At 47.6% G+C, this 56,932-nt stretch carries 65 protein-coding genes, 1 rRNA gene and 1 other annotated feature (1 of these 67 cut by a window edge); of the genes, 63 read left to right on the plus strand and 3 right to left on the minus strand.

What is annotated here, in order from left to right; all coding sequences use genetic code 11:
* Positions 1-86: 86 nt before the first annotated feature.
* Positions 87-203: ribosomal RNA gene (rrf, locus tag ABEQ74_RS26965) — 5S ribosomal RNA — on the plus strand.
* 205 nt (positions 204-408) lie between these two features.
* Here the strand turns inward: rrf and ABEQ74_RS26970 are convergent.
* Entirely contained in the window at positions 409-1,119 is a 711-nt protein-coding gene (locus tag ABEQ74_RS26970; protein ID WP_430125312.1) for an SRPBCC domain-containing protein, read from the minus strand.
* A complete protein-coding gene (locus tag ABEQ74_RS26975) occupies positions 1,120-1,428 on the minus strand; it encodes a metalloregulator ArsR/SmtB family transcription factor (RefSeq protein WP_430125313.1) in 309 nt (102 codons plus the stop codon). It abuts the gene before it with no gap.
* Positions 1,429-1,591: 163 nt separating this feature from the next.
* Here ABEQ74_RS26975 and ABEQ74_RS26980 point away from each other — a divergent pair, with 163 nt between their 5' ends.
* The 17 genes from ABEQ74_RS26980 to pssA all read left to right on the plus strand — a co-directional run bounded on the left by ABEQ74_RS26980 (position 1,592) and on the right by pssA (position 18,988).
* Entirely contained in the window at positions 1,592-2,626 is a 1,035-nt protein-coding gene (locus ABEQ74_RS26980; protein ID WP_430125314.1) for an ABC transporter ATP-binding protein, read from the plus strand.
* Complete coding sequence (locus ABEQ74_RS26985) at positions 2,619-3,377, plus strand: ABC transporter permease (protein ID WP_430125315.1); 759 nt, start codon at positions 2,619-2,621, stop codon at positions 3,375-3,377. The genes ABEQ74_RS26980 and ABEQ74_RS26985 overlap by 8 nt, the downstream gene beginning before the upstream one ends.
* Positions 3,378-3,422: 45 nt before the next feature.
* Positions 3,423-3,788 (plus strand): GntR family transcriptional regulator, encoded by a 366-nt coding sequence (locus tag ABEQ74_RS26990; RefSeq protein WP_054405468.1) that lies wholly within the window; start codon positions 3,423-3,425, stop codon positions 3,786-3,788.
* A 24-nt stretch (positions 3,789-3,812) separates the two neighbouring features.
* A complete protein-coding gene (locus ABEQ74_RS26995) occupies positions 3,813-4,514 on the plus strand; it encodes an ABC transporter ATP-binding protein (RefSeq protein ID WP_430125316.1) in 702 nt (233 codons plus the stop codon).
* On the plus strand, positions 4,511-5,257 hold the full coding sequence (locus ABEQ74_RS27000; RefSeq protein WP_430125317.1) for a hypothetical protein: 747 nt from the start codon (positions 4,511-4,513) through the stop codon (positions 5,255-5,257). The genes ABEQ74_RS26995 and ABEQ74_RS27000 overlap by 4 nt, the downstream gene beginning before the upstream one ends.
* A gap of 350 nt (positions 5,258-5,607) precedes the next feature.
* On the plus strand, positions 5,608-6,711 hold the full coding sequence (locus tag ABEQ74_RS27005; RefSeq protein ID WP_430125364.1) for an amidohydrolase/deacetylase family metallohydrolase: 1,104 nt from the start codon (positions 5,608-5,610) through the stop codon (positions 6,709-6,711).
* On the plus strand, positions 6,689-7,792 hold the full coding sequence (locus tag ABEQ74_RS27010; RefSeq protein ID WP_430125318.1) for a DgaE family pyridoxal phosphate-dependent ammonia lyase: 1,104 nt from the start codon (positions 6,689-6,691) through the stop codon (positions 7,790-7,792). The genes ABEQ74_RS27005 and ABEQ74_RS27010 overlap by 23 nt, the downstream gene beginning before the upstream one ends.
* Position 7,793: 1 nt before the next feature.
* Positions 7,794-8,549: a 2-dehydro-3-deoxy-phosphogluconate aldolase gene (dagF, locus tag ABEQ74_RS27015; protein ID WP_430125319.1), complete on the plus strand. Its 756-nt coding sequence runs from the start codon at positions 7,794-7,796 to the stop codon at positions 8,547-8,549.
* Positions 8,542-9,558: a sugar kinase gene (locus ABEQ74_RS27020; RefSeq protein WP_430125320.1), complete on the plus strand. Its 1,017-nt coding sequence runs from the start codon at positions 8,542-8,544 to the stop codon at positions 9,556-9,558. The genes dagF and ABEQ74_RS27020 overlap by 8 nt, the downstream gene beginning before the upstream one ends.
* Before the next feature lie 7 nt (positions 9,559-9,565).
* Complete coding sequence (locus ABEQ74_RS27025; RefSeq protein WP_430125321.1) at positions 9,566-10,282, plus strand: GntR family transcriptional regulator; 717 nt, start codon at positions 9,566-9,568, stop codon at positions 10,280-10,282.
* 358 nt (positions 10,283-10,640) lie between these two features.
* Positions 10,641-11,102 carry a CtsR family transcriptional regulator gene (locus tag ABEQ74_RS27030; RefSeq protein WP_430125322.1) on the plus strand — a complete coding sequence of 154 codons (462 nt, stop codon included), beginning with the start codon at positions 10,641-10,643 and terminating at the stop codon, positions 11,100-11,102.
* 25 nt (positions 11,103-11,127) lie between these two features.
* Entirely contained in the window at positions 11,128-11,652 is a 525-nt protein-coding gene (locus ABEQ74_RS27035; protein ID WP_430125323.1) for a UvrB/UvrC motif-containing protein, read from the plus strand.
* Positions 11,653-11,689: 37 nt separating this feature from the next.
* Positions 11,690-12,760 (plus strand): protein arginine kinase, encoded by a 1,071-nt coding sequence (locus tag ABEQ74_RS27040; RefSeq protein WP_430125324.1) that lies wholly within the window; start codon positions 11,690-11,692, stop codon positions 12,758-12,760.
* 109 nt (positions 12,761-12,869) lie between these two features.
* Positions 12,870-15,326, plus strand: coding sequence for an ATP-dependent protease ATP-binding subunit ClpC (gene clpC / locus ABEQ74_RS27045; protein WP_430125325.1), 2,457 nt, complete (start codon positions 12,870-12,872; stop codon positions 15,324-15,326).
* Positions 15,327-15,744: 418 nt separating this feature from the next.
* Positions 15,745-17,112 (plus strand): DNA repair protein RadA, encoded by a 1,368-nt coding sequence (gene radA, locus ABEQ74_RS27050; RefSeq protein WP_009594669.1) that lies wholly within the window; start codon positions 15,745-15,747, stop codon positions 17,110-17,112.
* A 13-nt stretch (positions 17,113-17,125) separates the two neighbouring features.
* Positions 17,126-18,202: a DNA integrity scanning diadenylate cyclase DisA gene (gene disA / locus ABEQ74_RS27055; protein WP_430125326.1), complete on the plus strand. Its 1,077-nt coding sequence runs from the start codon at positions 17,126-17,128 to the stop codon at positions 18,200-18,202.
* 48 nt (positions 18,203-18,250) lie between these two features.
* Positions 18,251-18,988 carry a CDP-diacylglycerol--serine O-phosphatidyltransferase gene (gene pssA, locus ABEQ74_RS27060; RefSeq protein WP_430125365.1) on the plus strand — a complete coding sequence of 246 codons (738 nt, stop codon included), beginning with the start codon at positions 18,251-18,253 and terminating at the stop codon, positions 18,986-18,988.
* Between the two features lie 115 nt (positions 18,989-19,103).
* On the opposite strand, the gene ABEQ74_RS27065 is transcribed toward pssA, so the two are convergent.
* On the minus strand, positions 19,104-19,499 hold the full coding sequence (locus ABEQ74_RS27065; RefSeq protein ID WP_430125327.1) for a DUF1573 domain-containing protein: 396 nt from the start codon (positions 19,497-19,499) through the stop codon (positions 19,104-19,106).
* Positions 19,500-19,817: 318 nt separating this feature from the next.
* On the opposite strand from ABEQ74_RS27065, the gene ABEQ74_RS27070 reads away from it, so the two are divergent.
* From ABEQ74_RS27070 to rpsE, 45 genes are all read left to right on the plus strand, one after another.
* A complete protein-coding gene (locus tag ABEQ74_RS27070) occupies positions 19,818-20,906 on the plus strand; it encodes a PIN/TRAM domain-containing protein (RefSeq protein WP_430125328.1) in 1,089 nt (362 codons plus the stop codon).
* Between the two features lie 75 nt (positions 20,907-20,981).
* On the plus strand, positions 20,982-21,680 hold the full coding sequence (ispD, locus tag ABEQ74_RS27075; RefSeq protein ID WP_430125329.1) for a 2-C-methyl-D-erythritol 4-phosphate cytidylyltransferase: 699 nt from the start codon (positions 20,982-20,984) through the stop codon (positions 21,678-21,680).
* Complete coding sequence (gene ispF / locus ABEQ74_RS27080; protein ID WP_054405480.1) at positions 21,677-22,165, plus strand: 2-C-methyl-D-erythritol 2,4-cyclodiphosphate synthase; 489 nt, start codon at positions 21,677-21,679, stop codon at positions 22,163-22,165. Before ispD ends, ispF begins: the two co-directional genes overlap by 4 nt.
* Before the next feature lie 69 nt (positions 22,166-22,234).
* Complete coding sequence (gene gltX / locus ABEQ74_RS27085; RefSeq protein ID WP_430125330.1) at positions 22,235-23,698, plus strand: glutamate--tRNA ligase; 1,464 nt, start codon at positions 22,235-22,237, stop codon at positions 23,696-23,698.
* Positions 23,699-24,362: 664 nt separating this feature from the next.
* On the plus strand, positions 24,363-25,052 hold the full coding sequence (cysE, locus tag ABEQ74_RS27090; protein WP_430125366.1) for a serine O-acetyltransferase: 690 nt from the start codon (positions 24,363-24,365) through the stop codon (positions 25,050-25,052).
* 53 nt (positions 25,053-25,105) lie between these two features.
* Positions 25,106-26,512 (plus strand): cysteine--tRNA ligase, encoded by a 1,407-nt coding sequence (gene cysS / locus ABEQ74_RS27095; RefSeq protein ID WP_430125331.1) that lies wholly within the window; start codon positions 25,106-25,108, stop codon positions 26,510-26,512.
* Positions 26,509-26,955, plus strand: a complete 447-nt coding sequence (locus ABEQ74_RS27100; protein ID WP_430125332.1) for a Mini-ribonuclease 3 — start codon at positions 26,509-26,511, stop codon at positions 26,953-26,955. The genes cysS and ABEQ74_RS27100 overlap by 4 nt, the downstream gene beginning before the upstream one ends.
* A 97-nt stretch (positions 26,956-27,052) precedes the next feature.
* Entirely contained in the window at positions 27,053-27,805 is a 753-nt protein-coding gene (rlmB, locus tag ABEQ74_RS27105) for a 23S rRNA (guanosine(2251)-2'-O)-methyltransferase RlmB (RefSeq protein WP_430125333.1), read from the plus strand.
* Between the two features lie 5 nt (positions 27,806-27,810).
* Positions 27,811-28,329, plus strand: a complete 519-nt coding sequence (locus tag ABEQ74_RS27110; RefSeq protein WP_430125334.1) for an NYN domain-containing protein — start codon at positions 27,811-27,813, stop codon at positions 28,327-28,329.
* Positions 28,330-28,534: 205 nt separating this feature from the next.
* The gene (gene sigH / locus ABEQ74_RS27115; RefSeq protein WP_053491280.1) at positions 28,535-29,179 is read left to right on the plus strand and encodes an RNA polymerase sporulation sigma factor SigH; all 645 of its coding nucleotides are present in this window, start codon (positions 28,535-28,537) and stop codon (positions 29,177-29,179) included.
* Positions 29,180-29,734: 555 nt separating this feature from the next.
* On the plus strand, positions 29,735-29,884 hold the full coding sequence (gene rpmG, locus ABEQ74_RS27120) for a 50S ribosomal protein L33 (protein ID WP_006212941.1): 150 nt from the start codon (positions 29,735-29,737) through the stop codon (positions 29,882-29,884).
* 24 nt (positions 29,885-29,908) lie between these two features.
* The gene (gene secE / locus ABEQ74_RS27125; protein ID WP_430125335.1) at positions 29,909-30,100 is read left to right on the plus strand and encodes a preprotein translocase subunit SecE; all 192 of its coding nucleotides are present in this window, start codon (positions 29,909-29,911) and stop codon (positions 30,098-30,100) included.
* 21 nt (positions 30,101-30,121) lie between these two features.
* Complete coding sequence (nusG, locus tag ABEQ74_RS27130) at positions 30,122-30,655, plus strand: transcription termination/antitermination protein NusG (RefSeq protein WP_006212939.1); 534 nt, start codon at positions 30,122-30,124, stop codon at positions 30,653-30,655.
* Positions 30,656-30,727: 72 nt separating this feature from the next.
* The gene (gene rplK / locus ABEQ74_RS27135; RefSeq protein WP_430125336.1) at positions 30,728-31,153 is read left to right on the plus strand and encodes a 50S ribosomal protein L11; all 426 of its coding nucleotides are present in this window, start codon (positions 30,728-30,730) and stop codon (positions 31,151-31,153) included.
* Between the two features lie 77 nt (positions 31,154-31,230).
* Complete coding sequence (rplA, locus tag ABEQ74_RS27140; protein WP_430125337.1) at positions 31,231-31,923, plus strand: 50S ribosomal protein L1; 693 nt, start codon at positions 31,231-31,233, stop codon at positions 31,921-31,923.
* Positions 31,924-31,992: 69 nt separating this feature from the next.
* Positions 31,993-32,151 (plus strand) — a sequence feature (ribosomal protein L10 leader region).
* A gap of 58 nt (positions 32,152-32,209) precedes the next feature.
* On the plus strand, positions 32,210-32,713 hold the full coding sequence (rplJ, locus tag ABEQ74_RS27145; RefSeq protein ID WP_430125338.1) for a 50S ribosomal protein L10: 504 nt from the start codon (positions 32,210-32,212) through the stop codon (positions 32,711-32,713).
* Positions 32,714-32,780: 67 nt separating this feature from the next.
* A complete protein-coding gene (rplL, locus tag ABEQ74_RS27150) occupies positions 32,781-33,143 on the plus strand; it encodes a 50S ribosomal protein L7/L12 (protein ID WP_430125339.1) in 363 nt (120 codons plus the stop codon).
* Positions 33,144-33,331: 188 nt separating this feature from the next.
* Positions 33,332-33,937: a class I SAM-dependent methyltransferase gene (locus ABEQ74_RS27155; RefSeq protein ID WP_430125340.1), complete on the plus strand. Its 606-nt coding sequence runs from the start codon at positions 33,332-33,334 to the stop codon at positions 33,935-33,937.
* Positions 33,938-34,285: 348 nt separating this feature from the next.
* The gene (rpoB, locus tag ABEQ74_RS27160; protein WP_430125341.1) at positions 34,286-37,831 is read left to right on the plus strand and encodes a DNA-directed RNA polymerase subunit beta; all 3,546 of its coding nucleotides are present in this window, start codon (positions 34,286-34,288) and stop codon (positions 37,829-37,831) included.
* Between the two features lie 91 nt (positions 37,832-37,922).
* Entirely contained in the window at positions 37,923-41,537 is a 3,615-nt protein-coding gene (rpoC, locus tag ABEQ74_RS27165; RefSeq protein ID WP_430125342.1) for a DNA-directed RNA polymerase subunit beta', read from the plus strand.
* A 171-nt stretch (positions 41,538-41,708) separates the two neighbouring features.
* The gene (locus ABEQ74_RS27170) at positions 41,709-41,960 is read left to right on the plus strand and encodes a ribosomal L7Ae/L30e/S12e/Gadd45 family protein (RefSeq protein ID WP_053491290.1); all 252 of its coding nucleotides are present in this window, start codon (positions 41,709-41,711) and stop codon (positions 41,958-41,960) included.
* Positions 41,961-42,099: 139 nt separating this feature from the next.
* Positions 42,100-42,519, plus strand: coding sequence for a 30S ribosomal protein S12 (gene rpsL, locus ABEQ74_RS27175; protein ID WP_053491291.1), 420 nt, complete (start codon positions 42,100-42,102; stop codon positions 42,517-42,519).
* A gap of 53 nt (positions 42,520-42,572) precedes the next feature.
* Positions 42,573-43,043: a 30S ribosomal protein S7 gene (rpsG, locus tag ABEQ74_RS27180; RefSeq protein ID WP_006212929.1), complete on the plus strand. Its 471-nt coding sequence runs from the start codon at positions 42,573-42,575 to the stop codon at positions 43,041-43,043.
* A gap of 48 nt (positions 43,044-43,091) precedes the next feature.
* Positions 43,092-45,173 (plus strand): elongation factor G, encoded by a 2,082-nt coding sequence (gene fusA, locus ABEQ74_RS27185; protein WP_430125343.1) that lies wholly within the window; start codon positions 43,092-43,094, stop codon positions 45,171-45,173.
* A gap of 98 nt (positions 45,174-45,271) precedes the next feature.
* The gene (gene tuf, locus ABEQ74_RS27190) at positions 45,272-46,462 is read left to right on the plus strand and encodes an elongation factor Tu (protein ID WP_430125344.1); all 1,191 of its coding nucleotides are present in this window, start codon (positions 45,272-45,274) and stop codon (positions 46,460-46,462) included.
* Positions 46,463-46,780: 318 nt separating this feature from the next.
* Entirely contained in the window at positions 46,781-48,100 is a 1,320-nt protein-coding gene (locus ABEQ74_RS27195) for a protoglobin domain-containing protein (RefSeq protein ID WP_430125345.1), read from the plus strand.
* A 192-nt stretch (positions 48,101-48,292) separates the two neighbouring features.
* On the plus strand, positions 48,293-48,601 hold the full coding sequence (gene rpsJ / locus ABEQ74_RS27200; protein WP_053491295.1) for a 30S ribosomal protein S10: 309 nt from the start codon (positions 48,293-48,295) through the stop codon (positions 48,599-48,601).
* Between the two features lie 38 nt (positions 48,602-48,639).
* Positions 48,640-49,263, plus strand: coding sequence for a 50S ribosomal protein L3 (gene rplC / locus ABEQ74_RS27205; RefSeq protein ID WP_053491296.1), 624 nt, complete (start codon positions 48,640-48,642; stop codon positions 49,261-49,263).
* A gap of 26 nt (positions 49,264-49,289) precedes the next feature.
* Positions 49,290-49,913 (plus strand): 50S ribosomal protein L4, encoded by a 624-nt coding sequence (rplD, locus tag ABEQ74_RS27210; RefSeq protein ID WP_054405490.1) that lies wholly within the window; start codon positions 49,290-49,292, stop codon positions 49,911-49,913.
* Positions 49,913-50,206: a 50S ribosomal protein L23 gene (gene rplW / locus ABEQ74_RS27215; RefSeq protein WP_053491298.1), complete on the plus strand. Its 294-nt coding sequence runs from the start codon at positions 49,913-49,915 to the stop codon at positions 50,204-50,206. The genes rplD and rplW overlap by 1 nt, the downstream gene beginning before the upstream one ends.
* Before the next feature lie 29 nt (positions 50,207-50,235).
* On the plus strand, positions 50,236-51,066 hold the full coding sequence (gene rplB / locus ABEQ74_RS27220) for a 50S ribosomal protein L2 (protein ID WP_054405491.1): 831 nt from the start codon (positions 50,236-50,238) through the stop codon (positions 51,064-51,066).
* Between the two features lie 70 nt (positions 51,067-51,136).
* Positions 51,137-51,412 (plus strand): 30S ribosomal protein S19, encoded by a 276-nt coding sequence (gene rpsS, locus ABEQ74_RS27225; RefSeq protein WP_006212917.1) that lies wholly within the window; start codon positions 51,137-51,139, stop codon positions 51,410-51,412.
* A gap of 36 nt (positions 51,413-51,448) precedes the next feature.
* Positions 51,449-51,781 carry a 50S ribosomal protein L22 gene (gene rplV / locus ABEQ74_RS27230; protein ID WP_430125346.1) on the plus strand — a complete coding sequence of 111 codons (333 nt, stop codon included), beginning with the start codon at positions 51,449-51,451 and terminating at the stop codon, positions 51,779-51,781.
* A 13-nt stretch (positions 51,782-51,794) separates the two neighbouring features.
* A complete protein-coding gene (rpsC, locus tag ABEQ74_RS27235) occupies positions 51,795-52,460 on the plus strand; it encodes a 30S ribosomal protein S3 (protein ID WP_006212915.1) in 666 nt (221 codons plus the stop codon).
* A gap of 2 nt (positions 52,461-52,462) precedes the next feature.
* Positions 52,463-52,897 carry a 50S ribosomal protein L16 gene (gene rplP / locus ABEQ74_RS27240; RefSeq protein ID WP_009589221.1) on the plus strand — a complete coding sequence of 145 codons (435 nt, stop codon included), beginning with the start codon at positions 52,463-52,465 and terminating at the stop codon, positions 52,895-52,897.
* A complete protein-coding gene (rpmC, locus tag ABEQ74_RS27245) occupies positions 52,887-53,084 on the plus strand; it encodes a 50S ribosomal protein L29 (protein ID WP_053491300.1) in 198 nt (65 codons plus the stop codon). Before rplP ends, rpmC begins: the two co-directional genes overlap by 11 nt.
* A gap of 44 nt (positions 53,085-53,128) precedes the next feature.
* Positions 53,129-53,395, plus strand: a complete 267-nt coding sequence (gene rpsQ / locus ABEQ74_RS27250; RefSeq protein WP_053491301.1) for a 30S ribosomal protein S17 — start codon at positions 53,129-53,131, stop codon at positions 53,393-53,395.
* A gap of 36 nt (positions 53,396-53,431) precedes the next feature.
* A complete protein-coding gene (rplN, locus tag ABEQ74_RS27255; protein ID WP_015737623.1) occupies positions 53,432-53,800 on the plus strand; it encodes a 50S ribosomal protein L14 in 369 nt (122 codons plus the stop codon).
* A gap of 77 nt (positions 53,801-53,877) precedes the next feature.
* A complete protein-coding gene (rplX, locus tag ABEQ74_RS27260) occupies positions 53,878-54,234 on the plus strand; it encodes a 50S ribosomal protein L24 (RefSeq protein WP_006212910.1) in 357 nt (118 codons plus the stop codon).
* Between the two features lie 28 nt (positions 54,235-54,262).
* A complete protein-coding gene (gene rplE, locus ABEQ74_RS27265) occupies positions 54,263-54,805 on the plus strand; it encodes a 50S ribosomal protein L5 (protein ID WP_430125347.1) in 543 nt (180 codons plus the stop codon).
* A gap of 47 nt (positions 54,806-54,852) precedes the next feature.
* Positions 54,853-55,038, plus strand: a complete 186-nt coding sequence (locus ABEQ74_RS27270) for a type Z 30S ribosomal protein S14 (RefSeq protein ID WP_013312154.1) — start codon at positions 54,853-54,855, stop codon at positions 55,036-55,038.
* Between the two features lie 33 nt (positions 55,039-55,071).
* The gene (rpsH, locus tag ABEQ74_RS27275; RefSeq protein ID WP_053491303.1) at positions 55,072-55,470 is read left to right on the plus strand and encodes a 30S ribosomal protein S8; all 399 of its coding nucleotides are present in this window, start codon (positions 55,072-55,074) and stop codon (positions 55,468-55,470) included.
* Between the two features lie 29 nt (positions 55,471-55,499).
* Positions 55,500-56,042 (plus strand): 50S ribosomal protein L6, encoded by a 543-nt coding sequence (gene rplF / locus ABEQ74_RS27280; protein WP_053491304.1) that lies wholly within the window; start codon positions 55,500-55,502, stop codon positions 56,040-56,042.
* Positions 56,043-56,154: 112 nt separating this feature from the next.
* Entirely contained in the window at positions 56,155-56,523 is a 369-nt protein-coding gene (rplR, locus tag ABEQ74_RS27285) for a 50S ribosomal protein L18 (RefSeq protein WP_053491305.1), read from the plus strand.
* Positions 56,524-56,549: 26 nt separating this feature from the next.
* On the plus strand, positions 56,550-56,932 hold the 5' portion of the coding sequence (gene rpsE, locus ABEQ74_RS27290; protein ID WP_053491306.1) for a 30S ribosomal protein S5. Its footprint extends 115 nt past the window's final position; the window shows 383 of its 498 coding nt (coding positions 1-383); the start codon lies at positions 56,550-56,552; the stop codon falls past the right edge of the window.

The following is a 56,932-nucleotide window of genomic DNA, read 5'->3' on the forward strand; positions in this document are numbered from 1 at the left end:
TCGGTCGAGGGCTTATCCTAATTATTTCAAAGTGCTGCAAATTTTGTTTCGTATCTAGTTTTCAGGTGATCAAGCATCTGAAGCCGTTTGGTGGCGATGGCGGAAGGGTTCCACGCGTACCCATCCCGAACACGACCGTTAAGCCTTCCAGCGCCGATGGTACTTGGACCGCAGGGTCCCGGGAGAGTAGGACGTCGCCAAGCGAACAACCATAAAGACCTTTATCGAGTCATCGATAACGGTCTTTTCCTATTCTTAGCCCTCATATCATCTAAAGTGATTCTTGGAGCATTTCATAAAGAAGACGACCCGACAGGATCGTCTATAGAATTCTAGGCTAATGATAATAAGCACTTCATCAGTAGTCCATGCATTATTAGCAATGTGCCTGATATATACTACTCTTCGCTAAGCTTCAATTTCTTTCTTCAGTCCATAAGGGAGTGCGAGAAGCACAGCACGGTGTAGGGTCCCGTGTCGAACGAATTCGATCGCAATCTCCTCGCCGGGTGTCATAGAAGTGACTTTATCTTCAAACTCATCATACTCGTGAATGACCTCACTATCCGCACGGATGATAATGTCACCTATTTCGATGACACCGTCAGCAGTTGTATTAGGAAACACTTCTAAGACTTTAACGCCCTCTATGCCGTTATCACGGTATGTATAATGATTTACGCCGATCCAGCTGGACCAGAAAGTGGGGCGGAGATCAGATTGTCCTTCCAGTACGCTTTTCATATTGCGCATAAATCGGTATGTACCAAAAGCCATATTATCCATCATCATGTATTCTCGTTCATTAGACCATAAACCAGTGTATTCAATGCTGACTAGGCTTCCCTCCGCATGCGGTGTAATTGTCCAAATTGTCAGTTCCTCATCCTCTCCCTTGAGGGTAAGTTTGTGAGGAGGGACAAGTTCCACGATGGTACCTTTATAGGATACGCCCCAGCCATAATCCAGAGTTATTTGGCCTCCGATCTCTAAGTCGATTTCACAATGCCGGGTTTCCCAACGATTGCGTTCTTGCGGATCGGTTAACGCCGACCATACTCTCTCCGGTGTAGTGCGAATAATGATGTCTCGTTTTACATGCTTGAAAATAGATGTCATTTAGGCATCCCCCTCTAAATATTGTTTGAGTCTGCTCAATTTGTTCTCCAGAATCGAACCCAATTCTTCTTGAAGCTCCTCATATCCGCGCTGAAAAGTCGGCGTATTCAACCGGTAATAACGGTATTTCCCTTCCTTACGAACAAGCAATAACTCCTCATCCATCAAAATCGTAAGATGTTTTTTAATGGCTGGCTGCGAGATATGGAAAGCTTTCACGATCTCAAGCTGGGCCAGCTCCTGATGAGCAACCATATTCAATATCTTCCTACGGATGGGATCTGATATTGCACGGTATAAATCACTCAATTCGATTCCCCCATCTCTATTATACATAACCATTTGGTTATGTAATCAGTATATTTCCCCAACCCTTGGATGTCAATGTATAGAATTTAATAAATTAGGCTTTACAGAACCAAAACACTAGTGTACTATTTAACTATAACACTGGTACTAAGGAGTGGAATACATGAGCGGAAACGATTCAAACGAAGTAACAACGAATATTGAGAATACCTCAGGCGAATTGGTTGATGGAATAAGCGGGTCGGCCTCCACCAATAGGAAAGATGCCAAGAAAGGGCCAGTCGTTCTTAGCGTGGAGCAGGTCACCAAAACAATTGGCAAGAAAAATATTGTAGACAGCCTAACCTTCGACATTCATCGCGGTGAAATTGTAGGCTTGCTTGGACCAAACGGTGCAGGCAAAACGACAACCATTCGGATGATTGTAGGATTGATCGAGATGTCCCATGGTGATGTGCGGGTGAAGGGACACAGCATCAAGTCCGATTTTGTTCAAGCGATCCGCCATATTGGCGGCATTATCGAGAATCCTGAATTTTATCCTTATATGAGCGGGTATGACAACCTGAGACAGTACCAGCGAATGACCGATGGAGTAACCATAACCAGAATTATGGAGGTGGTGAAGCTTGTCGGGCTGCAAGATGCCATTCACAAGAAGGTTCGTGCTTATTCTCTGGGAATGCGTCAACGGCTAGGAATAGCACAGGCATTGCTGCATAATCCATCGATTCTTATTCTTGACGAGCCGACGAATGGACTTGATCCAGCCGGCATCCGCGAGATGCGAGATTACTTGAAACAGATTGCTATAAATGAGGGAATTGCCATTCTCGTATCCAGTCACTTGCTATCGGAGATGGAACTTATGTGCAGTCGTGTGGTTGTCATTCAAGAAGGTAAGCTGGTCACCGAACGTTCTATCGGGGCGAAAACCGTTAATGAAGAGCTTTCCACGGTAAGCATTCGCGTGAATGATGTGGCAATGGCTGAACAAACCATTAGACATCTGCAGAAAATCACCATGCAAAGCAAAGCGGAGGAGGGGACGATTACCCTTCAACTTCGTGAAGAGGATATACCTACACTGATCCAATCTCTATGCGACGCCAGGGTACGGATTTACCGTGTGGAAGAGATGAAGTCATCACTCGAAGAAGAATTCTTGAAATGGACAGGAGGCAACCGCATTGCGTAGCTTTGGAAATCTCGTCTGGAACGAGTGGCTCAAAATGTTTAAGAAACGCAGCTTTTTTCTGCCATATGCACTTCTAGCGGGAATGGTGATCTTTACAGCGTTCATGCTCTACAAGTTTGCCGGCGGAGGGAATACCGGCTATGAGTTTGCCCACATGGCTGTCTCCACCAAGGGAATGGGACAAATGCTCACCCTGCTTGCTATTGTCGTGACAGCAGGAACCGTGGCCAAGGAGCACAGCATGGGAACGATTAAACTGCTGCTTATACGAGCGCAGAGCCGCTCCACCATTTTGGCATCAAAATATGTGGCCGTGTTGTTGTACTTGATAACGCTTGTGGCTTTCATGTTTGCAGTAGCTGTGCTGACCGGTCAAATTACGTTCGGCATGGATGGCGGCACCGTTACTCTTGGCGATGTGCTCAGTGCTGCAGTGAACAACCTGGTGTATACCATCGTATATGTAACGTTAACCTTTATGGTAGGCATTCTCACGAGATCAACAGGTCCTGCCATCGGCATTGGGATGTTTATAGTGATTATGGAGAGCATGGTGGTTCAGCTGCTTGCACGCTACTCCTGGTCCAAATACCTGCTTTTCCTGAACGTGGATCTATCCATATATAGCGGGGGCTCGAGTTCTCCGGTTCCCGGCATGAGCTTGACCTTCTCAATGATTGTGCTCGCTGTATACCTTCTCTTGTTTCTGCTGACAGGCTTTGTTACGTTTAAAAAAAGGGATGTCGCATAAGAAACCAGAGTACGAGGTAGAGCGGCGGAAAGGAGCAACCCGACAGTGAGTATAGAATTTGATAATAATCTGCCAATCTATTTACAGATCATGACGTATCTAAAAAAAGAAATCATTATCGGCAATCTTAAGCCAGGAGATAAAATACCGTCCGTTCGGGAATTAGCAAGTGAGCTACAAATAAATCCAAATACGGTGCAGCGTACTTTTCAAGAATTGGAGCGTGAGGGTATCGTGGAAACGCGGCGGGGATTGGGCCGATATGTAACAGGTGAGGAGTCTACAATAATGGCGATTAAAAAAGAAATGGCCGGCGATCTGCTGGAACGATTCATTCGCGGCATGCAGGAGCTTGGCTTTACGGAGCAAGATATCATAACGGTCGTGGAAGATGCTGTGAAGCAGCCATAAATCTAGAGCAGAGGTGATACCATGATGGAGAACCTGTTACAAGTACGGAACGTGAGCAAGACTTATGCAGGGGGACGAAGAGCATTACATGATGTGAATTTAGAGATAAGCGGTGGAAAAATTATTGGCCTGCTAGGCACCAACGGCAGCGGAAAGAGTACCCTTATGAAGATGGCGGCTGGGCTGATCCATCCTACAGCAGGCAGTGTGGAGGTGTGCGGCAAACCGGTCGGTCTGGAGACCAAGGGCTTGTTATCCTTTATGCCGGACCGTCCCGTGACCGAATCATGGATGAAGGTATCGGATGCCTTGGCATACTTTAAGGATTTTTATGAGGATTTTAATGTAGAGAAAGCTCGCAAAATGCTGGAATTCATGAACTTAAAAACCAATGATCGCATCAGTTCCTTGTCCAAGGGCATGAATGAACGTTTGCAGTTAACACTGGCTTTGTCCCGTGAAGCCCAGCTGTATATGCTGGATGAACCCATCGGCGGGGTAGATCCCATAGCTCGCGGAAAAATATTGGATGCCATCGTGGAATTCTACGACGAGGACAGCAGCATTATCATTTCAACCCATCTTGTCCGGGATATTGAACGGATATTTGATGAAGTCATATTTATTCGCGATGGTGAGGTTGTCATGTATGACGAAGTGGAGAACATCCGCTTAAAACACGGAAAAAGCGTGGATGAGATGTTTAAAGAGGTGTATGCGGAATGATGAGAGTGTTGAAATACGACTGGAAAAGAAACTCTACGATGCTGCTTGGCGCCTTCGCCATCCTCCTGATGGTACAGATAGGAATCACGGTGTTAGGCACTGTGAGGAACTGGGACCTGGCAGTCATGATTGTCTTAAGTATGTTGGCTTACACTTCGATGAGCGTTCTGCTTCTTGTGGTGACTGGCAAGACCTTCGGCTACAATATTAAAGCATATCATCGGCGTCTGATCCCCGTACGCTCCGTGTGGACTGTGGCTTCCTCACTAACACTCGCATGTGCAAACCTGCTGGTCCTGGGCGTAATGATGGCTCTGCATATTTGGTACTATGGGAGCGCTGCAGGCTTTCCGTGGGAGGTCATCCATTTTTCCGATTCGTCATTGATTAATTATGTCAGTCTCTTGGTGTTCATAGTATGGAAATTCATCTACGTGATGATAACGTTGTTTTTTTCCATCGCTGTGGCCAGCAGCTTAACAAGGAAGGGTGGCGTCTGGATTGGTATTCTGATTTTCTTCCTATTGCAAAATGTTCTGGGCTGGCTTAGTGAATTTCTCTTCGGAGATGATACAGCATTCAGCGGACCGGTAGCTTCCTTTTCAGTTATCGATTACACGGGCTTTACTTTCTCCCAAGGGCATCATGCCTGGGTATGGGGCGCATTTGCTTTTGAAGTAGTAGCAGCGGTCTTAATCTTGTATGCTACTGTCTATTTGATTGATCGGAAAGTGGAAGTTTAATCTTAGGGACTTGCGCATGTGTCCGGTAAATATGAATAAGATGAATAATATCATAGAATGAGAACAAATGAGACGGCCTGTCGAGGGCGGTCTCTTTTTTCGTGCCGGAATGGAAGGAGATCATGCTCACAAAATAGAACCATAACCATACTATATCAATCTCATTGGATGCGATAAGCCGGAGCAGTCTAGAAATCAAATAAAACAATTAAACATTATAACGTTATATTCACGTGAACGAAGTTCTGTGCTATGCTATAACCGTTACGAATATTCCCCATGTAAATCGGCGGATTGAAGTAGAGTTCAGGAAAGACAAGCAAGGCCAAAGGGGTGAGGATATGAAGATATTGGAGCAGCGTTTTGTGCTGCATAATGTACAGACCGTACACGATGATAAACCATTTGACATTGTTATGGAGAATGGATTCATCACGGAGATAACTGAAGCTAATAAAGCTTCGGGAACCAACAGCTTTGATGGTACAGGATTATATGTTTCTAGCGGCTGGATCGATATGCATGTTCATGCGGTTGCCAAGCTCGATCCTTACGGGGATGCCATCGACGAGATCGGCGTTAAGCAAGGGGTTGCTACGATTATCGATGCCGGGAGCTGCGGAGCCGACACGATCGGGGACCTTGCAAGCGAGGTTGCCAAATCCAAGACGAATGTGTTTGCTTTTTTGAATATTTCCCATATCGGACTTCAGCGGATCGATGAGCTTTCCCACCTAGCGTGGATTGATGCCGAAAAGGCACAGAAAGCGGTATGCACATATCCGGATTTAATCATTGGTCTCAAGGCAAGAATCAGCAAAAGCGTAGTCAAGGACAACGGGGTAGAGCCGCTTCGACTAGCCAGAGAGCTGTCCAAGTTAGCGTCGCTCCCGCTCATGGTTCATATCGGGTCAGGCCCGCCTCCGATTGAGAAAGTTCTGGAGCTGCTTCAGAAGGATGATATCATCACACATTATTTGAACGGAAAAGCTAACAATCTATTTGATTCGGCCGGAGAGCCGATCCCTGCATTGTTGGAAGCGATAGACCGCGGCGTACATCTGGATGTGGGGCACGGAACAGCAAGCTTCTCGTTCCTGGTTGCGGAATATGCGAAGAAACATGGGATTAAGTTTGATACCATCAGCACCGATATATATCGCGGCAATCGCATCGATGGTCCGGTATACAGCTTGGCTAATGTGATGACGAAATTTTTGTATTTAGGTTATAGTCTGCAGGAGGTTGTTTATGCCGTGACGGACCAAGCAGCGGCGTGGCTGCACAGGCCTGAGCTTGGCCGAATTCAGGTCGGGGACGCTGCTCACCTGACGTTGTTCGCGGTGCAGCAGGGAGCTATGAGCTTAACGGATTCCGAAGGGGAAGTCCGAGTAGCTGACCGATATATTGAAGCCAGAGGAGTGGTAGTCAATGGATCATTCGTTACATGCTAAATATGGACTGAAACGCGTCGTTAACGCGAGTGGGCGTATGAGTATTCTCGGAGTATCAGCTCCGACGAACAGCGTAATGGAGGCAATGCGGATTGGCGGTCAGAGCTACGTCGAGATCGCGGACTTGGTAGACAAGGCCGGCGATTACATAGCTCGTATTCTCGGCTCAGAAGCAGCGGTTGTTGTTAATTCAGCTTCCAGTGGAATTGCGCTTTCCGTGGCAGGTATTGTTACTGAAGGTCAGCGTCGGCGCAGCGATAGACTCCATCAAGAGCCGATCGCAAAAAATGAAATTATCATGTTCAAAGGGCATAATGTGCAATACGGAGCTCCGGTTGAGACGATGGTTTACCTCGGAGGCGGCAAGGTGGTTGAGGTTGGATATGCCAACGAAGGTCGTAAAGAACATATTGCCGAGGCGATTAATGAGCGGACAGCCGCTATTTTATATGTTAAATCCCATCACTGTGTACAGAAGAATATGATCTCGGTAGAGGAAGCGGCGGAAGTAGCCCAGTCACATGGGGTGCCGCTGATCGTGGATGCTGCTGCGGAAGAGGATATCCAGAAGTATGTAAAGTATGGAGATCTGGCTATATACAGCGGCTCTAAAGCCATCGAAGGTCCGACTTCCGGCATCGTGGGTGGCAAGCATCAATATGTCGAATGGGTGAAGGCGCAGCTCCATGGTATTGGTCGCAGCATGAAGGTAGGCAAGGAAACGACGTTTGGGCTTCTCCAGGCATTGGACGAATATATGGTCAAGGAAGACAAGAGCGAGCAGGAAAAGGCCGCCCTTGAGCAAATGAAATCTCTGTCGAATTTACCGGGTATTGAGGTAACTATTGTGCAGGATGAAGCTGGTAGGGCGATTTTCCGAGGACGGGTAAAAGTGGATGAGGAAGCGGCAGGAGTTAGTGCCAAGAGCATGAACGACCAGCTTCGCGAAGGCGATATCGCCGTTTATACGAGGGACTATGGAGTTCGTCAGGGGTATTTTGATATTGATCCACGCTCTTTGTCCGGTGATGATTTGCAAGTCATTATTACAAGAATACAACAGATTGCAGGGGGAAACTAAGATGGCAAACATGGAGAAACGTCTTTACAAAAACCGCACGGCCCTGAACGTTCTTGCAGGCAGCATTCAGAATGCAAAGGACATATTTGAAGCCTCGGAAGGACATGTTCTGGTCGGTGTGTTATCCAAGAATTATCCGAACGCGCAAGAGGCTGTGTCCGCGATGAAGGAATATGGCGCCGCTATTGAAGATGCGGTATCCATCGGGCTGGGAGCGGGCGATAATCGTCAAGCTGCCGTGGTAGCCGAGATCGTGAAGAGCTACCCTGGGACGCATATCAATCAGGTATTTCCTGCGGTTGGGGCAACACGTGCCAATCTGGGCGGTGAGGATAGCTGGATTAACAGCCTCGTGTCTCCTTCCGGTCAAGTGGGATATGTGAACATCAGCACCGGGCCAGTGAGCGCAGCCGGATCTGACAAAGCCATCGTACCTGTGAAGTCAGCTATCGCTCTTGTCCGCGATATGGGCGGCAATGCGTTGAAGTATTTCCCGATGCAGGGCCTGAAGCTGGAGGATGAGTACCGCGCGGTAGCGAAGGCATGTGCAGAGGAAGGATTTGCGCTTGAGCCTACAGGCGGAATTGATAAAGACAATTTTGAAGCTATCGTTCGCATCGCCCTCGAAGCCGGAGTACAGCAGATTATCCCTCACGTGTACTCGTCAATTATCGACTCCGCAAGCGGAGATACGATCATTAGTGATGTTCAAGAGCTGCACCATAAGCTAAAAGCACTGGTTGATCAATATGCCTAAGAGAATAGCTGCGTATGGCGAAGTGATGATGCGTCTGCAAGTACCGGGATATGCATCCTTGGCTCAAGAGAGTCATCTGAATTATTCCTTCTCCGGGACGGGTGTGAATATCGCTTCGGCCATGGCAAGGCTTGGTCATAACGGATATTTAGTGAGCACGCTCCCGGACAATCCACTTGGCGAAGCAGCGATCTCTTACCTGCGTAAGCTTGGGATCGGCACATCGCTAATCAGCCGTGGCGGCAAGTATGTGGGCATGTATTTTCTGGAGAACGGATTCGGTGTCAGGCCTGGACGCGTGACCTATACGGATCGATTGGGCAGCAGCTTTAATACGGCTGAGGACTCCATGTATGATTTCCGTGCGATAGCTGAACAGATTGATATTATCCACTTCTGCGGCATAACGCTCTCCATGAACGATACCGTACGGGGACAGATGAAGGCATTGGCCCGTGAAGTCAAAGCGAATGGCGGCACGGTTGTGTTCGATTGCAATTACCGCCCTTCCTTATGGGGAGCAGATCGTTATTCATTTGCCAAGCCGCACTATGAAGAAATGCTGAGCCTGGCGGATATCGTATTTATGAATGAGAAAGACGCCATGTATATCCTTGGCATGGAGACGACCCGGGAGGATCGGATGGAACAGCTGCAGGAGTTGATCCCGCAGGTGACGGCGAAGTATAATATTAAGGTTGCATCGGGTACTCACCGCAAGATCAACGGTGATAATACCCATTCCCTGCAAGGTTACCTTTACACGGATGGAACGTTCTATTTTTCCCAGACTCTAACCTTTTCCGTCCATGACCGCATTGGAGCGGGGGATGCCTATGCCAGTGGGATCATTCACGGGATAGCGGAGGGATTCGATCCGGGACGGACAGTTGACTTTGCTGCTGCTGCGGCAATGCTGGCCCATACCGTAACGGGGGATACGCCGACCGCGAACGAACGTGAAGTCCTGCAGGCGATGAGTCATCATATGTCTGACGTGGAAAGGTAGGAGTGGCATGTCGATCACGCGGAAGAACGGTCCGCTATACTTGCAAATCAAGAAGATCATTAAAGATCGGATTCTGCATGGGGAGTATCCCCTAGGTTCTCTTATTCCTTCGGAGCCGCAGCTGGAACAAGAATTCAATGTCAGTAAAATGACGGTTCGCAATGCGATCCAGGAACTGTATCAGGAAGGTTATGTAGAGAAGCGCAGCGGAGTGGGGACGATGGTGACCCGGAATACATCCTTCTCCAAGCTTTCCAAGGGAAAGCTGTTTACGGAGATTCTGGTTGAAGAGGGACATCAGATTCGGAAGCGGCACCTGAAGACAGAATGGGTACATAATGAGCCTGACAGCGATTTGTTCCAGAAGTTTGGTGAACGCTGTTTACTCATCGAACGATTGTATTTGCTTGATGGGAGTCCGTTTATTTACTATACCCACTATGTATCATCTCAAGTAGATATGGGTGAAGCGTTCGGTTCGACCGAACTGCCCTCATTGTATGACCGCATCGAGGAGAGCCAAATTACGCTGGAGAATTTCAAGGATCGCTTTCTCGCTGCCGTAGCAGATGAAGCGACAGCTAAATTGCTGGACGTGAGCGTAGGCGCCCCGCTGTTGAAGCGATTAAGGTCTTCTTATGACGGGACGGGCAGCATCATCGAGTACAGCATTGGTTATTACAATACAGAGTTGCAGCATTATTTGATCAGCTATGATGCGTAATTTATATATAATTACAATGAGATTATGCTCTTAAAGAAGCAGCTTGAAGGCCCGATATGTTCGGCTTTCAGGCTGTTTTTTTATGATAGATTATTGCAGGTTTGAACGTGCTCTTCAAATAGAGGCTATAAGTGCTTGGGAAAGTGGGTACAATAAGAAGGAAAAGTTTGTTGATATTCGCGGAGGCCCTCTTGGCAAAATGAAAAATTGTGCTATAATAAGATTAAAGTCAAAGAAAGTCAAAGTCAGCTGGCAGGTTCGTTGATTTTGGTTATGGTTAAATGAACGTAAGGCTCTGTGCGGACGTGTAAGGTCACTATCCGTCTTAACGTTTCAATCAGTGGAGGATGAACAGATCATGCGTAATATCTCGGATATTATCGAACAATACTTGAAGAGTATATTGCAGGAAAGTCCGGAAGGTACCGTTGAAATTCAACGAAACGATCTGGCGGAGCAATTTTCTTGCGTTCCATCTCAGATTAACTATGTGATCAGTACACGATTCACGCTGGAGAAGGGCTTCCTTGTCGAAAGTAAGCGAGGGGGAGGCGGATACATACGCATTCAGCGTATTGAGCTTCCCCAGCATGCTGCATTACATCAGCATCTTCATCACACCATCGGCACCATGATCGATCAGACGGTAGCTGAAGGATTGATCTATCAGCTGGAAGAAGCCCGGTTTCTAACAAGGCGGGAGGCCAGTCTGATGCGGGCCGCGATTTCCAGGGAGTGCCTGAATGTGAAGCTTCCACTTCGGGATGAGCTGCGCGCAAGGTTGATGAAGGCAATGCTTATTTCTTTATTGGGTAAGTGAGTCTGTGTAAGGAGGCATCGGAGTTATGTTATGCCAAGAATGTGGTAAACGGCCGGCGACACTTCATTTCACCAAAATTGTGAACGGGGAGAAAACCGAGTTCCATTTTTGTGAAACTTGTGCCCGTGAAAAAGGGGAATTGATCCCCGGCACGTCGAATGGTTTTTCTATACACAGTTTGCTGTCGGGTCTGCTGGATTTGGATCCTGCCGGCAAAGGGCAGAGCCCTGGTGCAAAAACAGCCCAGTCACTGCGATGCGAAGAATGCGGGATGACGTATTCCCAGTTCAGCAAGCTTGGGCGTTTTGGCTGCAGCTCGTGTTATAAATATTTTTCGGATCGATTGGACCCGTTGTTTAAGCGAGTCCATGGAGGTACCTCCCATGTCGGGAAGGTGCCGAAGTGTTCAGGCGGCCGAATACAGATTAAGCGCCAGATCGATGAGCTTAAGAAAGAACTTCAGATGCGGATCGTGCAGGAGGAGTTTGAAACAGCTGCCGAGATCCGCGATCAAATCCGTGAGCTGGAGAAGAACATAGCTCAGGAATAACAATTATGGTTTTGCACTTTAATAGGAGGAATGCGTGATGTCTAATCTCCGGTTTACCGATTCGGCGCTGAGCGAGTGGATGCGTGGAAACGGTCAGGATTCCGACATTGTCATCAGCACCCGTGTCAGGGTGGCGCGCAATCTGCAGCATCTTCCTTTCCCGCTGCTTGCAACGGATCAGCAGTCGGGAGAAGTGCTGGAGCGTTTGACCCGTGTGCTTGAGGATAAAGATCAGGAGGATTTGCAGGATTTCGGGAATTTGCATGTAATTAAATTAAGTGAGATTGATGAGCTGGATAAGAGGGTTCTCGTTGAGAAGCATCTGATTAGCCCCAATCTGGCGAACGAATCCCGAAACGGTGCAGTCATCCTGACAGAAGATGAATCCGTCAGCATTATGATCAATGAAGAGGATCACTTGCGCATACAGTGTTTATATCCCGGATTTCAGGTTCGTGAGGCATGGGCCCGTGCGACAGCGCTCGATGATGTATTTGAGTCCGAAATCGATTATGCGTTTGATGACAAACGCGGATATCTCACGAGCTGTCCGACGAATGTCGGTACGGGGCTTCGGGCATCGGTTATGATGCATCTGCCCGCGCTTGTGATGACACAGCAGATTAACCGGATCCTCTCGGCTGTATCCCAGGTCGGTTTAACGGTTAGAGGAATTTATGGTGAAGGCAGTGAAGCACTGGGAAATCTGTTCCAGATCTCGAATCAGATTACACTCGGTCAAACCGAAACAGAGATCATTGAGAATCTTCATAGCGTCGCCTTGCAAATCATTGAGCATGAGAAGAATGCCAGAGCAAGACTTCTGGGTGAATCCAAGCTGCGTATTACCGATCGGATTATGCGATCTTACGGGATACTCTCCTATGCGGCAGTTATGGATTCCAAGGAAGCGGCCCAGCGACTGTCCGATGTTCGGCTGGGTGTGGATTTGGGCCTGCTGGAGGGGCCAGATATATCGGTCATGAATGAGCTGAACGTAAAAACACAGCCTGGATTTCTGCAGAAAACCTATGGTATCGGCATGGATCCTTCCGAACGGGACATGTACAGGGCAAAGCTTATCAGAGAAACATTGGGTAATCATTAAGGAACGATCTCGTTTTACATTGGATAACGGTTTGTAACGTCTTCTTAGCGGCGATACACCGAAATTCACGAGATTTAATATATTAATCGAAACGTGGAGGTGCAATACGATGATGTTTGGCAGATTTACAGAACGTGCACAAAAGGTGCTTGCATTGGCTCAAGAAGAAGCAGTACGTCTGGGGCACAACAATATCGGTACGGAACATATCCTGCTTGGACTTATTCGTGAAGGAGACGGCATTGCAGCCAAAGCGCTGATCGGTCTTGGACTCGGTCTTGAGAAGATTCAAGATGAAGTGGAAACATTGATTGGACGCGGGCAGGAGCAGCCAACCAATATTGCTTATACGCCTAGAGCCAAAAAAGTAATTGAGCTTTCCATGGATGAAGCTCGCAAGCTTGGCCATACCTATGTCGGCACAGAGCATATTTTGCTGGGGCTGATTCGCGAGGGTGAAGGGGTTGCGGCACGCGTGCTGAACAACCTGGGCATCAGCCTGAACAAAGCCCGTCAGCAAGTGCTGCAGCTGCTTGGAAGCAGTGAGGCGGTATCCAGTCATCATGGCACACCGCAGAATGTAAGCACGCCTACATTGGATAGTCTAGCCCGTGACCTCACGGCAAGCGCCAAGGAAGGCAACCTGGATCCAGTTATTGGCCGGGGCAAAGAGATTGAGCGCGTAATTCAGGTGCTGAGCCGCCGTACGAAGAACAACCCGGTATTGATTGGTGAACCCGGTGTTGGTAAGACAGCAGTTGCTGAAGGGTTAGCTCAGCGCATCATTAATAATGAAATTCCGGAGACTCTGCGCGATAAACGAGTCATGACGCTGGATATGGGCTCCGTAGTTGCAGGAACCAAATACCGCGGCGAGTTTGAAGATCGTCTCAAAAAAATCATGGATGAGATCCGCCAAGCGGGCAACATCATTCTATTCATTGACGAGCTGCATACGTTGATCGGTGCAGGAGGTGCGGAAGGAGCGATTGACGCTTCAAACATCCTTAAGCCTTCATTGGCACGTGGGGAGCTTCAGTGCATAGGGGCAACCACATTGGACGAATACCGCAAATATATCGAGAAGGATGCCGCGCTGGAGCGCCGGTTCCAACCGATTACGGTCGATCAGCCGTCACCGGAAGAAGCTATTCAAATTCTGTATGGACTGCGTGATCGTTACGAAGCCCATCACCGTGTAAAAATTACAGACGAAGCGATCGAGCAGGCCGTACGATTGTCCGACCGTTACATTACCGACCGTTTCCTGCCGGATAAAGCGATTGACCTGATTGATGAGGCGGGTTCGAAAGTTCGTCTTCATACGTATACCATACCGCCAAATCTGAAAGATCAGGAAGCTCATCTGGAAGACATCCGCAAAGAGAAAGATGCAGCAGTTCAAAGTCAGGAATTTGAGAAGGCTGCCGCTCTGCGTGATACGGAGCAGAAGCTGCGTGAAGAACTCGAAGTCACCAAGAATCAGTGGAAAGAAAAACAAGGCCGCACCGATTCCGAGGTAACGCCAGAGGATATCGCCGACGTGGTAGCAAACTGGACGGGAATCCCGGTCAACAAATTGAAAGAAGAAGAGACTGAGCGTCTTCTCAATTTGGAAGAAATTCTGCACAGCCGTGTGATTGGTCAAGAAGAAGCGGTTAAAGCAGTCAGCCGGGCCGTTCGCCGGGCACGTGCAGGACTGAAAGATCCGAAGCGTCCAATGGGCTCCTTCATCTTCCTCGGCCCTACTGGAGTAGGTAAAACCGAACTGGCACGTGCGCTTGCTGAGGCGATGTTCGGCGATGAGAACGCCGTTGTACGGATCGATATGTCCGAGTACATGGAGAAGCATTCCACATCCCGCCTTGTTGGAGCGCCTCCAGGATATGTCGGCTATGAAGAAGGCGGCCAATTGACCGAGAAGGTACGCCGCAAGCCGTATTCCGTTGTTCTCCTCGATGAAATCGAGAAGGCGCATCCTGAGGTATTCAATATCTTGCTTCAAGTGCTGGAAGACGGACGTCTGACTGACTCGAAGGGTCGTGTGGTTGATTTCCGTAACACCCTGATCATCCTCACTTCCAACGTAGGTGCGGAAGCGATCAAGAAGAACTCTACGCTTGGCTTCACAGCCGTGACGGATGCAGGACGCGATTATAACAACATGAAGGGTAAAGTAATGGATGAGCTCAAGAAGAGCTTCCGTCCAGAGTTCCTGAACCGGATTGATGAGATCATCGTGTTCCACTCTCTGGAAGAGAAACACATTGCCGAGATTGTGACCCTCATGTCCGACGAGCTGCGCAAGCGTCTGAGAGATTTCGAAGTGCATTTCGAACTCACAGACAAGGCGAAGGCCTTTATAGCGAAGGAAGGCTACGATCCTGCTTTCGGTGCTCGTCCTCTGCGCCGGGCTATCCAGAAGCACATCGAGGATCGTCTCTCCGAAGAGCTCTTGAAAGGCAACGTAACCAAAGGAGACTCGCTCATCATCGATGAAGAGAACGGCGAGCTCGTTGTAAACAAGAACGAAAAGGCCCACACCGCTTCCACCGAAACGGAATAAGAGCACTTCAACCCCTGCTGGAAATCAATCCAGCAGGGGTTTTTGATTTGACGGGGGGAAGCGGCATGAAAGCGGATCTCTTTTATGAAGAGGAAGGAATCTTTCTGAAGAAGCGACAGCGTTCGCCTTTAAAACCGGAAACCACCATGGTTTCAATTCCAGTTTCCTGGTTTTAACAGCGATCGTAAGAATGATCCGGCAGCGAAGTGGAGATCGTTTTCCATACGCTAATAATCAATAATAATATTGTCGATATACCCCGGATCCTTCAAATTTGAAGTAAATATCCCTGCTTTCGCGTAAAGTTCCCAATTATCCTTTACGCCCAATTATAAGAAATGGTAAACTTTGAGTAATGCCTGAATTTGCAGGGTTTTACGAAATCCGACAAAGGATGTGCGACATAAAGGAGACTTACATGGCAAAAACTAAAACGAAATTTTTCTGTACCGAATGTGGTTATGAAGCACCCAAATGGTTCGGAAAATGCCCCGGCTGCCAATCATGGAATTCCATGGTGGAAGAAACCGAAACGGTAATCAAGACGCAGGGGATGAACTCCCCTCTTTTTCATAGTAAAGAAAAACCCCTTTCCATCATAAATATAGAAAGCGGCAAAGAACCCAGAATCCAGACAGGCATAGCGGAACTGAACCGTGTGCTCGGGGGCGGACTTGTCCCGGGCTCGCTTGTGTTAGTAGGCGGCGACCCCGGTATCGGCAAATCCACACTGCTGCTGCAAGCCTCTAATCGCCTGGCCCAAAATGGCATACGTGTTCTGTACATTTCCGGTGAGGAATCCGTACGCCAGACCAAGCTGCGTGCAGACCGGCTAGGGGCGTTGTCTCCGGAGCTGTTTGTCCTCTGTGAAACCAATCTGGAATCGATCGAGGAAGCCATTGAGAACGTACAGCCCGGCTTCGTTGTCATTGACTCTATCCAGACGGTGTATTTGCCAGAGGTAACGAGTGCGCCGGGCAGCGTTTCCCAAGTGAGGGAGTGTACTGCCCGCTTCATGCGGCTGGCAAAAGTGAAGGGCATTGCTACCGTCCTGGTTGGTCATGTGACCAAGGAAGGTGCGATTGCAGGACCTAGGATGCTGGAGCACATGGTGGACTGTGTGCTTTATTTTGAAGGAGAGCGTCATCATACGTACCGCTTGCTTCGGGCGGTGAAGAACCGTTTCGGTTCAACGAATGAGATCGGCATTTTTGAGATGGGTGAGGATGGGCTTCGCGAAGTCGGGAATCCATCGGAACTGTTTTTATCCGAACGGCCTTTAGGCGTAGCAGGTTCGACGGTTGTTGCGAGCATGGAGGGAACCCGCCCGGTTCTTGTCGAACTGCAGGCTCTTATCTCCACTACCCATTTTCCGTCTCCGCGGCGGATGGGCACAGGCGTGGATCATCATCGAATGAATCTGATTATTGCCGTGCTGGAGAAACGGATGGGCATGTACCTGCAGACGCAGGACGCTTATCTGAATGTTGCGGGAGGCGTGAAGCTTGATGAACCAGCCGTGGATCTGGCCATAGCGGTAAGTATTGCATCCAGCTTCCGTGACATTCCAACGAAGCCCTACGATGTTATATTTGGCGAGGTAGGCCTGACCGGCGAGGTACGTGCTGTATCTCGAGCCGAACAAAGAGTAAGGGAAGCGGAGAAGTTGGGCTTTAAGCGTGTGCTCATGCCGGAGAAGAGCTTGAAAGGATGGAAGCATCCGAAAGGAATCCAAATTATAGGAGTAAATACTGTTGCAGATGCATTAGCGGTTGCGTTAGATTAGGGGGCATATGAAGGTGAAAGAAACGAGCCAACTGGACAAAATGAATGATTTGCTAAAGCTGGTAGCACCGGGAACGCCGTTTCGCGACGGACTGGAGAACGTGCTGCGGGCAAAGACCGGGGCCCTGATTGTTGTGGGGTATAGCCCGGAGGTAATGGAAGTGGTTGACGGCGGCTTCTCCATTAACTGCGATTTTTCGCCAAACTATTTATACGAGCTGGCTAAGATGGACGGCGCGATTATTTTAAGTGAAGACTTGAAACGGATTCTATATGCGAATACTCAGCTCATTCCGGATTCCTCGATTTCCTCCATCGAGACAGGAATAAGACACAGAACGGCGGAACGCGTGGCGAAGCAGACAGGTAAACTGGTCGTGTCCATTTCGCAGCGTCGGAATATTATTACGCTGTACCAAGGAGCGCTTCGTTATTCATTGAAGGAGATCGGCGTCATCTTAACAAAAGCCAATCAGGCTATACAGACTTTGGAGCGATACCGGGTGGTGCTTAACCAGTCGCTTACCAATCTCTCCGCTTCCGAATTTGAAGAGCTGGTTACCATTCCGGAAGTCGTCAATGTGATCCAACGAGTGGAGATGGTGCTCCGCATCAAGAAAGAGATCAAGCGCTACATTAACGAGCTTGGCAACGAAGGCCGTTTGATCAGCATGCAAATGGATGAGCTCGTAAGCAATATAGAGGAAGAGGCTTGGCTGCTGTATGCAGACTATGCAAGGGAGTACAGCGAAGAGAAGGTCCGGGAGATCATACAGTCACTGAAACGTTCAACCGATGAGGAATTGCTGGATATTCACCATATTGTAAGGCTGCTCGGTTATCCGGCCTCCGCTGCTGCTTCAGAGGAGGAAATCCTGCCGCGAGGTTACCGTATCCTGAACAAAATCCCTCGCTTGCCGAATGTAATTATTCGTAATCTGGTAGACCAGTTCCAGGATTTGTCCAGCATTATGGCCGCTTCGATCCTCGAGCTTGATGAAGTGGACGGGATTGGCGAAGTACGTGCGCGCACCATTAAAGAAGGTCTAAAACGATTGCAGGAACAAGTTTTCATTGACAGACAAATCTAAAAGGCCTACAATCGATGATCGAAGTGCACATTTAACGAGGTGAATATAATAATGACGAAATCAATTCCGAACATGTTTACGCTAGGTAATCTGTTTCTCGGAATGGTGGGTATCATCTTAGCGACGGAAGGTCGAACGAGTATGGCTGCTATTATGATTATCGTTGCCATGCTTCTTGACGGATTGGATGGCCGGGTAGCCCGGGCATTGAATGCTCAAAGCGAACTCGGTAAGGAACTTGATTCATTATCCGATGTGATCTCCTTTGGTGTAGCTCCGGCACTCATTATGTATACCGTAGCGTTTACGGATATCAATACTGCACTGGCTTGGACGGTGACCGCTATATTTCCGATGTGCGGTGCATTGCGGCTTGCCAGATTTAATGTTCGTCCGGGCATACCGGGATATTTTATTGGATTGCCGATCCCCGCAGCGGGAGGCGTGCTTGCAACCTTGGCGTTATTCCATGAAGAGATTACCGCTCCTTATATGATTTTTGCTGTATTACTTTTATCTTATCTCATGGTTAGCGCGGTGAAGTACCCTAACTTTAAGAAGATTGGCATTCCGAAAACCGCAATTAAATTTACCCCGATCGTCATTATTGGGGCAGTCATGGTTGCCGTGTTCTTTCCGGAGCAGACCTCCAAGCTGATTTTTGTTCCGCTGGTACTTTACGCAGGCTATGGCTTGAAGCAGAATTTCCGCAGACTTTCCCGCAAAAAACGACGGAAAAAAGATGACCACAACTCTGACGAGGCTTACTCCTCCTCAGACCGTTAACGCATATACCCAAAATAAAAAGCATTTATTTCCCTGCTTAAGCAGCGAGATAAATGCTTTTTTTTGTATGCATGGAATACCTGACGGTTAAAACCGTTTGAACATAAAAGCGGGTCTATGACAGGTTAAAAAGCCCTAATGTCGAACACTTCTGCGACTCCTTAACAATGACTTCATCCAGTTGAATGTCCAGAAGATTTGCAAGGGCAGACATATAGAATATGCTGCGGCCAAGCTCAGCGCTTACCGCCTCACGGCAATTTTCGCATAGATGGCCTTCGACGTGGGTGCCAGCCAGTTCTCGGGCTGACTCGAGATTAGCGTCGATATCGAAGGCTTGCTTCGTGGCGTGGAGCTCGATGCATCCGCACTCTGTGATGGCCTTGGTAACGGCCCGGTTGACTGAGGCATTGGTTTGACCATTTTTTGACAGAACATCCAAGAGACTGCGGTGACGGAGCAACAACTCGGAAACTTGATCCTGAAAAGCCTGTAGACTAGGAGCGCTCATTTATACATCCACCTCGATATTATGAATTGAGTTCATTATATTCCACTCCTTCGGACGATTTCAACCAATATCAGGCAACCAAGTACGGTAGATCGCATGGATTAAGCTGGCTTCCGCACACGGTAAAGCCTAATGGGGATAGGTAAATTTGAGAGATAAGGCAAATAAAACTCCTCAAGAAAAATCTTTGTTGCCATAGAGTTCCATTCATAATTTCAAAAAAAGATGGTACGGCACGATTATGACTTTATAAATTGGACCATACTGGAAAATAGAAGCAAAACTAAATAGGTGCAAAAAGGAGGTGTGCGGAAGCTCATGTTAAAAAAAGCTATCTTAGCATTTACAGTATTATGCGGTGCATGGGGCGGGTATACGTTATATCATACATTGGAACGGTCTTTCTCAGGGCTCTCGCCTATGTTTGGACAGGGGATTTTTGCGGCGGGGGCTGGAGCCTTCGCGGTGCTTGGAGGATTACTGTTTGGTATGATCGGGGTATTGTTCTCGGATCGGGTAGGGAGATGGCTGCACAGTCTGATCTCTTCGTTCTCAGGAATTCCAATGAATGAGCTGGCTGCAGGAACAGCGGGACTGCTGTGTGGTCTTCTGTTGTCATTACTGCTGTCACCGGGCTTGACCTTGCTCGGACAAGCGGGGCAGCTGCTGCAGGTGGGGATTACGCTCCTCGGGGGGTATATCGGATTTCATATTGGCCTGGAGAAGAAGGATGAATTGGCATCTCTCTGGATGTCCGGCAAATGGAGTCAGACCACGGAACCGGAAGGTCGGCGTGTTGAGGAGCACAAGATTTTGGATACGAGCGTCATCATTGACGGGAGAATTGCGGATATTTGCAAAACGGGATTTATCGAAGGCACGATTGTCATTCCCGAGTTCGTACTGGAGGAACTCCAGCATATTGCGGATTCTTCGGATCTGCTGAAGCGAAATCGTGGCCGACGTGGTCTTGATATCTTGAATAAAATCCAGAAAGAACTTGATGTCAAGGTGCTTATTTATGAAGGTGACTTTGAGGAAATATCCGAAGTTGACAGCAAGCTGGTGAAGCTGGCCAAAGTGCTGCAGGGCAAAGTTGTGACCAATGATTTCAACCTGAACAAGGTTTGCGAGCTGCAGGGTGTGTCGGTACTGAACATTAATGATCTGGCCAATGCAGTCAAACCGGTGGTTCTGCCAGGGGAAGAAATTCTGGTGCAGATCATCAAGGACGGCAAGGAGCACGGGCAAGGCGTAGCTTATTTGGATGACGGCACGATGATCGTTGTGGAGGGCGGACGCGAGTATATCGGTACGATGATGGAAGTACTCGTGACCAGCGTATTGCAAACCTCGGCCGGCCGGATGATCTTTGCCAAACCAAAACTGTTGGAAAAAGCCCAGTAAACGGAGTATGATGGGGATATACATATCCGTTTTCCGCTGATGCGGCGTGAAGGGTGAGGACAGGAGTTTGGTATAATGATGGGTAACTTCGGCGCTGTTATTGTAGCAGCGGGCAAGGGGACGAGGATGGGCACCCGGGAGAGTAAGCAATACTTGGCTCTGGAAGGCAAACCCATCATTGTTCATACGCTTGAAGTGTTCAGCCAGATCCCATGGCTGCAGGAGATTGTGCTTGTAACGGGAAGAGAGGATGTCCCGCGCTGCCAAACCTGGATTCAGGATTATAGATTGGACAAGGTGTCCGCTGTCATTCCTGGCGGGAGTGAGCGACAGCAGTCTGTATATGAAGGCATTAAGCAACTCTCTTCGGAATGGGTAATGATACATGACGGCGTTAGACCGTTTGTAACGCATGAAGAAATTGAATCCTGCCGCGATGCGGCCATCCGCGAAGGTGCCTCTGTGCTGGGGGTTCCTGTGAAGGATACGATTAAGCAGGTGAACGGTAAGGGGCAGATTATAGGGACCCCGGACCGTCAAAGTCTGTGGGCCGTTCAGACCCCACAGGCTTTTCGTCTTTCCGACTTGCGATCTGCTCATGAGAGCGCAGTGCAGGATGGGTTCACAGGCACCGATGATGCTATGCTTATGGAGCGTGCAGGGTATCCGGTAACGGTGGTAGAGGGGAAATACAGCAATATTAAGATCACCACGCCGGAGGATTTGGAATATGCGGCTTTTTTACAGAAACGTAAGGGAGAGGACTTGGAATGATTCGAGTAGGACAAGGGTTTGACGTACATCAGCTCGTGGAGGGAAGGCCCTGCATTATCGGCGGCGTGACGATTCCGTATGAAAAAGGATTGGTTGGGCACTCTGACGCAGACGTGCTGCTGCACGCTGTAACCGATGCGATCCTGGGGGCGCTTGGGCTTGGCGATATTGGACGCCATTTTCCAGACAATGATCCGGCCTATAAAGACGCAGACAGCTTGAAACTTTTGGAACAAGTATGGGTCATGGCGAAGGAACGCGGGTATACACTTGGTAATATCGATTCTACGATTATTGCACAGAAACCGAAGATGGCACCCTATATTCCGCAAATGGCAGAAGTGATCGCCAAGGCGCTTGATGCTACAGTGGAACAGGTGAATGTAAAGGCAACGACTACCGAGCAGCTTGGGTTCACCGGCAGGGGTGAAGGCATCGCCGCACAGTCGGTTGTCTGCCTCGTAAAAGGTATGCTATCATCTTAAAGCATGTATTCAGGAAGGGAATTTCTGATAAACTGAAAACTCGAAAGAATAGAGAGCGGAGGGGTTACAATGACCGAAGAAGTCCGCGTGCGCTATGCACCGAGTCCAACGGGACATTTACATATCGGTAATGCTAGAACGGCATTATTTAATTATTTATTCGCACGAAAGCATAACGGCAAGTTGATTATCCGCATTGAGGATACCGACGTAAAGCGCAATGTTGAAGGCGGCGAGCAGAGCCAGCTGAAATACTTGAAGTGGCTGGGTATGGATTGGGATGAAAGCGTGGATGTCGGCGGCGAATATGGACCTTATCGCCAGACTGAACGACTTGATATTTATAAAGAATATTGGCAGGATCTGCTGGATCGGGGCCTTGCTTACCGTTGTTATTGCACCGAGCAGGAGCTGGAGCAGGAGCGGGAAGAGCAGATGTCTCGTGGCGAAACGCCGCGTTATTCCGGCAAGCACCGCGATCTGACGGACGAGCAGCGCAGCGCATTTGAAGCCGAAGGTCGTGTGGCGAGCATTCGTTTCCGCGTACCGGAAGAGCGTACCTACACATTCGATGATATGGTGAAGGGCACCATTAGCTTTAACAGCAAAGAGACCGGCGACTTCGTTATTGTCAAAAAAGACGGCATTCCTACCTATAATTTCGCTGTAGCGTTGGATGATCATCTGATGAAAATCAGCCATGTGCTTCGCGGAGAGGATCATATCTCCAACACGCCGCGCCAGCTGATGATTTATGAAGCTTTCGGATGGGAGCCGCCTAAATTTGGGCATATGACCCTGATCGTAGGTGATGATCACAAGAAACTGAGTAAGCGGAACGAGTCGATCATTCAGTTCATTGAGCAGTATGATCAGCTTGGCTATCTGCCTGAAGCGTTGTTCAACTTCATCGCTCTGCTTGGCTGGTCTCCGGAAGGGGAAGAGGAAGTATTCTCCAAGGAGCAGTTAATCTCGATCTTTGATGAGCATCGCCTATCGAAGAGCCCGGCTGTATTTGATACGAATAAGCTGGCTCATCTGAACAATACGTATATCAAGAATGCCGATCCGGATCGCATTGCCGATCTAGCCATTCCGCATTTGCAGAAAGCCACCCGTTTGCCAGCCGAGCTGACGGCAGAACAAGAAGAATGGGCGCGCGCACTCGTAGCGCTGTATCAAGAGCAGATGACGGCGGCTTCGGATATCGTGGATCTGTCCGATGTGTTCTTCCGTACTCATCTGGAGCTGGACGCTGAAGGGATTGAAGTGATGAGCGGTGAGCAGGTGCCAGCCGTATTGTCCGCATTCCTTGCGAAGATTGAACAGTCCGATGAGTTTAACGTACAGAAGATTGCTGCTATGATCAAGGAAGTGCAGAAGGAGACCGGATTTAAGGGGAAACAGCTCTTCATGCCGATCCGTGTGGCCTTAACGGGTCAAACTCATGGACGCGATCTCAATCAAACGATCTGGCTGCTGGGCAAGGGGCGCGTGCTTGACCGTCTGCGTTCGCAGATTAAAGGAGCATAAACCCAAGCAGACGCAACCCTTGATAAACGTGCCTTGTCAGTCTGTATAACATCAGTTATAATTACTCCAAACTATAAGTCGAATATTCTTTGATCTAGGGTTTTAGGATTATAAGCCCAGCGGAGGAGGCGGAATCGTTCTGGAGAAGCGAAGCGTTCGCCTTTGTCTTCCGATTTCAACCTATGTAAAATATAGTTAAAGAAATTCGGAAGACAACAGCGATCGGAAGAAGGATCCGCAAACGTAGCGGTCATTAATCACTGGCCTAGATCAACAAATATAAAACATATAAAAGCTACGATCAGGAGAAGTACGCGTAAAACAGGCACGTTCCAGAGAGGACAATCGGCAGAAGACAAGGACCACCTTGAATTTGCCGGCTGAGAATTGTCCCGTCGCCTGCAGCGGAAATGCACCTGTGAGCTGCATGGTTGAAGCGAACAATATCGTTAGATCATGCCGGTCGTCTGCCGTTAATGACATGAAGAGAATCGGTAGAATCCGTCCCTCACCAAGGGAGGAGACTTGTACCGGTTCTAAGCAGAGTGGAACCGCGGTCAAGCGCCTCTGCAGCGATAAGCTGCAGGGGCGTTTTTTATTTATAGGAATAACGATGGACAGCAAATGGCATGCGCGATTGGAAGAGGGGAAAGAGGGAGCGTTCATGTTTAAACAGATGAAATCGGATATTCGGACAGTGTTCGAGAATGACCCGGCTGCCCGGGGACTTTTCGAAGTGGTATTCACCTACTCGGGGCTTCACGCATTATGGGCGCATCGGGTAGCTCATGCATTATTTAAGCGGCGATGGTATACGCTCGCCCGGATCATATCTCAGATCAGCCGGTTTATGACGGGGATCGAGATTCACCCGGGAGCCCGTATCGGAGATCGTTTGTTTATTGACCATGGCATGGGAGTTGTCATTGGAGAGACCTGCGAAATCGGAGATGACGTAGTGATTTACCAGGGAGTTACGCTCGGCGGAACAGGCAAGGAAAAGGGGAAGCGGCATCCGACCATTGGCAACAACGTGGTCATCGGTTCCGGGGCCAAAGTGCTAGGTTCGTTCACGATTGGGGATAACTCTAATATTGGGTCCAATGCCGTTGTTCTAAGGCCTGTTCCCCCGAACAGCACCGTTGTCGGCAACCCAGGGAAGATCGTGAAACAGAACGGGGAGCGGGTACGCGACCGGCTGGATCACACGAACCTGCCTGATCCGATCGTCGATACCCTGCGCTCCATGCAGAAGGAGATCGATCAGCTGCGTGCAGAGCTTCATGAGAATAAACACGATCAGCAGCAGGCAAGAGTTTCGGGGGCGGCTGTATCTACAGCTAAAGAGGAATAGTAAGCCTTTTATACAAACAATTAAGCGGAGCGAAAGGATTGAGATGATACAATATGGCACTGCAAATCTATAACACACTAACCCGTATGAAGGAAACGTTTATCCCTCAGGAACCTGGGAAAGTAAAGATCTATGTATGCGGTCCTACGGTTTACGATTATATCCATATTGGAAATGCCCGGCCGATGATCTTCTTCGACGTGGTTCGAGCTTATTTTGAGAATCAGGGTAATGATGTGAATTATGTAGTCAACTTTACTGACGTGGATGACAAAATGATTCGCAAAGCCGAGCAGACCGGCACGACAGTTCCCGAAGTGGCAGATAAGTTTATTGGCGCTTATTACGAAGATCTGGATGGCCTTGGAATTCCAAGAGCTACGTTGAATCCACGGGTGACGGACAATATGGAGAGCATTATTGAGTTCATCCAGGAGCTTATAGATCGTGACTTTGCGTATGAGAATGGGGGAGACGTGTTCTACCGGACACGCAAGTTTGATGATTATGGCAAGCTGTCTCAGCAAAACCTGGATGAGCTGCAATTCGGTATTCGGATCGAGGTCGATAAGCGGAAAGAGAGCCCGGAGGATTTTGTTCTTTGGAAAGCGGCGAAGCCAGGGGAGATTTCCTGGAGCAGCCCGTGGGGGGATGGCCGTCCAGGCTGGCATATTGAGTGCTCCGCTATGGCGCGCCGCTATCTTGGGGATACGCTGGATATTCACGGTGGCGGTCAGGATTTGCAGTTCCCGCATCATGAATGTGAGGTTGCTCAATCTGAGGCATTGACAGGTAAACCGCTTGCGAATTATTGGATGCATAATGGATATATCCGTATTAATAACGAGAAAATGTCGAAATCGCTAGGCAATGGTGTATTGGTTAAGGAACTTCGTGAACAATATACGAAAGAAGCTGTACGCTACTTTATGTTGTCCACCCACTACCGCAACCCGCTGAATTACAGCGATGAGGTGATGGATCAAGCACAGAAGAGTGTGGAGCGTCTGGCGAATGCGGCAGCGAATATCGATTATCGATTGAATACGGCAATCGGCTCCAAGGAAGATCAGGTGAGCCCGCAGGTTGCGGAGAAAATATCAGCTGTACTGGCGGAATTCCACCAGAAGATGCAGGATGATTTCAATACGCCGGATGCCATTACCGCGATGTTCCAATGGGCCAGTGAGGCCAACCAGCTGCTGAAGGAAGCTTCGATTCCTGCCGCTGATCTTCATGAAATGCTGCGTGCTTTCCATGAAATGAACGGCGTGCTGCGCATCGTAAATACAGGCGCGGAAGAGCTTCTGGACGAGGAGATTGAAGCGCTCATCGCCGAACGTATCGAAGCTCGGAAGAACAAGAATTGGGCCAGAGCGGATGAAATTCGCGACAAGCTGGCGGACGAAGGCATCGTACTCGAGGATACAGCGCAAGGCATGCGCTGGCGGCGCAAATGAGCGGCGGGTTGGAGCACCATGATCCCGCAGTAGGCTGGTTTGACTTTCCGCCATCGAAGCCGGCCAGATTAATCCCGCCCATCGTGCTTGCCTACATCGGGGATGCTATCTATGAGGTGGCGGTTCGCCAGTTTTTGATATCAAAAGCCAATCTTCGCCCCCATCACTTGCACCGTACAGCAACGGGGTATGTGTCAGCGAAGGCGCAGAGCCGAATATTGGCTTTTTTGGAGCCAGAACTGACAGAGGAAGAGCGCGATATTGTGCGTCAGGGACGTAATGCCAAGTCAGGCAGTATCCCGAAAAATGCCGACGTGCTCGAATATCGGCATGCAACGGCATTTGAAACGCTGGTTGGATATTTATATTACACAGGGGAGCAGGATCGGCTCCGTGATCTGATTGGAAAGAGCATTATGTTTATTGAGGAGTCTGCACAATAGACCGCGGGAAAGAATAGCACCAACATTGAAACAATACAGCCGATATCCTCAGGTTACAAGATGGGGATGACCGGCTGATATGCAGGAGGAAACCGACATGATGCAAGAAGAGGAAATAGTAGCAGGTAAGCACTCCGTAACGGAAGCGCTGAAATCAGGACGTACGATCAACAAAATATGGATTGCCGAAAATGCGCAAAAACACCTGACCCTGCCGATCATCGCCGAAGCGAAGAAATTGGGCATCGTCATTCAGCATGTGGACAAACGCAAGCTGGATCAAATGGTTCCGGGCGTTCAGCATCAAGGCGTGGTTGCCCAAGCGGCACCCTATGCTTATGTGGAAGTAGATGATTTGCTGAAGATCGCGGAAGAAAAAGGAGAGCCGCCTTTCTTGCTGCTTCTTGACGAGATTGAGGATCCGCATAATTTGGGTTCGATTCTCCGTACAGCAGACTGCACGGGAGCTCACGGCGTCATACTGCCTAAGCGCAGATCCGCACAAGTAACGGCAACGGTGTCCAAAACGTCCGCCGGTGCAGTAGAGTATGTGCCTGTAGCCAGAGTGACCAATTTAGGCCAAACCATCGACCAGCTGAAGGAAATGGGCGTGTGGGTAGTAGGAACCGTCGTTGACGCCGTTCAGGAGCTATATGACACCGAAGTTTTTGACGGCCCGGTTGCTATCGTCATCGGTAATGAGAATAAAGGGATGGGACGATTGATCCGCGAGAAATGCGATGTGCTTGTGAAGCTGCCGATGGCCGGACAGATCAACTCGCTTAATGCCTCGGTTGCTGCTGGAGTCGTGATGTATGAAGTGCTTCGCCGTCGCCGCCTTCAAGGTTAGCGATGATGGCCGATTGGCGGGATGTGCTGCTGGTCGACGGTTATAACATGATCGGCGGCTGGCCATTTCTTGCGAAGCTCGCCAATAGCAGCATGCATGAAGCGCGGGACGTGCTGCTTGAAAAGTTAGCGGATTACCAAGCGTTTTCAGGCCTTCGAGTCGTGGTGATTTTTGATGCCTACCGGGTTCCTGGATTGGGAAGATCCTATACGCAGGGCAAGGTGCAGGTATTCTTCACGAAAGAGAAGGAGACAGCTGACGAGTGCATTGAACGGCTAGTTGGAGAGTTCAGCCATCGCCGGCGAAAAATCTATGTGGCGACTAGTGATTTGATTGAGCAGCATGTGATTTTTGCGCGTGGAGCACTCCGGCTATCCGCCCGAGAATTGCTCAATGAAGTAGAGCAGAGCGAGCGTGAAGTGAAGCAGAAGATAACGAAAGAGCAGACCAAGAGCAGAAATACACTGGACGGGAAGCTCCCACCGGATGTGAGGCAGATGTTCGAGCGTTGGCGGAGGGAGTAGCCCTGTTCGGATACAATAGGGTCGTATAGCCGGCTCATCGAAAAAATGAAACTGTATGTGAATCTATGAAACGATTTACAGTAAATGTTATTATCGGCCTATTTTAGGTAGAACATGGTTGACGGTCTAGTAGACATCATATATACTTGTCATATATTTCAAGCGAGTGACGGGCTACCGTGCGTTCCGGGCCGGAGGGATTCTATTGAGTGTGGACCTCAAGGAAGTCATGTTGTCAGGGTATGATGTGATAAGCGATGAAGACATTGTCGAGGCGGTCCGTGAGGGTGACAGCGGAGCGTTGGAGTATTTAATCAATAAATACCGGAATTTTGTACGTGCTAAAGCCCGTTCTTATTTTTTGATTGGTGCTGACCGGGAGGATATTGTCCAGGAAGGCATGATTGGGCTGTACAAGGCAATTCGTGATTTTAAAGGGGATAAGCTGTCCTCGTTTAAGGCTTTTGCCGAACTCTGCATTACCAGGCAGATTATTACGGCAATCAAGACCGCTACGAGACAGAAGCATATTCCGCTCAATTCGTATGTCTCTTTGGACAAGCCGATTTATGATGAGGATTCCGATCGCACGCTGCTGGACGTTATATGCGGCACAACGGTAAGCGATCCGGAGGAACTGATCATCAACCAAGAGGAGTTCGTCGGCCTGGAAGATAAGATGTCCGAGATCTTGAGTGATCTGGAACGGAAAGTCCTGATGCTATATTTGGACGGACGATCCTACCAGGAGATTGCGGTAGATTTAAGACGTCATGTGAAATCAATTGACAACGCTCTCCAGCGTGTAAAGCGTAAGCTTGAACGTTATTTGGAGGTCAGGGATAACTAGAAGTGAATGTCGGATAATTAGCAGAAGGCTCAACAGAGCCTTTTTTTAATTGCTGAGTAGGAAGTTGGTTGAGGCTGGATCTTCCGTCGGCTTTACTTTCAGCATTTGTAATTGCGAGATATGATGTAGTAATGGCCAATGATGTCCTTTCTGCAAAATGGTATTCCTATGTGTTTCATCTGTCAGAAGATTGAACATACTGGATATAGGAATAAATGCAATGCAGGATGGACAAAGACTGTGATACGCCACAGTTTTTTACAGTGGTATGTTTACAATAACCGAGGATGTACGCCTTGGTTCAGCTTGCAATGGCATTTATTGCAGTCCGCATTCAGAGAGAAAAAGGCTTGAAATGGCGCTATCCTTGTGATAAAGTGTTTTAGGTAGGCCTAAATTCGCGTGTTTTATGGATGGATCGTTGTTACAGCTTTTGGAACAACGGTTTTATTCATCTCGCAGAAATAACTAAGTTTCGATGAGAGCGAAGTTATTTCTACTAGGATTAATATCGGTTCTTCTGATGAAGAAGGACGTCTTCGGGAGGTGCACATCATGCGGGTAATTATCACTTTGGCTTGTACAAGCTGCAAACAAAGAAACTACACAACCACCAAAAACAAGCGAAATCACCCCGACCGCATGGAGATGAAGAAATTTTGCAAGTTCTGTAACGAGCAAACTCCTCATCGCGAAACCAGATAGTTTTCTTTTGGAGGTGTAGTCGGCGTGAAACGTAGTTTCAAGTCTCTGTTTTCCTTTTTCTCTGAAAGCTGGGCGGAACTTAAAAAAGTTCGCTGGCCCAATCGTAAAGAACTGACGAACTATACTCTCATTGTTCTCGGCACCATTGTGTTTGTCACGATTTATTTTTGGGTTGTAGACATCGGTATTTCCGCTGTGATCGAAGCGATAATTTAGAAGGGTCCCAGGTGGCTTGATATGGAAAAAAGATGGTACGTAGTTCATACCTACTCTGGGTATGAGAATAAAGTCAAAGCCAATTTGGAAAAACGTGTCGAGTCCATGGGCATGGAGGACAAAATATTCCGCGTTCTTGTTCCGATGGAAGAAGAAATTGTAAACAAAGACGGCAAGAAAAAAACCGTCATGCGTAAAGTTTACCCGGGATATGTCTTGGTCGAAATGATTCAGACCGATGATTCTTGGTATGTTGTCCGCAATACACCAGGAGTGACCGGTTTTGTTGGTTCGACAGGGTCTGGTTCTAAACCGACGCCTTTGCTTCCGGAAGAAGTGGAACAGATTCTGAAGCATATGGGCATGGAAGAGCCGAAACCGAAGATCGAATTCGACATCAAGGAATCCGTTCGGATCAAGGTCGGTCCTTTTGCGAATTTTGTGGGCTCCGTGGAAGAGATTTTGGCTGAAAAGAGCAAGTTGAAAGTTCACGTCAACATGTTTGGACGGGAAACCCCGCTGGAGTTGGATTACACTCAAGTGGAGAAGATCTAAATCTTCGGGTTTCTTGTGGGAGGGCGCATTATGTCGTCCGCTAACCACTATTGATGCAAGGAGGTGTCAACCATGGCTAAAAAAGTTATCAAGATTGTGAAACTGCAAATTCCTGCAGGTAAAGCGAATCCGGCTCCTCCAGTAGGTCCTGCATTGGGTCAAGCGGGTGTCAACATCATGGCATTCTGTAAAGAGTTCAATGCTCGTACTGCTGATCAAGCTGGTCTGATCATTCCGGTTGAAATTTCGGTGTTTGAAGATCGTTCCTTTACATTCATCACAAAAACTCCACCGGCTGCTGTTCTGCTTCGTGTGGCTGCTAAGATCGAAAAAGGATCCGGCGAGCCTAACAAGAAGAAAGTTGCTACTGTTAAGCGTGACGCTGTGCGTCAAATCGCTGAAACAAAAATGCCTGACCTGAACGCTGCAAACGTTGAGTCTGCAATGAAGATGGTAGAAGGTACTGCCCGCAGTATGGGTATCACAATCGAAGACTAATCGTCTTTTGAAACCGGACATTAGTCCGGATTATGTGGGAGGAATTTCCGCTAACACCACAAAGGAGGAAAACAAACATGGCTAAACATGGTAAGAAGTATGTTGAAGCTGCGAAGCTGATCGACAGCGAAGCAACTTATGAGCCTTTGGAAGCTGTAGTGCTTGTGAAAAAGGCTGCATCTGCCAAATTCGACGAAACTGTTGAAGCGGCTGTGCGTTTGGGTGTAGACCCTCGTAAACAAGACCAGGCTGTTCGTGGTGTTGTTGTCCTGCCTCACGGCACGGGTAAAACACAACGCGTTCTGGTATTTGCAAAAGGTGACAAAGTGAAAGAGGCAGAAGCGGCTGGCGCTGATTATGTTGGTGATCAGGATATGATCAACAAAATCCAACAAGGCTGGTTCGAGTTTGATGTCTGCGTAGCTACACCTGATATGATGAGTGAAGTCGGTAAACTTGGCCGTCTGCTCGGTGGTAAAGGCCTGATGCCTAACCCTAAAGCTGGTACGGTTACATTCGATGTTGCCAAGGCTGTTCAAGAGATCAAAGCTGGTAAAATCGAGTACCGTCTGGACAAAGCTGGTCAAATTCACGCGCCAATCGGAAAAGTGTCTTTCGATGCAGCTCAACTGAATGAGAACCTCAAAGCTCTCATCGATGCATTGAATCGTGCGAAACCAGCGGCTGCTAAAGGTGTATACCTGAAAGGCTTGGCTGTTTCCTCGACTATGGGACCTAGCGCTCGCGTGAACACTGCTTCTTACAAATAATATTATCATTGACTTATGTCGATGAAGTTTGTTATTATGTAAAAGTTGTGAGTCTTCGAGACTGACCCCTAAAGTTGAATATGCTTACCGTAGACAGTAGGTGCCCTAAGCAGGCTTAATCTCCTACCGAGGTGTTATGATAGAACGTCAACGATTTGTCCGGTTATGCCGGCCAAATGATGATTCATCAGGCCTTCGTGATTCTACGGAGGCTTTTTTAGTGCCCGTAGGAAGAGCGGAGAGCCTGGTGCTCTTACGCTACTAATACAACCAGGAGGTGTAATCATTGGCAAACGCAAAAGTGATTCAAGCGAAACAAGAAGCGGTTGATGTTATTGCTACTAAGATGCGCGAGAGCGTTTCTACAGTAGTTGCTGACTATCGCGGTCTGAACGTTGCGCAAGTAACTGAACTTCGTAAACAGCTTCGTGAAGCTGGTGTCGAGTTCCAAGTACTGAAAAACTCGTTGCTTCGCCGTGCAACTGCGGCAGCAGAACTGAGTGATCTGGACGAAGTCTTGACTGGTCCTACTGCTGTTGCATTTAGTTCCAATGACGCTGTTGCTGCAGCAAAAATCCTTAACGATTTTGCTAAGAAAAACGACGCGTTGAAACTGAAAGGCGGCGTAGTAGAAGGTCGCGTAATCGGAGAGAGCGAAATCAAAGCTCTGGCAGAGCTTCCTTCCCGCGAAGGTCTCTTGTCCATGCTCCTCAGCGTGCTTCAAGCACCTGTACGCAACTTCGCGCTTGCAGTTAAAGCTGTTGCTGAGAAGGAAGAACAAAGCGCATAAGCTTTATCTTGCCTCAGCTATGTAACGACAACATTAAATCTTAATAATAAATGGAGGTTCAACTTAAATGAGCAAAGAGCAAATCTTGGAAGCAATTAAAGGTATGTCTGTTCTGGAACTGAACGATCTCGTAAAAGCAATCGAAGAAGAATTTGGTGTAACTGCTGCAGCTCCAGTAGCTGTTGCAGGTGGTGCTGGTGCAGCTGAAGCTGCTGAGCAATCCGAATTCGACGTAATCCTGACTAGCGCAGGCGCGTCCAAAATCAACGTAATCAAAGTGGTTCGCGAAATCACAGGTCTTGGCTTGAAAGAAGCAAAAGAACTGGTTGACAACGCTCCAAAACCATTGAAAGAAAAAGTAGCTAAAGAAGAAGCAGAAGCTGTTAAAGCTAAATTGGAAGAAGCAGGCGCATCCGTAGAAGTTAAGTAATAACGACTTTTGGATTATGTCAGCAAGAGACAAACCCCTTGAATAATTGTTCAAGGGGTTTGTTATTGTGGCAGGGAGTTCAAGGCATTACGTATGGATGCTTCATGAGGAAGGTTATACTGGGATAATGGGGCGCTAGGGCTTTTAATATCTTAGAAGGCAGAATTTGATTCAAAACGGAGGAAATGATGCCGAATCAACATTATTACTCAAATCAGCCAGAGATTGCTCATGACCGCAAAGAGCTAAAGACGGAACTGCGCGGGCAGACTTTCAAATTCATTAGCGATGCAGGTGTGTTCTCTAAAAGCGGCATAGATTATGGAAGCCGGGTTTTGATAGAAGCCATGGACTTTCATTCAAATGCCAGAGTGCTCGATGTGGGCTGTGGTTACGGTCCGATTGGTCTAACGGCGGCAAAGCTGGCATCGCAGGGCCATGTGACGATGATCGACATCAATAGCCGGGCTGTCGAATTGGCCAAGGAGAATGCGAAGCGAAACGGGATTACTAATGTGTCCATTCTGGAGAGCGATCTGTTTGCTGCAGTAGAGGGGCAGCAATTCGATGTGATTCTAACCAATCCGCCGATCCGTGCCGGGAAAGATACGGTGCATGCTATATTCGAGAAGGCCTGGAGTCACTTGGCTGAAGATGGGCAGTTGTGGGTTGTTATTCAGAAGAAGCAGGGGGCGCCTTCAGCGAAAGCAAAACTGGAGAGCTTGTTTCAAATGGTGGAGGAAGTAACGAAGGATAAAGGGTATCGGATTTATAAAGCGATTAAACATTCTTAAAATAGATTAAACTAGGCTGTTGACTTGGGTATGCTGGTGTGGTATTATTATAAAATGTCAGTATTAGGATGGTCTCTTTGTCTTTAGTTGGCTGAAATGTCAAGACTTAATGTGTGAAGATATGCATAAAGTCGGTCGGAATGACGTATAATATGTACATTTTGGGCAAATCTACAAGATATGAGATGATTATCATAACCATGGATAAGCTGCTCTTTTTTCGAAAAGGTATTCGATAAGGGCTTTTCTCTATTTATGGGAGTGTCCTCTGTATGTCCATTATAGTGTTACAAACAGAGGTTCGCAACGAAATTTTTAAAGTGAGTAGACATGAGGGGTGAGTTTAAGTTGGCAGGACATCTTGTTCAATATGGTCGACGCACTCGGCGAAGTTATGCTCGTATTAACGAGGTACTCGAAGTTCCGAACCTGATTGAAATCCAACAAAAATCTTATGAATGGTTTTTGGAGGAAGGACTCCGCGAAATGTTCCAGGACATCTCGCCGATTCAGGATTTCACGGGTAATTTGGTGCTAGAGTTCATTGACTACAGCCTTGGAGAACCGAAATACACCGTCGATGACGCGAAAGAACGCGACGTTACTTATGCGGCGCCGCTCCGCGTGAAAGTCCGGCTCATTAACAAAGAGACCGGAGAGGTCAAGGAGCAGGAAGTGTTCATGGGAGACTTCCCGTTAATGACGGAAACCGGAACATTCATTATCAATGGTGCCGAACGGGTTATTGTCAGCCAGTTGGTTCGCTCTCCCAGCGTCTATTTCAGCACAAAAGTGGATAAAAACGGTAAGACGACGTACACTGCTACAGTGATCCCTAACCGCGGCGCTTGGCTTGAACTGGAGATGGACGCGAAGGACATTATCTATGTCCGGATCGACCGTACCCGTAAAATCCCTGTGACGGTGCTTTTGCGTGCACTGGGTTTTGGCACAGATGCCGAGATTCTGGATCTTCTGGGCAATGATGAATATATTCAAAACACGCTGGATAAAGACAATACGGACTCTACGGAAAAAGCGCTCATCGAAATCTATGAACGTCTTCGTCCGGGCGAGCCGCCAACACTGGAGAATGCAAAGAGCCTTCTCGTTGCCCGTTTCTTCGATCCAAAGCGTTATGATCTGGCTAATGTTGGCCGCTACAAGATTAACAAGAAGCTTCACATTAAGAACCGTCTCTTTAATCAGCGTTTGGCAGAGAGTTTGATAGACACGGATACAGGGGAGATCGTAGCAGAAGCTGGTCAAACTGTAGACCGCCGTCTTTTGGACGAGATTATGCCATACCTTGAGAAGAGTGTAGGCTTTAAGAATTATCATGTTACAGGTGGCGTGATGGACAGCGAGGATATTCCTCTGCAAACGATCGACATATTCTCTCCAATTGAGGACGGAAAAGTCGTGAAGGTCATTGCAAATGCTAACATTGATAAATCCGTGAAGCATATTACGCAAGCGGATATCATTTCCTCCATCAGCTACTTCATCAACTTGCTGCATGGAATCGGAAATACGGATGATATTGACCACCTGGGTAACCGTCGTTTGCGTTCTGTTGGCGAATTGCTTCAGAACCAATTCCGTATCGGTTTGTCCCGGATGGAACGTGTCGTTCGTGAAAGAATGTCGATTCAGGATGCGAACGTAATTACGCCGCAGGCGCTTATCAACATACGTCCGGTTATTGCATCGATTAAAGAGTTCTTCGGCAGCTCTCAGTTGTCCCAGTTCATGGATCAGACGAACCCTCTTGCGGAACTTACGCATAAGCGCCGTTTGTCTGCACTCGGACCGGGCGGTTTGACTCGTGAACGCGCGGGCTTTGAAGTGCGGGACGTTCACCACAGTCACTATGGCCGTATGTGTCCAATTGAGACGCCGGAAGGACCGAACATTGGTTTGATCAACTCCCTGTCAACGTTTGCTCGCATCAACGAGTATGGCTTTATTGAAGCCCCTTATCGTTGGGTGGATCCGAAGACAGGTAAAGTAACTGACCAAATCGATTATCTGACCGCAGACGAAGAGGATAACTATATCGTGGCCCAGGCGAATGCTGAGCTTAACGAAGATAATACTTTCACTGACGAAATGGTTATCGTCCGTTACAACAAGCAGTCGGATAATATCCTTCCGATGCCGAGTGATCGCGTAGACTACATGGACGTTTCGCCTAAGCAGGTTGTGTCGGTAGCTACAGCGCTCATTCCGTTCCTCGAGAACGATGACTCCAACCGCGCCCTGATGGGATCGAACATGCAGCGTCAGGCTGTTCCGCTTCTTATTCCTAAAGCTCCGCTCGTCGGAACTGGAATGGAACATAAGTCTGCGAAAGACTCCGGTGTATGTATTGTATCCAAATATGACGGGATTATTGAACGGTCTTCCGCTAATGAAATCTGGCTTCGCCGCGTAGAGAACGTGGACGGGCAAGAAGTCAAAGGCGATATCGTTAAATATAAATTACACAAATTTATGCGTTCGAACCAAGGAACATGCATCAACCAACGTCCGATCGTCAAACGCGGAGATGTAATCAAAAAAGGTGACATCCTCGCAGACGGACCATCCACAGAGATGGGCGAATTGGCACTGGGCCGCAACGTTGTCGTTGCGTTCATGACTTGGGAAGGTTACAACTACGAGGATGCGATTCTTCTTTCCGAGAAACTGGTCAAGGAAGATGTGTACACTTCGATTCATATCGAGGAGTACGAATCCGAAGCTCGTGATACGAAGCTTGGACCAGAGGAAATTACGCGTGATATCCCTAACGTAGGGGAAGATGCGTTGAAGAATCTCGACGAGCGCGGAATCATCCGTATCGGTGCCGAAATCAGCGCCGGAGATATTCTGGTTGGTAAGGTAACACCTAAGGGTGTAACCGAATTGACAGCAGAAGAACGTCTCCTGCACGCGATTTTCGGTGAGAAGGCTCGTGAAGTCCGTGACACCTCGCTGCGTGTTCCGCACGGTAGTGACGGTATCATCGTGGATGTGAAGGTATTTACACGCGAGAACGGCGACGAATTGCCGCCAGGCGTTAACCAATTGGTTCGCGTCTACATCGCACAGAAACGTAAAATCTCCGAAGGTGACAAAATGGCCGGACGTCACGGTAACAAGGGTGTCGTTGCCCGTATTTTGCCTGAAGAAGATATGCCGTTCCTGCCAGATGGCACGCCAGTTCAAGTTGTGTTGAACCCTCTCGGGGTTCCATCACGGATGAACATCGGTCAGGTACTCGAGGTTCACTTGGGTATGGCTGCACTCCAGCTCGGTATTCACGTAGCTTCGCCGGTATTTGACGGCGCGAGTGAGTATGACGTGTTTGATACGATGGAAGAAGCCGGCATGCAGCGCAATGGTAAGACCGTATTGTATGACGGACGGACAGGTGAGCGTTTTGAACGTGAAGTTACTGTCGGTGTCATGCATATGATCAAGCTCGCGCACATGGTTGACGATAAAATCCACGCCCGTTCCACTGGACCATACTCGCTTGTTACACAGCAGCCGCTGGGTGGTAAAGCACAGTTTGGTGGACAGCGTTTCGGTGAGATGGAAGTGTGGGCACTTGAAGCTTACGGTGCTGCTTACACATTGCAAGAGATTCTTACCGTCAAGTCCGATGACGTGGTCGGCCGGGTGAAAACCTACGAATCCATCGTCAAGGGCGAGAATGTACCGGAACCGGGTGTTCCTGAATCATTCAAAGTATTGATTAAAGAGCTTCAGTCTCTCGGTATGGATGTCAAGATCCTCAGCGAGGACGAACAGGAAATCGAGATGAAAGAGCTCGATGACGAAGATGATGCTCAAGGCGATAAACTGAGCCTTAACTTGGAAGGCACTGAAGTCGGAGTGGAATAACGGTCATCATTCACCCCCGTCGGCTTATGGTCGGCGGTGGTGTTATGGTCGTATAGCACATAAATAGGACTAAGTTGAGGAGGGTTGCTCCTTGTTGGACGTTAACAATTTTGAGTATATGAAGATCGGTCTTGCTTCACCGGAAAAAATTCGCTCCTGGTCTCGCGGAGAGGTGAAGAAGCCTGAAACGATTAACTACCGTACATTGAAGCCGGAGAAGGAAGGCTTGTTCTGTGAACGGATTTTCGGTCCGCAGAAGGACTGGGAATGTCATTGCGGTAAGTATAAGCGTGTCCGTTATAAAGGAGTCGTCTGCGATCGCTGTGGCGTTGAAGTTACACGTGCTAAAGTACGTCGTGAACGGATGGGTCATATCGAGCTTGCAGCTCCCGTTTCGCATATTTGGTATTTCAAAGGGATTCCTAGCCGTATGGGTCTGGCTTTGGATATGTCCCCAAGATCTCTTGAGGAGATCATTTACTTCGCATCGTATGTTGTAACCGATCCAGGAGATACACCACTGGAGAAGAAACAACTGCTGTCCGAGAAAGAATACCGCAGCTACCGTGAAAAGTATGGTTACGGATTCCAGGCAGGCATGGGTGCTGAAGCAGTTAAGAAGCTCCTTCAAGATATTGATATCGATAAAGAGCTTGAATTCCTCAAGGAAGAACTGCGCACTGCACAAGGTCAGCGCCGCAACCGGGCGATCAAACGTCTGGAAGTGATTGAGGCGTTCCGCAACTCGGGCAACAGTCCGGAATGGATGATCATGGATGTATTGCCGGTCATTCCGCCTGAACTGCGTCCAATGGTTCAACTTGATGGTGGACGCTTTGCAACTTCCGACTTGAACGATCTGTACCGTCGTGTTATTAACCGGAACAACCGTCTGAAAAGACTGCTTGACCTTGGAGCACCGGATATTATCGTACAGAACGAGAAGCGCATGCTGCAGGAAGCTGTCGATGCACTGATCGACAACGGTCGTCGTGGTCGTCCTGTCACAGGTCCTGGTAACCGTCCGCTTAAATCCCTCAGCCACATGCTGAAAGGTAAGCAAGGACGTTTCCGTCAGAACTTGCTCGGTAAACGGGTTGACTATTCTGGTCGTTCCGTTATCGTTGTAGGTCCTTACCTGAAAATGTACCAATGCGGTCTTCCTAAGAAAATGGCCCTTGAGCTCTTCAAGCCGTTCGTGATGAAGGAACTCGTAAATAAAGGCCTTGCCCATAATATCAAGAGTGCCAAACGCAAAGTAGAACGTGTAAGTCCAGAAGTATGGGATGTGCTCGAAGAAGTCATTAAAGAGCATCCGGTTCTTCTGAACCGTGCACCGACGCTTCACAGACTCGGTATTCAAGCATTTGAACCGATTCTGGTCGAAGGCCATGCGATCCGTCTTCACCCGCTCGTATGTACAGCGTATAACGCTGACTTTGACGGTGACCAAATGGCGGTTCACGTTCCTTTGTCTGCTGAAGCACAGGCTGAAGCACGTCTGCTCATGCTGGCTTCGGGTAACATTCTGAACCCGAAAGATGGTAAGCCGGTTGTTACACCATCTCAGGATATGGTACTGGGTTCCTTCTATCTCACCATGGATAACAAGGAAGAGAAAGGTACCGGCATGATCCTGGGCAGTGTGAACGAAGCGGTATCCGCTTATCAGCGTGAAGCGGCAGGTCTTCATGCACGCGTAGCGATTCCGGTTAAAGCACTTGGCAAAACCAGCTTTACGGAAAAACAGCAGGAAGCGATTTTGGTTACGACGATCGGCCGGATTATCTTTAACGAGATTTTCCCAGCTAGCTTCCCGTATATCAATGAAGCGACTCGCACAAATTTGTTGAATGGTACACCGGAGAAGTATTTCGTATACGAGAAGGGTGCCAACATTCAAGAAGTGATTCAGAGCCTACCAATCAGCGGTGCTGTAGGTAAGGAATATCTGGGATCTATCATTGCCCGCTGCTTCGAAACATACCATACTACGGAAACATCCGTGATTCTGGATAAAATCAAGCAGATCGGTTTCACATACTCTACTCGTGCCGGCGTAACTGTTGCGGTATCGGACGTTATCGTACCTGACGAGAAGAATGAAATTCTGAAAGAGTCCGACGAGAAGGTTAAAGTGGTAACGAATCAATATCGTCGCGGCTTAATCACAAATGAAGAACGTTATGACCGTGTCATCGACATTTGGTCCAAGACCAAGGACGATATTACGGATGTACTCATGAAGTCGATGGACCGGTTCAATTCCATCATGCTCATGGTAGACTCCAAGGCACGGGGTAACAAATCGCAGATCACCCAGCTCGGTGGTATGCGGGGTCTGATGGCGAACCCGTCGGGTCGTATCATCGAACTCCCAATCAAATCGAACTTCCGTGAGGGACTAACAGTACTCGAGTACTTCCTGTCCACGCACGGTGCTCGTAAGGGTCTTGCCGATACAGCGCTTCGTACCGCTGACTCGGGTTACTTGACTCGCCGCCTCGTTGACGTGGCCCAGGATGTTATCGTTCGCGAAGACGAGTGCAGCACAGATAAAGGCTTTACCGTTAGCCGTATTCAGGACGGTAAAGAAGTTATCGAGGATCTCTATGACCGTATTGAAGGGCGTTATGCATTTGAAACCGTTCGTCATCCGGAAACGAAAGAGATCATCGTAAATCGTAACGAATTGATTGACTCCGACAAAGCTGAAGAAATCGTAGCTGCTGGCGTTGAGAAGCTTCAAATTCGTTCCATCTTGAGCTGCCGTGCACGTTACGGCGTTTGTAAGAAATGTTATGGTCGTAACCTGGCTACAGGTAAGCATGTTGAGATTGGTGAAGCGGTTGGTATTATTGCAGCTCAATCCATCGGCGAACCGGGAACACAGCTTACGATGCGTACATTCCACACAGGCGGCGTTGCCGGTGATGATATTACGCAGGGTCTTCCGCGTATCCAAGAGCTCTTTGAGGCCCGTAACCCTAAAGGTCAAGCGACCATTAGTGAGATCGACGGCGTCGTTAAAGAAATCCGCGAAACGAAAGACCGTCGTGAAATCGAAGTACAAGGTGAAGCTGAGACTAAGGTTTACGCGGTTACCTATGGTTCTCGTCTGCGCGTAAGCGAAGGCAAGCACATTGAAGCCGGGGATGAACTGACTGATGGTTCCATTGATCCGAAGGAAATGCTTCGCATCAAAGGTATCCGTGGTGTGCAGAACTACATCCTGCAGGAAGTACAGCGCGTATACCGTAACCAAGGCGTAGAAATTAACGATAAGCACGTTGAAGTTATGATCAGACAGATGCTGCGTAAATTCCGTATCGTTGATGCGGGAGATACCAACCTGCTGCCAGGCTCCTTCGTGGATATGCATGAATACGAAACTGCCAACAAAGAGGCCATTCTCTCCGGTAAAGAACCAGCGGTTGCCAAACCGGTTCTGCTCGGGATTACAAAGGCTTCTCTCGAAACCGATTCGTTCTTGTCAGCCGCTTCCTTCCAGGAGACGACTCGCGTCTTGACCGATGCAGCCATCAAAGGTAAAGTCGATCAGCTGCTTGGTCTGAAAGAGAATGTTATCATTGGTAAGCTGATCCCTGCAGGTACCGGTATGAACCGTTATCGCAGCGTGAAGTTCGAGGGACAGAATGATGTGAATGACGAAAGTCAGGAACTTGAAGCAGCTTCGATAGATTAAGAGACGGTCTGGTGATGCAGAGATTTAAGCGCCGCAAGGCGCTTGAATCTTTCCATCCCAAAGTTTCTTTTTTTCTGGCTGAAATAGCTTGACATCGTTTTGGGCAGATGCTAATATAGCAAAGGTGCGTGACTAGTCTCTTTGTTCCCTGTTCTTTTGGAGGAATGACTTATGTCTAATGATAAAGGATTACAGGATGCACATATCAAGATTGGCACCAAACAAACAATGAAGGCCATTGAATCTGGTCTGGCTGCAGAAGTATATGTGGCTGAAGATTGCGACCAGCGTTTGATTTCAAAAGTCGTATCCGAGTGCGATAAGAATGGTGTGCATATCCATTATGTATCCACGATGGTCGAGCTTGGAGAAGCATGCGGTATTGAAGTCGGTGCAGCTATGGTAGCTGTCTTGAAATCATGATTTGAGAAATCGTTTTTGTTGGAGAAGGCGTTACTTCTCTCGGCAAAAACTTTTCATTTGTTCTTTTATGAACCGCCTGGGTCTGTGGACTTAAACGAGTTTGTAATAGGATGATAAATACGGGAAGGGGGTGGCTAGTATGCCAACAATTAACCAACTGGTTCGCAAGGGCCGTCAAGCTAAAGTGTACAAATCAAAATCTCCAGCTCTTCATAAAGGGTTCAACGCTTTGAAACGTGAGGAGACTGAATTGAGCGCTCCGCAAAAACGCGGTGTTTGCACACGTGTAGGCACAATGACGCCGAAAAAACCGAACTCTGCACTTCGTAAATATGCTCGTGTTCGTTTGACGAACCGCATTGAGGTGACAGCTTATATTCCGGGTATCGGACATAACCTGCAAGAGCACAGTGTTGTATTGGTTCGCGGCGGTAAAGTAAAAGACCTTCCGGGTGTTCGTTACCACATCGTTCGCGGTGCACTTGACACTGCTGGTGTTAACAACCGGATGCAAGCTCGTTCCAAATACGGAGCGAAACGTCCTAAAGCAAAAAGCTAATAGTTGATCATATTTTCGAAATATGACTGACGACTGAAGAAAGGGGGATATCCATGCCACGCAAAGGTCCTGTAACTAAAAGAGACGTGCTTCCAGATCCAGTGTATAACAGCAAGCTGGTAACTCGTCTGATCAACCGCATCATGTTGGATGGTAAAAGAGGTGTTGCTCAAAGCATCCTTTACAATTCGTTCAACATCATCAAGGAACGTACAGGTAATGATCCGATGGAAGTGTTTGAAGCAGCCATCAAGAACATCATGCCAGTATTGGAGGTTAAAGCTCGTCGTGTCGGCGGTGCTAACTACCAAGTTCCAATCGAAGTTAAGCCAGAGAGACGTACATCCCTTGGATTACGTTGGCTCGTAAACTACTCCCGCAACCGCGGCGAGAAAACAATGGAAGAGCGTTTGGCGGCTGAGATCATCGACGCTTCCAACAACACTGGTGCTTCCGTTAAGAAACGTGAAGACACTCACAAAATGGCTGAAGCGAACAAAGCGTTTGCACACTACCGTTGGTAGGATTCAGCAACTAACTTTATACTTTAATTTTGAAGGGAGACTATTCGCATGGCGACAAGAGAGTTCTCCTTGAAAAATACACGTAATATCGGGATCATGGCGCATATTGATGCTGGTAAAACGACCACAACAGAGCGGATTTTGTTCTACACAGGCCGTACTCATAAAATTGGTGAAACCCACGAGGGTTCCGCTACTATGGACTGGATGGAGCAAGAACAGGAGCGCGGAATTACGATTACTTCCGCTGCGACTACCGCTTCCTGGAAGGGTCACCGCGTTAATATTATCGACACCCCGGGGCACGTTGACTTCACAGTAGAAGTTGAACGTTCCCTTCGTGTATTGGATGGGGCAGTAGGTGTATTCAGTGCGAAAGAGGGCGTAGAACCTCAATCGGAAACCGTATGGAGACAAGCTGACCGTTACGGTGTACCGCGGATCGCATACGTAAACAAAATGGACATTATCGGTGCTGATTACCTTAATGTTGTTAAAGACATGAAGGAGCGTCTGCAAGCTAATGCGGTAGCTATTCAGCTTCCGATGGGTGCAGAATCTGACTTTATCGGCATCATCGACATTATCACGGAAAGAGCGTATATCTACAAAGACGACCTTGGCCAAAATGTCGAAGAAACCGATGTTCCAGAGGAATATAAAGCACAAGTCGAAGAACTGCGTAACGAGTTGATCGAGAAGGTAGCAGAACTTGACGAAGACTTGACTATGAAATATCTTGAAGGTGAGGAGCTTACAATCGATGAGATTAAAGCTGCTCTTCGTAAAGGTGTTGTAGAAGTTAAGATCTTCCCAGTAATCTGTGGATCTTCTTACCGTAACAAAGGGGTTCAGCCTATGCTGGACGCTGTTATTGATTATTTGCCAGCTCCTACTGATGTAGCGAGTATCCAAGGTCAACTGGAAGACGGTACGGAAGTAGAGCGTCACTCTTCCGACGAAGAGCCATTTGCTGCTCTGGCATTTAAAATCATGACTGACCCTTATGTTGGTAAACTTACGTTCTTCCGCGTATATTCCGGTATATTGCAATCCGGCTCTTACGTACTGAATGCAACAAAAGGTAAACGCGAACGTATCGGACGTATCCTTCAAATGCACGCAAACAGCCGTCAAGAGATCACTGAAGTATTTGCAGGTGATATCGCAGCAGCTGTTGGTTTGAAAGATACAGGTACAGGTGATACACTGTGTGATGAGAAGAATCCAGTTATTCTGGAGTCCATGAACTTCCCTGATCCGGTTATCGAAATCGCGGTTGAACCAAAAACAAAAGCTGACCAAGATAAAATGGGCGTGGCTCTCGGTAAATTGACAGAAGAGGATCCAACTCTTCGTGCTCATACTGACGAGGAAACTGGCCAAACGATCCTGGCAGGTATGGGTGAGCTTCACTTGGACGTTATCATCGACCGTATGCGTCGTGAGTTCAAAGTTGAAACCAATGTGGGTAAACCACAGGTTGCTTACCGTGAAACATTCCGTGCACCAGCTCGCGTTGAGGGTAAATTCGTTCGTCAGTCCGGTGGTCGTGGTCAATACGGTCACGTATGGGTTGAGTTCGAACCTCTGGAAGCAGGTAGCGGTAACCAATTCGACAGCAAAGTTGTCGGTGGTTCCGTACCAAGAGAGTACATTGGACCAGCACAACAAGGTATTGAAGAGCAAATGAAGAACGGTGTTCTTGCCGGCTTCCCGCTTGTTGACGTTAAAGCAACAATCGTCGACGGTTCTTACCATGATGTTGACTCCAACGAAATGGCGTTTAAAATCGCCGGTTCCATGGCTTTGAAAGCAGCTAAAGACAAGTGTAAGCCTGTCCTGCTTGAGCCAATCATGAAAGTAGAAGTTACCGTGCCTGAGGAATACATGGGCGACGTAATGGGTATGCTGAACTCCCGCCGTGGACGTATCGAAGGTATGGACTCCCGTGGTGGTACTCAAATTATCCGTGCGAAAGTACCTCTTTCCGAAATGTTCGGTTACTCCACTACCCTGCGTTCCGGTACACAAGGACGCGGCGTGTTCTCGATGGAACTCTCCCACTATGAAGAAGTTCCTAAGAACATCTCCGATGAAATTGTGTCCAAGATCAAGGGCGGAGAATAATAACGTTTTACCTGCCGGATAGGAGAAAGCGGGATTCATATCCCGTCAACCCCGCGTCCGGCCCAACATATATATCCCCTTAAGGAGGAATTGTTCAAATGGCAAAGGCTAAATACGAACGTACGAAACCACACGTTAACATCGGTACTATCGGTCACGTTGACCATGGTAAAACAACTCTGACAGCTGCTATCACTTCTGTATTGTCCAAAACTTACGGTGGTGCTGCAATGTCTTTCGACCAAATCGATAAAGCACCAGAAGAGCGCGAGCGCGGTATCACAATCTCTACTTCCCACGTAGAGTATGAAACTGATACTCGTCACTATGCACACGTTGACTGCCCAGGTCACGCCGACTATGTTAAAAACATGATCACTGGTGCTGCTCAAATGGACGGAGCAATCCTGGTTGTATCCGCAGCTGACGGCCCAATGCCGCAAACTCGTGAGCACATCCTCTTGTCCCGTCAAGTAGGTGTTCCTTACATCGTTGTATTCTTGAACAAATGCGACATGGTTGAAGACGAAGAGCTCTTGGAATTGGTTGAAATGGAAGTTCGCGACCTTCTGAGCGAGTATGACTTCCCAGGCGACGACACTCCGATCACTCGTGGTTCCGCTCGTGAAGCTCTGCAAAACCCAGATGGCGAATGGGCTCAAAAAATCGTTGAAATGTTCAAAACTATCGACGAGTACATCCCATTGCCAGAGCGCGATACTGACAAGCCTTTCTTGATGCCTGTCGAGGACGTATTCTCCATCACTGGTCGTGGTACAGTTGCTACTGGCCGTGTTGAGCGTGGTACGATCAAAGTCGGCGACGAGATCGAAATCGTTGGTATTACTGAAGAAACTAAGAAATCCGTTGTTACGGGCGTTGAAATGTTCCGTAAACTCTTGGATTCCGCACAAGCTGGTGACAACATCGGTGCATTGCTTCGTGGTGTAGACCGTACTCAAATCGAGCGCGGCCAAGTACTTGCAAAGCCTGCTTCCGTTAAACCACACACTGAGTTCACAGCTCAAGTATACGTACTGAGCAAAGAAGAAGGCGGACGTCATAAGCCTTTCTTCACTGGCTACCGTCCACAGTTCTACTTCCGTACTACGGATGTAACTGGTGTAATCACGCTGCCAGAAGGTTCTGAAATGGTTATGCCTGGTGACAACATCACTGTAACGGTTACCCTGATCAGCCCAATCGCGATTGAAGAAGGAACAAAATTCTCCATTCGTGAAGGCGGCCGTACCGTAGGTGCTGGTTCCGTTGCTTCCATCATTAAATAATTAAGGCTTACGAACAGCCTTGCATATAGCAACAGTGTATTGTAACGAGTAACAATGTGTTGTCATTTCAAGAGGGCCTGATCCCAAGGGATCAGGCCCTCTTTTATTTTAGCCAGTATTTCACGATGGTTGGTGTCATCATGATATCTTATGAATAATCGTGATTTGCGGAAAAAAAGTAAGGGTTCTGTACAGAATATGCCATATATAGAAGGATTCATTCTATATATTTTGGTTCATAATGATTAAAATCTGTGATTGAGATCTGTTACCGGGATAGAAATCATCTACTAAATAGAATGGAGATTACAACAAGAGATGAAATATCCGTTTACATTTATGAAAAGAAATGTGGCAAATGTCATTCCATCCACAGAGAGACTGGATCATGAGGAAGAGGAAGAATACATATATCATGAAACATTGGGCGAGCTGAATGAACAAATACGCATGATTGGTCTCACGGTAGGGGATCTACAGCTTCTGAGACAGCTTCGTCCGCAGATGGAGCATAGGCTCGATGCAATTATCGAAGCGTTTTACCAATCTGTGTTAGATGTAGAAAAGCTTAAAAATATTATCCAAGAGCATAGTACCATTGAAAGGTTAAAACAAACCCTCAAGGAACATCTTCTGGAGATATGTAATGGAGAAATCAATGAAGCTTACGTGGCTAAGCGTTTACGCATTGCCCAGGTGCATAAACGGGTCGGTTTAGAGCCCACGTGGTACTTGTCGGCTTTTCAGAATTTGCAGAATGAATTTTTAAAAGTTATATATCGGGAGATTAAAGAAGAAGGACAACAAATAAGGTTAGTCTCAACGATTACCAAATTGCTGAATTTGGAACAGCAGCTTGTGCTGGAAGCCTATGAGAAAGAAAACTCAAATGAGAAGCAGCTTCAATATGATATAGTGAGAAAGGAATTGAAGCAGAGTATTGCCGCCTTTGTAGGAGAATTATCAGACCTGACACTGGACATTAATGAAGCTGTAGAACGTTTAATGACGAGCAGTGGTGAGGTGGCTACTACATTTCAGAGTACTTCAAGCGCAACGCAAGGCTCCATTTCTTATGCTATAGAAGGAGAGGCGAAGTTAGCAGACTTGGCCATACAGATGAAGGCCATAGATGAAAGCACAGCCGGCATGCATCATGCTGTACAGGAACTACACGATTCATCCAAACAGATTGCAATGATCGCCGTGAGTGTTCAGGAAGTGGCAGCACAGATCAAACTACTCTCTCTGAATGCTACTATAGAAGCAGCACGTGCAGGGGAACATGGGAAGGGATTCGCTGTGGTAGCACAGGAGGTAAGCCGGCTTTCCGAAGATACAAGCACGACAGTCAATCGTATAGCTGATATCGTAACGAAATCCAGATCTATCATTACGGAAGTAGTTGAATCGATTAATACTGTGCATCGGTTAACGGATGAAGGGAAAAAACAATCAGAGGAAACCAAGAAACTGTTCAGTGATATTATGTTGTCTGTCCAGTCGAGTGCAGACCAAATGATCACCGCCGAAAAAGAGATGAAACTGCTATCCATGACGATCGGTAGCATTCAGGTAGCTACGTCCGAAGCGGCTTCATCAGCTGAGATTTTCAAGGAAAATACGGAGCAGATGTAAATACATATTAATTAAGAATTAGTGCTTGCAATGCGCCTATCTTTTATATATAATAGTGAATGTTGTTCTGCGACGTTGCGATGATGTGAGAGGTTACCGACACACCCGGCCCCTTTGCCATGAGGTGGGTGGTTGGAAAATTTTCACGGAGTATGTCCGATACCAAATTGGGCGATAGAAGGAGGGAATAAAATGGCAAAGCAAAAAATTCGTATTCGCTTGAAAGCATACGACCACAGAGTTCTTGATCAATCCGCTGAGAAAATTGTTGAGACAGCAAAACGTTCTGGTGCTGGTGTATCCGGTCCGATCCCGCTTCCAACTGAAAAACAAGTAATTACCATTCTCCGTGCGGTGCACAAGTATAAGGATTCTCGGGAGCAGTTCGAAATGCGTACACACAAACGCTTGATCGACATCGTGAGCCCGACTCCACAAACTGTGGATGCCTTGATGCGCTTGGACCTGCCGTCCGGTGTAGATATCGAAATCAAACTGTAATAGCATAACGAATTAGAGAAGAGAAAAGAGGTGTCAACATGAAAGGTATCTTAGGTAGAAAGCTCGGAATGACTCAAGTGTTTACCCCTGAGGGTATTGTAATTCCTGTTACGGTTATCGAAGCAGGTCCTTGTGTTGTTCTTCAAAAGAAAGATCTGGAAAACGATGGATACGAAGCGATCCAAGTTGGTTTCTCCGATAAGAAAGAGAACAGATCTAACAAACCAGAAGCAGGCCATGCGAAAAAAGCAAATACTGCGCCTAAGCGCTACGTTCGCGAAATTCGCGGTGTTGACCTCGCGAGTGTCGAGGTTGGACAAGAGCTGAAGGCTGATGTCTTCGCAGAAGGCGAATTTGTTGACGTAACAGGTATTTCTAAAGGTAAAGGTTTCCAAGGTGTAATCAAGCGTTGGGGCCAAAGCCGCGGACCAATGACTCACGGTTCCCGTTACCATCGCGGACCAGGTTCCATGGGTTCTATCCAAGCGAACCGCGTTCCAAAAGGTAAGCGTCTGCCAGGTCATATGGGTAATGAAACAGTTACGATCCAAAAGCTCGAAGTTGTTAAAGTCGATGCAGAGCGTAACGTGATCCTCGTAAAAGGTTCCATTCCTGGACCAAAAAGAGGTTTCGTGCAAATCAAAGAAACGGTGAAGAAATAATCACCTGAAGAAAGGAGGAACAAACAATGCCTAAAGTAGCACTTTATAATGTCAGCGGTAGCCAAGTTGGCGAAGTAGAATTGAACGAAGCGGTATTCGGTATCGAGCCGAACACGCATGTTCTGCACAGCGCAGTATTGCTGCAGCGCGCTTCCCTTCGTCGTGGTACCCACAAAGTGAAAGGACGTTCTGAAGTACGCGGCGGCGGACGTAAGCCTTGGAAACAAAAAGGTACCGGCCGTGCTCGTCAAGGTTCGATCCGTTCTCCACAATGGAAAGGCGGCGGTGTGGTATTTGGACCAACTCCGCGCAGCTACACATTTAAACTTCCTAAGAAAGTTCGTCGTTTGGCTATCAAATCCGCATTGTCTTCCAAAGTGATGGACAACGCAATTATCGTACTGGATCAATTGACACTGAACGCGCCGAAAACAAAAGAGTTTGCTAGCATTCTTAGCAACCTGAAAGTAGGCCGTAAAGCTCTGATCGTTGCTCCTAGCTATGATGATAATGTAGCCCTTTCCGCACGTAATATTCCTGGTGTGAAATTCGTAGCGGCTGACGGCATTAATGTTCTTGATGTAATGTCGTACGATCAACTGATCATTACGAAGGAAGCAGTCCAGAAGGTAGAGGAGGTGCTCGCGTAATGAAAGACCCACGCGATATAATCAAGCGCCCGGTGATCACGGAACGTACGGCTGACTACATGGCAGAGCTGAAATATGCTTTTGAAGTAGATATCCGTGCTAACAAGACCGAAATCAAGCAAGCTGTTGAATCTATTTTTAAGGTTAAAGTATCGAACGTGAATACAATGCGTGTCCCTGCTAAACCAAAACGTTACGGACGTCATTTCGGTTATACAACTGAATGGAAAAAAGCGATCGTGACTTTGGCTCCAGACAGCAAACCGCTTGAGTTCTTTGAATCGGTTGAATAAGAATTTCTTAAGTAAGGAGGGAAAATTCAGTGCCTATTAAAAAGTATAAACCGACATCCCCGGCTCGACGCAACATGTCCGTATCGACTTTCGAAGAAATCACTACGGATCAGCCGGAAAAATCGTTGTTGGCTCCGCTGAGCAAAACAGCTGGCCGTAACAACCAAGGTAAAATTACGGTTCGTCACCATGGCGGCGGACACAAGCGTAAATACCGTATTATCGACTTTAAACGGAATAAAGACGGCATTCCAGGTCGCGTTGCTACAATCGAGTATGACCCGAACCGTACTTCCAACATTGCTCTGATTCACTATGTAGATGGTGAAAAGCGTTATATCATCGCTCCTAAAGGTCTGAAAGTTGGAGACCAAGTAGTATCTGGAGTAGGTGCTGATATCAAGATCGGTAACTCACTTCCACTGGAAAACATTCCAGTAGGTACAGTTATCCACAACATCGAGTTGAAACCAGGTAAAGGCGGACAATTGGTTCGTGCTGCTGGTACAGAAGCTCAGCTTCTCGGTAAAGAAGATAAGTACGTAACAGTTCGTCTTTCTTCCGGTGAAGTTCGTCGTATCCTGAAAGTTTGCCGTGCAACCATCGGTTCTGTGGGTAACCAAGACCATGAGTTGATCAAAATCGGTAAAGCAGGCCGTAGCCGCTGGCTCGGAAAACGTCCAGAAGTACGTGGTGTTGTTATGAACCCTAACGATCACCCACACGGTGGTGGTGAAGGCCGCGCTCCAATCGGACGTAAATCGCCTATGTCACCTTGGGGTAAACCAACCCTTGGTTACAAAACACGTAAAAAAGGTAAAGCTTCTGACAAATATATCGTTCGCCGCCGCACGAAGTAATGCAATTTGTGCATAACTTCGTGTAAGGCCCGAAGGTAACGAGACAATTTGGTGAAGGGAGGATTTCTATATGAGCCGTAGTTTGAAAAAAGGACCTTTTATTGATGGATACCTGCTCAAAAAAGTGGAGGACATGAATGCTGCAAGCAAAAAGGCTGTGATCAAAACCTGGTCCCGCCGCTCCACTATTTTCCCGCAATTTATCGGTCACACATTTGGTGTATACGATGGCCGTAAACATGTGCCAGTATACGTAACGGAAGACATGGTAGGACACAAGTTGGGTGAATTTGCTCCAACTCGTACTTACAAAGGTCATGAAGACGACAAGAAAACAAGAAGATAATTAATGAAGCTCTTTGTTTGAGAGGAGGTTAAACATATGGAAGCAAAAGCACATGCTAAATCGATTCGTATTGCTCCTCGTAAAGCTCAACTCGTTGTTGACTTGATCCGCGGTAAGCAAGTAGGCGAAGCGATCGCAATTCTTCGTCACACTCCGAAAGCTGCATCCCCGGTTCTTGAGAAGCTTTTGAACTCGGCTATCGCAAATGCTGAGCATAACTACTCTTTGGATGTAACTAAACTGGTTGTGACGCAAGCTTATGTAAACCAAGGACCGACTATGAAACGTTTCCGCCCACGTGCGATGGGACGTGCGAGCCGGATCAATAAACGCACCAGCCACATTACTTTGGTGGTAGCTGAAAAATAAGGAGGGAAAACGTGTGGGCCAAAAGGTAAATCCAGTAGGACTCCGTATCGGTATTATCCGTGATTGGGAATCCAAATGGTATGCAGGCAAAGACTTCGGTGATCTTTTGCTGGAAGACGTTAAAATCCGTGAATACCTGAAGAATAAATTGAAAGACTCCGCTGTATCCCGTATTGAAATCGAGAGAGCGGCTAATCGTGTGAACGTGACGATCCACACTGCGAAGCCAGGTATGGTTATCGGTAAAGGTGGTTCCGAAGTAGAAGTACTGCGCGGACAAGTGACTAAAATTGCCGGCGGTAAAAAAGTTCACATCAACATTTCTGAAATTAAAAACCCTGAGCTGGACGCAATTCTTGTTGCAGAGAGCATTGCACAACAACTGGAACGTCGTGTTTCTTTCCGTCGTGCACTGAAGCAAGCAATTCAAAGAACTATGCGTTCTGGAGCAAAAGGGATTAAAACATCGGTCAGCGGACGTCTTGGCGGAGCCGAGATTGCTCGTACGGAAGGCTACAGTGAAGGAACTGTTCCACTTCATACGCTTCGTGCAGACATCGACTATGGTACAGCAGAAGCGCATACGACTTACGGCCGTATCGGCGTGAAAGTATGGATCTATCGTGGAGAGGTTCTTCCTACGGCTAAGAAACAAGCTGCTCAGGAAGGAGGCAACTAATCATGTTGGTACCAAAACGTGTAAAACACCGCAAACAACAGCGCGGCCATATGAGAGGCCAAGCAAAAGGCGGTACTGAACTGAACTTCGGCGAATTCGGTCTGCAAGCTACAGAGCCAGGCTGGATCACGAACCGTCAGATCGAAGCTGCTCGTATCGCGATGACTCGTTACATCCGTCGTGGCGGTAAAGTATGGATTAAGATTTTCCCAGATAAGCCGATTACTCAAAAGCCTCTCGAAGTGCGGATGGGTAGCGGTAAAGGTAACGTTGAGAAATGGGTTGCCGTTGTAAAACCAGGCAAGATCATGTTTGAACTTGGAGGCGTGTCCGAGGAAATCGCCCGCGAAGCGATGCGTCTCGCCGCTCACAAGCTGCCTGTTAAAACGAAGTTTGTGAAACGAGAAGAAGTGGGTGGTGAAGCAAATGAAAGCTAATGAACTGCGCAACTTAACCACTGCAGAACTCGAGCAAAAAATCTCCGGATTTAAAGAGGAACTCTTTAACCTCCGTTTTCAATTGGCCACTGGCCAGCTTGATAACCCGACTCGGATCCGTGACGTTCGCAAAGAAATAGCTCGTGCTAAAACCGTTATCCGTGAAAGAGAACTTGGGATTAGTTAATGAAATGGAACGTCATGTTCTGTATTCAGGAAGGAGGCTAACAAATGAGCGAAGAACGCAATGCTCGTAAAGTGCAAGTAGGTAAAGTTGTCAGCGATAAAATGGATAAAACCATCGTTGTAGCTGTTGAAACTTATAAGAAGCATGACTTGTATCACAAGCGCATTAAATACACGAAGAAATTTAAAGCGCATGATGAGAACAACGAAGCTCGAATCGGCGATACTGTTAAAATCATGGAAACTCGTCCTCTCTCTAAAGACAAACGCTGGAGACTGGTAGAAGTGACTGAAAAAGCAGTTATCATCTAAGATATGATCAGTTTTTGATGGAAGGAGGAAATATAAATGATTCAACCATTTACACGTTTAGCTGTTGCTGACAACTCCGGTGCGAAGGAACTGATGTGTATCCGCGTATTGGGTGGTACTGGTCGTCGTACAGCTCAAATCGGTGATTTGATCGTATGTTCCGTCAAACAAGCAACACCAGGCGGCGTTGTCAAAAAGGGTGATGTTGTAAGAGCGGTAATCGTTCGTACGAAGCGTTCTGTACGTCGTAAAGACGGATCTTACATCTCATTTGACGAGAATGCAGCTGTTGTTGTTAAAGACGACAGAAGCCCACGCGGAACTCGTATTTTCGGACCAGTTGCTCGCGAACTTCGCGAAAGAGACTACATGAAAATCGTTTCCTTGGCTCCGGAAGTAATCTAATAACACCCCAAAAAGTGACGTAACTTTTCGGGAACCCGATAAATAGTTGAACTGGCTAGTCATAGGAGGTGTAACGAATGCCTAAAGTGAAAAAAGTTCTGGAATCTCATAGCAACAAACTGCACGTGAAAAAAGATGATACAGTTATCGTCATCAGCGGTAAAGACAAAGGCAAAAAAGGCCGTGTCATCGCAGCGTACCCTCGTGAAAATCGCGTTTTGGTTGAAGGTGTGAACATGATCAAGAAGCACCAGAAGCCAAACCAGATGAACCCACAAGGCGGTATCATCGAGAAAGAAGCTCCGATTCATGTATCGAACGTTATGCACGTTGATCCGAAGAGCGGAAAAGTAACTCGTATCGGTTACAAAGTACTGGACAACGGCAAGAAAGTTCGTGTTGCGAAAAGATCCGGAGAAGTTATCGATAAATAAGACGGTTTAGAAAGGAGGACCTTGACTTATGGCAGCAAGAATGAAAGAACGTTTCCTGAATGAAGTAACTCCTGCTCTGATGCAGAAGTTTAGCTATAAAACAGTAATGCAAGTACCAAAAATCGAGAAGGTTGTCATCAACATGGGTGTTGGTGAAGCTGTAGCTAACTCGAAAGTACTTGATTCTGCTGTAAACGACATGCAGCTGATCGCTGGTCAAAAGCCAGTTATCACTCGTGCGAAGAAATCCATCGCTGGATTTAAATTGCGTGAGAACATGCCAATCGGTGTGAAAGTAACTCTGCGCGGTGAGCGTATGTACTACTTCCTCGACAAGCTGTTCAACGTTACACTTCCACGTGTACGTGACTTCCAAGGCGTGTCCACTAAAGCATTTGACGGACGCGGTAACTATACGCTCGGTCTGAAAGAGCAACTCATTTTCCCTGAAATTGAGTATGACAAAGTAGATAAGGTTCGCGGTATGGACATCGTTTTCGTAACGACTGCTAAAACCGACGAAGAGTCCCGTGAGCTGCTTGCTCAACTGGGCATGCCTTTCGCGAAATAAGACGGTTGATCCTTTTCTCCGAAACTATTTAGGAGGTGTCAGGCTAAGTGGCAAAAACTTCGATGAAAGTTAAACAACAACGTACACCTAAGTTTAAAGTACGGGCATATACCCGTTGTGAACGTTGTGGTCGCCCACATTCGGTACTGCAGAAGTTTAAAATTTGCAGAATTTGTTTCCGTGAATTAGCTTATAAAGGCCAGATTCCTGGCGTGAAAAAAGCAAGCTGGTAAGAAGTTTATAAACGGGAAGGAGGTTTATCCTACATGACTATGTCCGATCCAATTGCAGATATGCTAACTCGTATTCGTAATGCGAACACGGTTCGCCACGAAACAGTAGAAATGCCTGCTTCGACGATTAAAAAGCAAATCGCAGACATCTTGAAGCGTGAAGGCTTCATTCGTGATGCGGAGTTTGTGGAAGATAATAAACAAGGGATCATTCGTTTGTTCCTGAAATATGGTTCCAACAACGAACGTGTTATCACAGGTCTGAAAAGAATCAGCAAACCAGGTCTTCGCGTTTACACGAAGAGCAATGAAGTACCTCGTGTACTTGGTGGTTTGGGTATCGCGATCATCTCCACTTCCAAGGGAGTTATGACCGACAAAGAAGCTCGTCAATCCAAAGCTGGCGGAGAAGTTCTCTGCTACGTATGGTAATCAACGTCACAAGATAGGAGGTGTAATGAATGTCCCGTATTGGTCGTAAACCAATTGCTATTCCAAACGGTGTGGAAGTCACACTGGATAACACTGTAATCACTGTAAAAGGACCTAAAGGTACCCTGACTCGTGAATTGCATAAAGACATGCAAATTACAGTAGAAAACAACGAGATCAATGTTGTTCGTCCTTCCGACAACAAAACACATCGCTCTCTTCACGGCACGACCCGCAGCGTTGTCTCAAATATGGTCAGCGGTGTAACTGAAGGATTCTCGAAAAACCTTGAGTTGGTCGGTGTCGGATACCGTGCAAGCAAATCCGGAGATAAAATTGTTCTGAACGTGGGTTACTCCCACCCAGTTGAAATTACACCGGAGCCTGGTATTGAATTTGAAGTACCAGTTAACACGAAAATCACGGTTCGTGGTATCGATAAAGAGCGCGTAGGTGCATACGCTGCTAAGATTCGTTCCGTACGTGAGCCTGAGCCTTACAAAGGTAAAGGGATTAAATACGAAGGTGAACGCATTATCCGTAAGGAAGGTAAAGCTGGTAAGAAGAAGTAAGGTTAGCTGACCGGGATTTCGCCTGGTGGATAACTTGCCTCTTCTCCCATACTTACCCGATGCGTCTAAAAGTGAAGCTCTTGAGGCAAAACTGAAGGGAGGAAATGGAAGCATGATCACGAAACAAGACAAAAACAAAGCTCGCCTGAAAAGACACCTGCGTGTCCGTAAGAAAATCCAAGGCACTGCAGAACGTCCACGTCTGAACGTGTTCCGTTCTTCGAAACACATCTATGCTCAATTGATCGACGACGTGGCTGGCGTGACTTTAGCATCAGCTTCTACGCTGGACAAAGAACTGGCTAGCGACATTAAGAACGGCGGAAGCGTTGAAGCCGCTCGTAAAGTCGGCGAACTCGTTGCAAAACGTGCAGCAGACAAAGGTCATAAATCGATCGTATTCGATCGTGGCGGATACTTGTACCATGGACGTATTCAAGCACTTGCAGAAGCAGCTCGCGAAGCAGGCCTTGAATTCTAAGATATTTTCAAAAGGAGGTAAACGACTTGCGTATAGATCCTAACACTTTAGAACTGACTGAAAGAGTTGTAAACATTAACCGCGTTGCTAAAGTTGTAAAAGGCGGACGTCGCTTTAGCTTTAGTGCACTGGTAGTTGTCGGTGATGGCAAAGGTTGGGTAGGAGCAGGTATCGGTAAAGCAGGCGAAGTACCGGATGCAATCCGCAAAGGTATTGAAGATGCTAAGAAGAACCTGATTCACATTCCACTCGTTGGAACAACTATCCCTCACCTCGTAACAGGTCACTTCGGAGCAGGCCGCGTATTATTGAAGCCAGCATCTGAAGGTACTGGGGTTATCGCTGGCGGACCAGTTCGTGCAGTACTCGAGCTGGCTGGCGTTGGCGACATTTTGACAAAATCTCTAGG

Source organism: Paenibacillus solani, from assembly GCF_050475945.1.
Lineage (GTDB): Bacteria > Bacillota > Bacilli > Paenibacillales > Paenibacillaceae > Paenibacillus_AQ > Paenibacillus_AQ solani_A.

Excerpts from the sequence above, each read along its gene's own strand:
- ABEQ74_RS26970 (WP_430125312.1), bottom strand. The coding sequence starts at position 1,119 with ATGACATCTATTTTCAAGCATGTAAAACGAGACATCATTATTCGCACT.
- ABEQ74_RS26980 (WP_430125314.1), top strand. The coding sequence starts at position 1,592 with ATGAGCGGAAACGATTCAAACGAAGTAACAACGAATATTGAGAATACC.
- ABEQ74_RS26995 (WP_430125316.1), top strand. The coding sequence starts at position 3,813 with ATGGAGAACCTGTTACAAGTACGGAACGTGAGCAAGACTTATGCAGGG.
- ABEQ74_RS27000 (WP_430125317.1), top strand. The coding sequence starts at position 4,511 with ATGATGAGAGTGTTGAAATACGACTGGAAAAGAAACTCTACGATGCTG.
- ABEQ74_RS27010 (WP_430125318.1), top strand. The coding sequence starts at position 6,689 with ATGGATCATTCGTTACATGCTAAATATGGACTGAAACGCGTCGTTAAC.
- dagF (WP_430125319.1), top strand. The coding sequence starts at position 7,794 with ATGGCAAACATGGAGAAACGTCTTTACAAAAACCGCACGGCCCTGAAC.
- ABEQ74_RS27020 (WP_430125320.1), top strand. The coding sequence starts at position 8,542 with ATGCCTAAGAGAATAGCTGCGTATGGCGAAGTGATGATGCGTCTGCAA.
- ABEQ74_RS27025 (WP_430125321.1), top strand. The coding sequence starts at position 9,566 with ATGTCGATCACGCGGAAGAACGGTCCGCTATACTTGCAAATCAAGAAG.
- ABEQ74_RS27030 (WP_430125322.1), top strand. The coding sequence starts at position 10,641 with ATGCGTAATATCTCGGATATTATCGAACAATACTTGAAGAGTATATTG.
- ABEQ74_RS27035 (WP_430125323.1), top strand. The coding sequence starts at position 11,128 with ATGTTATGCCAAGAATGTGGTAAACGGCCGGCGACACTTCATTTCACC.
- ABEQ74_RS27040 (WP_430125324.1), top strand. The coding sequence starts at position 11,690 with ATGTCTAATCTCCGGTTTACCGATTCGGCGCTGAGCGAGTGGATGCGT.
- clpC (WP_430125325.1), top strand. The coding sequence starts at position 12,870 with ATGATGTTTGGCAGATTTACAGAACGTGCACAAAAGGTGCTTGCATTG.
- radA (WP_009594669.1), top strand. The coding sequence starts at position 15,745 with ATGGCAAAAACTAAAACGAAATTTTTCTGTACCGAATGTGGTTATGAA.
- ABEQ74_RS27065 (WP_430125327.1), bottom strand. The coding sequence starts at position 19,499 with ATGAGCGCTCCTAGTCTACAGGCTTTTCAGGATCAAGTTTCCGAGTTG.
- ABEQ74_RS27070 (WP_430125328.1), top strand. The coding sequence starts at position 19,818 with ATGTTAAAAAAAGCTATCTTAGCATTTACAGTATTATGCGGTGCATGG.
- ispD (WP_430125329.1), top strand. The coding sequence starts at position 20,982 with ATGATGGGTAACTTCGGCGCTGTTATTGTAGCAGCGGGCAAGGGGACG.
- ispF (WP_054405480.1), top strand. The coding sequence starts at position 21,677 with ATGATTCGAGTAGGACAAGGGTTTGACGTACATCAGCTCGTGGAGGGA.
- gltX (WP_430125330.1), top strand. The coding sequence starts at position 22,235 with ATGACCGAAGAAGTCCGCGTGCGCTATGCACCGAGTCCAACGGGACAT.
- cysE (WP_430125366.1), top strand. The coding sequence starts at position 24,363 with ATGTTTAAACAGATGAAATCGGATATTCGGACAGTGTTCGAGAATGAC.
- cysS (WP_430125331.1), top strand. The coding sequence starts at position 25,106 with ATGGCACTGCAAATCTATAACACACTAACCCGTATGAAGGAAACGTTT.
- ABEQ74_RS27100 (WP_430125332.1), top strand. The coding sequence starts at position 26,509 with ATGAGCGGCGGGTTGGAGCACCATGATCCCGCAGTAGGCTGGTTTGAC.
- rlmB (WP_430125333.1), top strand. The coding sequence starts at position 27,053 with ATGATGCAAGAAGAGGAAATAGTAGCAGGTAAGCACTCCGTAACGGAA.
- ABEQ74_RS27110 (WP_430125334.1), top strand. The coding sequence starts at position 27,811 with ATGGCCGATTGGCGGGATGTGCTGCTGGTCGACGGTTATAACATGATC.
- rpmG (WP_006212941.1), top strand. The coding sequence starts at position 29,735 with ATGCGGGTAATTATCACTTTGGCTTGTACAAGCTGCAAACAAAGAAAC.
- nusG (WP_006212939.1), top strand. The coding sequence starts at position 30,122 with ATGGAAAAAAGATGGTACGTAGTTCATACCTACTCTGGGTATGAGAAT.
- rplK (WP_430125336.1), top strand. The coding sequence starts at position 30,728 with ATGGCTAAAAAAGTTATCAAGATTGTGAAACTGCAAATTCCTGCAGGT.
- rplA (WP_430125337.1), top strand. The coding sequence starts at position 31,231 with ATGGCTAAACATGGTAAGAAGTATGTTGAAGCTGCGAAGCTGATCGAC.
- rplL (WP_430125339.1), top strand. The coding sequence starts at position 32,781 with ATGAGCAAAGAGCAAATCTTGGAAGCAATTAAAGGTATGTCTGTTCTG.
- ABEQ74_RS27155 (WP_430125340.1), top strand. The coding sequence starts at position 33,332 with ATGCCGAATCAACATTATTACTCAAATCAGCCAGAGATTGCTCATGAC.
- ABEQ74_RS27170 (WP_053491290.1), top strand. The coding sequence starts at position 41,709 with ATGTCTAATGATAAAGGATTACAGGATGCACATATCAAGATTGGCACC.
- rpsL (WP_053491291.1), top strand. The coding sequence starts at position 42,100 with ATGCCAACAATTAACCAACTGGTTCGCAAGGGCCGTCAAGCTAAAGTG.
- rpsG (WP_006212929.1), top strand. The coding sequence starts at position 42,573 with ATGCCACGCAAAGGTCCTGTAACTAAAAGAGACGTGCTTCCAGATCCA.
- fusA (WP_430125343.1), top strand. The coding sequence starts at position 43,092 with ATGGCGACAAGAGAGTTCTCCTTGAAAAATACACGTAATATCGGGATC.
- tuf (WP_430125344.1), top strand. The coding sequence starts at position 45,272 with ATGGCAAAGGCTAAATACGAACGTACGAAACCACACGTTAACATCGGT.
- ABEQ74_RS27195 (WP_430125345.1), top strand. The coding sequence starts at position 46,781 with ATGAAATATCCGTTTACATTTATGAAAAGAAATGTGGCAAATGTCATT.
- rpsJ (WP_053491295.1), top strand. The coding sequence starts at position 48,293 with ATGGCAAAGCAAAAAATTCGTATTCGCTTGAAAGCATACGACCACAGA.
- rplC (WP_053491296.1), top strand. The coding sequence starts at position 48,640 with ATGAAAGGTATCTTAGGTAGAAAGCTCGGAATGACTCAAGTGTTTACC.
- rplD (WP_054405490.1), top strand. The coding sequence starts at position 49,290 with ATGCCTAAAGTAGCACTTTATAATGTCAGCGGTAGCCAAGTTGGCGAA.
- rplW (WP_053491298.1), top strand. The coding sequence starts at position 49,913 with ATGAAAGACCCACGCGATATAATCAAGCGCCCGGTGATCACGGAACGT.
- rpsS (WP_006212917.1), top strand. The coding sequence starts at position 51,137 with ATGAGCCGTAGTTTGAAAAAAGGACCTTTTATTGATGGATACCTGCTC.
- rplV (WP_430125346.1), top strand. The coding sequence starts at position 51,449 with ATGGAAGCAAAAGCACATGCTAAATCGATTCGTATTGCTCCTCGTAAA.
- rplP (WP_009589221.1), top strand. The coding sequence starts at position 52,463 with ATGTTGGTACCAAAACGTGTAAAACACCGCAAACAACAGCGCGGCCAT.
- rpmC (WP_053491300.1), top strand. The coding sequence starts at position 52,887 with ATGAAAGCTAATGAACTGCGCAACTTAACCACTGCAGAACTCGAGCAA.
- rpsQ (WP_053491301.1), top strand. The coding sequence starts at position 53,129 with ATGAGCGAAGAACGCAATGCTCGTAAAGTGCAAGTAGGTAAAGTTGTC.
- rplN (WP_015737623.1), top strand. The coding sequence starts at position 53,432 with ATGATTCAACCATTTACACGTTTAGCTGTTGCTGACAACTCCGGTGCG.
- rplX (WP_006212910.1), top strand. The coding sequence starts at position 53,878 with ATGCCTAAAGTGAAAAAAGTTCTGGAATCTCATAGCAACAAACTGCAC.
- rplE (WP_430125347.1), top strand. The coding sequence starts at position 54,263 with ATGGCAGCAAGAATGAAAGAACGTTTCCTGAATGAAGTAACTCCTGCT.
- rpsH (WP_053491303.1), top strand. The coding sequence starts at position 55,072 with ATGACTATGTCCGATCCAATTGCAGATATGCTAACTCGTATTCGTAAT.
- rplF (WP_053491304.1), top strand. The coding sequence starts at position 55,500 with ATGTCCCGTATTGGTCGTAAACCAATTGCTATTCCAAACGGTGTGGAA.
- rplR (WP_053491305.1), top strand. The coding sequence starts at position 56,155 with ATGATCACGAAACAAGACAAAAACAAAGCTCGCCTGAAAAGACACCTG.